Source organism: Vreelandella arcis, assembly GCF_900103865.1.
In the GTDB taxonomy this organism is placed as follows: Bacteria; Pseudomonadota; Gammaproteobacteria; order Pseudomonadales; family Halomonadaceae; genus Vreelandella; species Vreelandella arcis.
The window spans coordinates 345,559-403,229 of the sequence record NZ_FNII01000002.1; the positions used below are offsets into that span (position 1 = coordinate 345,559).

The 57,671-nt window shown below is 52.7% G+C and carries 52 protein-coding genes (2 of these 52 only partly in view); 12 read left to right on the forward strand and 40 right to left on the reverse strand.

Annotated features, from left to right (window positions below; translation table 11 throughout):
* The 4 genes in view from BLR97_RS03555 to BLR97_RS03570 are tightly spaced (at most 20 nt apart) and all read left to right on the forward strand, a layout consistent with a single transcriptional unit that may run on beyond the window.
* Nucleotides 1-223 carry the 3' end of an extracellular solute-binding protein gene (locus tag BLR97_RS03555; protein WP_089702548.1) on the forward strand. The gene continues 1,700 nt to the left of window position 1, outside the view, so the window shows 223 of its 1,923 coding nt (coding positions 1,701-1,923); the start codon falls outside the window, past its left edge; the stop codon is at nt 221-223.
* Between the two features lie 20 nt (nt 224-243).
* Complete coding sequence (locus tag BLR97_RS03560) at nt 244-1,317, forward strand: microcin C ABC transporter permease YejB (RefSeq protein ID WP_089702550.1); 1,074 nt, start codon at nt 244-246, stop codon at nt 1,315-1,317.
* Between the two features lie 2 nt (nt 1,318-1,319).
* Entirely contained in the window at nt 1,320-2,393 is a 1,074-nt protein-coding gene (locus BLR97_RS03565; protein ID WP_089702552.1) for an ABC transporter permease, read from the forward strand.
* On the forward strand, nt 2,386-3,978 hold the full coding sequence (locus BLR97_RS03570) for an ABC transporter ATP-binding protein (RefSeq protein WP_089702554.1): 1,593 nt from the start codon (nt 2,386-2,388) through the stop codon (nt 3,976-3,978). Before BLR97_RS03565 ends, BLR97_RS03570 begins: the two co-directional genes overlap by 8 nt.
* A 133-nt stretch (nt 3,979-4,111) precedes the next feature.
* Here BLR97_RS03570 and BLR97_RS03575 read toward each other — a convergent pair whose 3' ends face one another.
* Nucleotides 4,112-4,816 (reverse strand): pseudouridine synthase, encoded by a 705-nt coding sequence (locus BLR97_RS03575; protein WP_089702556.1) that lies wholly within the window; start codon nt 4,814-4,816, stop codon nt 4,112-4,114.
* The gene (locus tag BLR97_RS03580) at nt 4,816-5,631 is read right to left on the reverse strand and encodes an amidohydrolase (protein ID WP_089702557.1); all 816 of its coding nucleotides are present in this window, start codon (nt 5,629-5,631) and stop codon (nt 4,816-4,818) included. Before BLR97_RS03580 ends, BLR97_RS03575 begins: the two co-directional genes overlap by 1 nt.
* 73 nt (nt 5,632-5,704) lie before the next feature.
* Here BLR97_RS03580 and rarD point away from each other — a divergent pair, with 73 nt between their 5' ends.
* Complete coding sequence (gene rarD, locus BLR97_RS03585) at nt 5,705-6,613, forward strand: EamA family transporter RarD (RefSeq protein ID WP_089702560.1); 909 nt, start codon at nt 5,705-5,707, stop codon at nt 6,611-6,613.
* Here rarD and BLR97_RS03590 read toward each other — a convergent pair.
* Entirely contained in the window at nt 6,584-8,233 is a 1,650-nt protein-coding gene (locus BLR97_RS03590) for a methyl-accepting chemotaxis protein (RefSeq protein ID WP_089702562.1), read from the reverse strand. The genes rarD and BLR97_RS03590 overlap by 30 nt on opposite strands.
* A gap of 243 nt (nt 8,234-8,476) precedes the next feature.
* Here BLR97_RS03590 and BLR97_RS03595 point away from each other — a divergent pair, with 243 nt between their 5' ends.
* The gene (locus BLR97_RS03595; RefSeq protein ID WP_089702564.1) at nt 8,477-10,180 is read left to right on the forward strand and encodes a SulP family inorganic anion transporter; all 1,704 of its coding nucleotides are present in this window, start codon (nt 8,477-8,479) and stop codon (nt 10,178-10,180) included.
* Nucleotides 10,181-10,196: 16 nt separating this feature from the next.
* On the opposite strand, the gene BLR97_RS03600 is transcribed toward BLR97_RS03595, so the two are convergent.
* The 10 genes from BLR97_RS03600 to BLR97_RS03645 form a co-directional block, all read right to left on the reverse strand.
* Nucleotides 10,197-12,029, reverse strand: coding sequence for a protein kinase domain-containing protein (locus tag BLR97_RS03600; RefSeq protein ID WP_089702566.1), 1,833 nt, complete (start codon nt 12,027-12,029; stop codon nt 10,197-10,199).
* A 12-nt stretch (nt 12,030-12,041) separates the two neighbouring features.
* Nucleotides 12,042-13,322, reverse strand: a complete 1,281-nt coding sequence (locus BLR97_RS03605; RefSeq protein WP_089702568.1) for a 2-oxo acid dehydrogenase subunit E2 — start codon at nt 13,320-13,322, stop codon at nt 12,042-12,044.
* A 38-nt stretch (nt 13,323-13,360) separates the two neighbouring features.
* The gene (locus BLR97_RS03610; protein ID WP_089702570.1) at nt 13,361-14,338 is read right to left on the reverse strand and encodes an alpha-ketoacid dehydrogenase subunit beta; all 978 of its coding nucleotides are present in this window, start codon (nt 14,336-14,338) and stop codon (nt 13,361-13,363) included.
* 1 nt (nt 14,339) lies between these two features.
* Complete coding sequence (locus BLR97_RS03615; RefSeq protein ID WP_089702572.1) at nt 14,340-15,542, reverse strand: thiamine pyrophosphate-dependent dehydrogenase E1 component subunit alpha; 1,203 nt, start codon at nt 15,540-15,542, stop codon at nt 14,340-14,342.
* Nucleotides 15,543-15,676: 134 nt separating this feature from the next.
* The gene (locus BLR97_RS03620) at nt 15,677-16,453 is read right to left on the reverse strand and encodes an ABC transporter permease (protein ID WP_280140172.1); all 777 of its coding nucleotides are present in this window, start codon (nt 16,451-16,453) and stop codon (nt 15,677-15,679) included.
* On the reverse strand, nt 16,443-17,408 hold the full coding sequence (locus BLR97_RS03625) for an ABC transporter ATP-binding protein (protein ID WP_089702576.1): 966 nt from the start codon (nt 17,406-17,408) through the stop codon (nt 16,443-16,445). Before BLR97_RS03625 ends, BLR97_RS03620 begins: the two co-directional genes overlap by 11 nt.
* Nucleotides 17,405-18,625, reverse strand: a complete 1,221-nt coding sequence (locus BLR97_RS03630; protein WP_089702578.1) for an ABC transporter permease — start codon at nt 18,623-18,625, stop codon at nt 17,405-17,407. The genes BLR97_RS03625 and BLR97_RS03630 overlap by 4 nt, the downstream gene beginning before the upstream one ends.
* Nucleotides 18,626-18,627: 2 nt before the next feature.
* Nucleotides 18,628-19,539 carry a glycine betaine ABC transporter substrate-binding protein OsmF gene (osmF, locus tag BLR97_RS03635; protein ID WP_089702581.1) on the reverse strand — a complete coding sequence of 304 codons (912 nt, stop codon included), beginning with the start codon at nt 19,537-19,539 and terminating at the stop codon, nt 18,628-18,630.
* An 88-nt stretch (nt 19,540-19,627) separates the two neighbouring features.
* Nucleotides 19,628-21,034 (reverse strand): cysteine--tRNA ligase, encoded by a 1,407-nt coding sequence (gene cysS, locus BLR97_RS03640; protein ID WP_089702583.1) that lies wholly within the window; start codon nt 21,032-21,034, stop codon nt 19,628-19,630.
* 11 nt (nt 21,035-21,045) lie between these two features.
* Entirely contained in the window at nt 21,046-22,725 is a 1,680-nt protein-coding gene (locus BLR97_RS03645) for a glutamine--tRNA ligase/YqeY domain fusion protein (protein ID WP_089702585.1), read from the reverse strand.
* A gap of 156 nt (nt 22,726-22,881) precedes the next feature.
* On the opposite strand from BLR97_RS03645, the gene BLR97_RS03650 reads away from it, so the two are divergent.
* Both BLR97_RS03650 and BLR97_RS03655 read left to right on the forward strand, forming a co-directional pair.
* Complete coding sequence (locus BLR97_RS03650; RefSeq protein WP_089702587.1) at nt 22,882-23,382, forward strand: peptidylprolyl isomerase; 501 nt, start codon at nt 22,882-22,884, stop codon at nt 23,380-23,382.
* Nucleotides 23,383-23,396: 14 nt separating this feature from the next.
* The gene (locus tag BLR97_RS03655; protein ID WP_089702589.1) at nt 23,397-24,164 is read left to right on the forward strand and encodes a UDP-2,3-diacylglucosamine diphosphatase; all 768 of its coding nucleotides are present in this window, start codon (nt 23,397-23,399) and stop codon (nt 24,162-24,164) included.
* Nucleotides 24,165-24,277: 113 nt separating this feature from the next.
* Here the strand turns inward: BLR97_RS03655 and BLR97_RS03660 are convergent, their stop codons facing one another.
* The 20 genes from BLR97_RS03660 to BLR97_RS03755 all read right to left on the reverse strand — a co-directional run bounded on the left by BLR97_RS03660 (nt 24,278) and on the right by BLR97_RS03755 (nt 45,377).
* Nucleotides 24,278-26,098, reverse strand: coding sequence for a SurA N-terminal domain-containing protein (locus BLR97_RS03660; RefSeq protein WP_089702590.1), 1,821 nt, complete (start codon nt 26,096-26,098; stop codon nt 24,278-24,280).
* A gap of 111 nt (nt 26,099-26,209) precedes the next feature.
* A complete protein-coding gene (gene hupB / locus BLR97_RS03665; protein ID WP_027335814.1) occupies nt 26,210-26,482 on the reverse strand; it encodes a nucleoid-associated protein HU-beta in 273 nt (90 codons plus the stop codon).
* A gap of 190 nt (nt 26,483-26,672) precedes the next feature.
* On the reverse strand, nt 26,673-29,084 hold the full coding sequence (gene lon, locus BLR97_RS03670; protein ID WP_089702592.1) for an endopeptidase La: 2,412 nt from the start codon (nt 29,082-29,084) through the stop codon (nt 26,673-26,675).
* Nucleotides 29,085-29,260: 176 nt separating this feature from the next.
* Nucleotides 29,261-30,541, reverse strand: a complete 1,281-nt coding sequence (clpX, locus tag BLR97_RS03675) for an ATP-dependent Clp protease ATP-binding subunit ClpX (protein WP_089702594.1) — start codon at nt 30,539-30,541, stop codon at nt 29,261-29,263.
* Nucleotides 30,542-30,615: 74 nt separating this feature from the next.
* Entirely contained in the window at nt 30,616-31,233 is a 618-nt protein-coding gene (gene clpP, locus BLR97_RS03680; protein ID WP_089702596.1) for an ATP-dependent Clp endopeptidase proteolytic subunit ClpP, read from the reverse strand.
* Nucleotides 31,234-31,298: 65 nt separating this feature from the next.
* The gene (tig, locus tag BLR97_RS03685; protein WP_089702599.1) at nt 31,299-32,651 is read right to left on the reverse strand and encodes a trigger factor; all 1,353 of its coding nucleotides are present in this window, start codon (nt 32,649-32,651) and stop codon (nt 31,299-31,301) included.
* Nucleotides 32,652-32,836: 185 nt separating this feature from the next.
* Nucleotides 32,837-33,226, reverse strand: coding sequence for a hypothetical protein (locus tag BLR97_RS03690; RefSeq protein ID WP_089702600.1), 390 nt, complete (start codon nt 33,224-33,226; stop codon nt 32,837-32,839).
* Nucleotides 33,226-33,693 (reverse strand): flavodoxin, encoded by a 468-nt coding sequence (locus BLR97_RS03695; RefSeq protein WP_089702602.1) that lies wholly within the window; start codon nt 33,691-33,693, stop codon nt 33,226-33,228. The genes BLR97_RS03690 and BLR97_RS03695 overlap by 1 nt, the downstream gene beginning before the upstream one ends.
* 213 nt (nt 33,694-33,906) lie before the next feature.
* Nucleotides 33,907-34,209 carry an integration host factor subunit alpha gene (locus tag BLR97_RS03700; RefSeq protein WP_089702604.1) on the reverse strand — a complete coding sequence of 101 codons (303 nt, stop codon included), beginning with the start codon at nt 34,207-34,209 and terminating at the stop codon, nt 33,907-33,909.
* A gap of 59 nt (nt 34,210-34,268) precedes the next feature.
* A complete protein-coding gene (gene pheT, locus BLR97_RS03705; RefSeq protein ID WP_089702606.1) occupies nt 34,269-36,650 on the reverse strand; it encodes a phenylalanine--tRNA ligase subunit beta in 2,382 nt (793 codons plus the stop codon).
* A gap of 26 nt (nt 36,651-36,676) precedes the next feature.
* Nucleotides 36,677-37,696, reverse strand: coding sequence for a phenylalanine--tRNA ligase subunit alpha (gene pheS / locus BLR97_RS03710; protein ID WP_089702608.1), 1,020 nt, complete (start codon nt 37,694-37,696; stop codon nt 36,677-36,679).
* 163 nt (nt 37,697-37,859) lie between these two features.
* The gene (gene rplT, locus BLR97_RS03715) at nt 37,860-38,213 is read right to left on the reverse strand and encodes a 50S ribosomal protein L20 (protein ID WP_009097607.1); all 354 of its coding nucleotides are present in this window, start codon (nt 38,211-38,213) and stop codon (nt 37,860-37,862) included.
* A 58-nt stretch (nt 38,214-38,271) separates the two neighbouring features.
* A complete protein-coding gene (gene rpmI / locus BLR97_RS03720) occupies nt 38,272-38,466 on the reverse strand; it encodes a 50S ribosomal protein L35 (RefSeq protein WP_009724291.1) in 195 nt (64 codons plus the stop codon).
* 80 nt (nt 38,467-38,546) lie between these two features.
* Nucleotides 38,547-39,038 carry a translation initiation factor IF-3 gene (gene infC / locus BLR97_RS03725; RefSeq protein ID WP_139172891.1) on the reverse strand — a complete coding sequence of 164 codons (492 nt, stop codon included), beginning with the start codon at nt 39,036-39,038 and terminating at the stop codon, nt 38,547-38,549.
* Between the two features lie 59 nt (nt 39,039-39,097).
* Complete coding sequence (thrS, locus tag BLR97_RS03730) at nt 39,098-41,020, reverse strand: threonine--tRNA ligase (protein WP_089702612.1); 1,923 nt, start codon at nt 41,018-41,020, stop codon at nt 39,098-39,100.
* A 206-nt stretch (nt 41,021-41,226) separates the two neighbouring features.
* Nucleotides 41,227-42,102, reverse strand: coding sequence for an OmpA family protein (locus BLR97_RS03735; RefSeq protein WP_089702614.1), 876 nt, complete (start codon nt 42,100-42,102; stop codon nt 41,227-41,229).
* 288 nt (nt 42,103-42,390) lie between these two features.
* Entirely contained in the window at nt 42,391-42,858 is a 468-nt protein-coding gene (locus tag BLR97_RS03740) for a DUF2489 domain-containing protein (RefSeq protein ID WP_089702616.1), read from the reverse strand.
* Between the two features lie 151 nt (nt 42,859-43,009).
* Nucleotides 43,010-44,122: a COX15/CtaA family protein gene (locus BLR97_RS03745; protein ID WP_089702618.1), complete on the reverse strand. Its 1,113-nt coding sequence runs from the start codon at nt 44,120-44,122 to the stop codon at nt 43,010-43,012.
* 36 nt (nt 44,123-44,158) lie between these two features.
* The gene (locus tag BLR97_RS03750) at nt 44,159-44,671 is read right to left on the reverse strand and encodes a hypothetical protein (RefSeq protein WP_089702620.1); all 513 of its coding nucleotides are present in this window, start codon (nt 44,669-44,671) and stop codon (nt 44,159-44,161) included.
* Nucleotides 44,661-45,377, reverse strand: a complete 717-nt coding sequence (locus BLR97_RS03755; RefSeq protein ID WP_089702622.1) for an SURF1 family protein — start codon at nt 45,375-45,377, stop codon at nt 44,661-44,663. Before BLR97_RS03755 ends, BLR97_RS03750 begins: the two co-directional genes overlap by 11 nt.
* Here BLR97_RS03755 and BLR97_RS03760 point away from each other — a divergent pair.
* Entirely contained in the window at nt 45,376-45,567 is a 192-nt protein-coding gene (locus BLR97_RS03760) for a DUF2909 family protein (protein ID WP_089702624.1), read from the forward strand. The two genes, BLR97_RS03755 and BLR97_RS03760, sit on opposite strands and share 2 nt — an antisense overlap.
* Nucleotides 45,568-45,571: 4 nt before the next feature.
* Here the strand turns inward: BLR97_RS03760 and BLR97_RS03765 are convergent, their stop codons facing one another.
* The 5 genes from BLR97_RS03765 to BLR97_RS03785 form a co-directional block, all read right to left on the reverse strand.
* Nucleotides 45,572-46,432, reverse strand: a complete 861-nt coding sequence (locus tag BLR97_RS03765; RefSeq protein WP_089702627.1) for a cytochrome c oxidase subunit 3 — start codon at nt 46,430-46,432, stop codon at nt 45,572-45,574.
* Nucleotide 46,433: 1 nt separating this feature from the next.
* Nucleotides 46,434-47,018 (reverse strand): cytochrome c oxidase assembly protein, encoded by a 585-nt coding sequence (locus tag BLR97_RS03770; protein ID WP_089702628.1) that lies wholly within the window; start codon nt 47,016-47,018, stop codon nt 46,434-46,436.
* Between the two features lie 41 nt (nt 47,019-47,059).
* Entirely contained in the window at nt 47,060-48,694 is a 1,635-nt protein-coding gene (gene ctaD / locus BLR97_RS03775) for a cytochrome c oxidase subunit I (protein WP_089702629.1), read from the reverse strand.
* A gap of 45 nt (nt 48,695-48,739) precedes the next feature.
* Nucleotides 48,740-49,855, reverse strand: coding sequence for a cytochrome c oxidase subunit II (gene coxB, locus BLR97_RS03780; protein WP_089702631.1), 1,116 nt, complete (start codon nt 49,853-49,855; stop codon nt 48,740-48,742).
* A 151-nt stretch (nt 49,856-50,006) separates the two neighbouring features.
* Nucleotides 50,007-50,180: a DUF2970 domain-containing protein gene (locus BLR97_RS03785; protein WP_089702633.1), complete on the reverse strand. Its 174-nt coding sequence runs from the start codon at nt 50,178-50,180 to the stop codon at nt 50,007-50,009.
* 217 nt (nt 50,181-50,397) lie between these two features.
* Between BLR97_RS03785 and BLR97_RS19535 the strand changes: the two genes are divergently transcribed.
* Nucleotides 50,398-50,604 carry a hypothetical protein gene (locus BLR97_RS19535; RefSeq protein WP_139172893.1) on the forward strand — a complete coding sequence of 69 codons (207 nt, stop codon included), beginning with the start codon at nt 50,398-50,400 and terminating at the stop codon, nt 50,602-50,604.
* Nucleotides 50,605-50,659: 55 nt separating this feature from the next.
* Here the strand turns inward: BLR97_RS19535 and hrpB are convergent, their stop codons facing one another.
* Together hrpB and BLR97_RS03795 are read right to left on the reverse strand one after the other, a co-directional pair.
* On the reverse strand, nt 50,660-53,101 hold the full coding sequence (hrpB, locus tag BLR97_RS03790; protein ID WP_089702635.1) for an ATP-dependent helicase HrpB: 2,442 nt from the start codon (nt 53,099-53,101) through the stop codon (nt 50,660-50,662).
* Between the two features lie 6 nt (nt 53,102-53,107).
* A complete protein-coding gene (locus tag BLR97_RS03795) occupies nt 53,108-53,767 on the reverse strand; it encodes a TetR family transcriptional regulator C-terminal domain-containing protein (protein ID WP_089702637.1) in 660 nt (219 codons plus the stop codon).
* Between the two features lie 200 nt (nt 53,768-53,967).
* Between BLR97_RS03795 and xdhA the strand changes: the two genes are divergently transcribed.
* Together xdhA and xdhB are read left to right on the forward strand one after the other, a co-directional pair.
* Nucleotides 53,968-55,425: a xanthine dehydrogenase small subunit gene (xdhA, locus tag BLR97_RS03800; RefSeq protein ID WP_089702639.1), complete on the forward strand. Its 1,458-nt coding sequence runs from the start codon at nt 53,968-53,970 to the stop codon at nt 55,423-55,425.
* On the forward strand, nt 55,409-57,671 hold the 5' portion of the coding sequence (gene xdhB, locus BLR97_RS03805; RefSeq protein WP_089702640.1) for a xanthine dehydrogenase molybdopterin binding subunit. Its footprint extends 161 nt past the window's final position; 2,263 of the gene's 2,424 nt are visible here — the first part of the coding sequence; it begins with the start codon at nt 55,409-55,411; its stop codon lies beyond the right edge, outside the window. The genes xdhA and xdhB overlap by 17 nt, the downstream gene beginning before the upstream one ends.

Sequence of the window (57,671 nt, forward strand, 5' to 3'; positions counted from 1 at the left end):
CGCCGATGACCGGGATGAACTCAATACCATCACGCAAGCACTGGATCGTGTATTGCGCTGGGGCTTTTACGTTATCCCCCACTATCATTCAGGTGAGACGCGGATCGCTATTTGGGATAAATTTGGTTACCCCGAGCCCTTCCCTAAATATGCCATGGATTTAGATGCCTGGTGGGTAGACCCTGAACGTGAAGCTGCTTTACAGCGCCGATTACGTCGCTGAACCGGTGTAAGGAGAGCTCTGTGGCGCGTTATACCCTACGTCGACTTTTGCTGATGATTCCTACCTTGGTGGGCATCATGCTACTTAATTTCATTATCGTTCAGGCGGCTCCCGGCGGGCCGATTGATCAAATGCTGGCTCGCTTTGAAGGCGCTGACGCGATGGCCAGCACCCGATTGGATATGGGCGGGGCCGATGTTCAGGTCAACGACGAATCACGCGGTGCCAGAGGGATAGATCCACGCTTCATTGAGCAGCTAGAACAACAGTTTGGCTTTGATAAGCCTGCCCATGAGCGCTTCATCGGCATGATGGCGGATTACCTTACTTTCGATTTTGGCACCAGCTTTTTTCGTGACCGACCCGTTACCGAATTAATGATAGAGCGACTACCGGTATCTATTTCGTTGGGCCTTTGGACCACGCTGCTGGTTTATATTATTTCTATCCCGCTGGGCATACGCAAAGCGCTACGACACGGCTCTCGATTTGATGTCTGGACATCGGGATTGGTGGTCGTTGGCTACGCCATTCCTGGGTTTTTGTTTGCCATCCTGCTAATTGTCTTATTTGCCGGGGGAACATACTGGGACTTATTCCCTTTACGTGGCTTAACCTCACCTGATTTCGACCAGCTGTCGACCTGGGGAAAAATTAAAGACTATTTCTGGCATATCACCCTGCCCGTGCTTGCCGCGGCGATTGGAAGTTTTGCGACCCTCACCATGCTGACCAAAAACAGCTTTTTGGATGAAATCCATAAACAGTATGTGCTGACAGCCCGCGCTAAAGGCGCTAATGAGCAGCGTATCCTTTACGGTCATGTGTTTCGCAATGCCATGCTGATCATTATTGCCGGCCTACCTGCCGCATTGATCGGTATCTTCTTTACCGGCTCACTGCTGATTGAAGTGATCTTTTCTCTCGATGGCCTCGGGTTGCTCGGCTTCGAAGCGGTCATGCAGCGCGACTACCCGGTTATTTTTGGCACCCTGTATCTCTACACGGTGATTGGGCTGCTGCTAAAACTGGTGTCTGACTTGACCTATGTGTGGGTCGATCCACGCATCGACTTTGCCACACGGGAGTCGTGATCATGACCACTCTTTCGTCTCGATTTTCACCCATTACCCGTCGTCGCTTTGCGGCATTCAAGTCGAATCGCCGTGCTTGGGTGTCACTCTGGGTATTTGGTGTCGTGTTTTTGTTGAGCCTGTTTGCCGAGCTTATCGCCAATGACAAGCCCATCATCATGCAGTATGACGGCCAGTGGTATGTGCCACTACTGGTCGACTATCCTGAAACGGAATTTGACGGCTTTTTGCCCACGCGTACCGACTACCTCGACCCCTTTGTCCAACAACAAATCGAAGAAAACGGCTGGGCGTTATGGCCACTGATTCCGTTTTCTTACCAAACGCTGGACATGCAAATGAAACGCCCTTCCCCGGCTCCACCGGATGGTCGCCATTGGCTGGGTACCGACGATCAAGGGCGTGATGTGCTCGCCCGGGTGATTTATGGCTTTCGCTTGTCGGTTGCCTTCGCCTTGGTACTAACGGCGGGCTCGCTCGTAATGGGGGTATTCGTAGGTGGCGTACAAGGCTATTTTGGCGGCAAGGTTGACCTCGTTGGCCAGCGTATCACCGAAATTTGGTCTGGGCTCCCCGTGCTGTTTTTACTGATTATTTTGGCCAGTTTTGTTCAACCCGGCTTTTGGTGGCTACTGGGGATAATGCTGCTGTTTTCATGGCTTGGCTTAGTGGACATCGTACGTGCCGAGTTTTTGAGAGCACGTAATCTTGAGTATGTTCGCGCCGCCAAGGCCATGGGATTACCGTCACGACTCATTATGTGGCGACACGTACTGCCCAACGCCATGGTCGCCACTTTAACCTTTATCCCCTTTTTGTTTACCGGGGCGATTGGCACGTTAACCGCGCTGGACTTTCTCGGCTTTGGTTTGCCACCGGGGGCGCCTTCTCTGGGCGAGCTGGCGGCGCAGGGTAAAAATAACCTGCATGCTCCTTGGCTGGGCATTACCGCCTTCATGACCCTGGCCACTATGCTTTCGCTGCTGGTATTTATTGGCGAAGGCTTGCGTGATGCCTTTGACCCGCGCCATGTTCAGCAACGCCCTTCTCCCGCTAAGGAACCCCGTCATGCCTGAACCGCTACTTCGCGTCGACAACCTAAGCGTCGCCTTTGACGGTAACCCGGTGGTGGAGTCGCTTTCTCTAGAGCTCCACGCGGGTGAAACGTTGGCGATCGTGGGCGAGTCGGGGTCGGGTAAATCGGTATCCGCCCTGGGATTGGTGAACCTATTACCCGCCAACGCTCAGGTAAGCGGCGAGCGACGACTGAATGGCACCTTACTTAGCTCATTGAGTAAGGCCGAGTGGAATGGCGTACGCGGCAATACCGTGGGAGTAGTCTTTCAGGAGCCCATGACGTCGCTCAATCCTCTGCATCGGATTGGTAAGCAAATTGGCGAATCCCTACGCTTACATCAAGGGCTGCGAGGCAAAGAGGCGCGTGCGCGAGCCAAAGCGTTACTCGAACAAGTTAAACTGCCGCGATCGGATGAATTGCTAGACGCATGGCCTCATCAACTGTCAGGCGGGCAGCGTCAACGGGTGATGATTGCCATGGCTATTGCCAACAACCCGTCGTTATTAATTGCCGATGAGCCCACCACAGCGCTTGATGTCACCGTCCAGCAGGACATTTTGTCATTGCTGAAAGAGCTGCGTGACCAGCACGGCATGGGCTTATTGCTGATTAGCCACGACCTTAATCTAGTCCGCCGCCATGCGGATCGTGTCTGTGTCATGTACCAGGGGCAAATTCAGGAAACCGGGCCGGTCGAGCAGGTATTTAGGCAGCCACAAAGCGGCTATACCCAAAGTCTTCTGGCCGCCGAGCCTGAAGGAAGACCCGCAACGGTTACTGCCAAATCCCCTTTGCTAACCGTGCAACAGCTCCGCGTGAGCTTTAAGCGTCCCAAGCCTGGCTTATTCAAGCGCCAGCCGCCTGCTTTTGAAGCGGTGAAAGCCACTGACCTAACGATTGCTCCCGGCGAAACACTCGGCATTGTGGGCGAATCGGGCTCGGGCAAAACCACCCTAGCCTCGGCTATCATGCGTCTGGTAACCAGCCAAGGCGATATCACTCTTGGCGAGGCTCATTTGAGCAAACTGAGCGGTGACGATTTACGCCGTCAACGCCACCGGCTGCAGATGGTGTTCCAGGATCCTTACGGAGCATTATCGCCGCGCATGCCGGTGTTCGATATCGTCAGTGAAGGATTGCGCTTCCACTATCCTCGCTTGTCTGATACCGAAATTACCCAACGCGTACATCAAACCTTAAATGAAGTCGACTTACCTGAAAGTTGCGCGGCACGTTACCCGCATGAGTTCTCTGGCGGCCAGCGCCAGCGGATCGCTGTTGCGCGGGCAATTATTTTAGAGCCGGAGCTTCTGGTATTAGATGAGCCAACGTCGGCGCTGGATCGCACTGTTCAAAAACAGCTGGTCACTTTATTAAGAGAACTTCAGGCGCGTCGGCAGCTAAGCTATCTATTTATTAGCCATGACTTAGCCGTTGTGCGCGCGATGGCCCATCGTATTATGGTGCTTAAAGACGGCGACGTGGTTGAGCAAGGCGCTTGTCTAGACGTGCTCGCCTCTCCCCAACACCCTTACACAAAAGCGCTTATAACCGCTGCTGATTTATCAGAGCTTCCGCGCTAGACGATTGTAAACGTGTAAATTTGAGAGTTAGCTAAAATTTAAGAAAGCATACAAGATAACGGTATAAAGTTTTAGCGGTGTGGAAAGCCCTAACCCACATAGTTTTGGCTAGGGTCTTCCCTCACAAATCAGGTTAGAAACTGGCGATCTCTTCTGGCGTCAATTCTCGCCATTCGCCGGGGGCCAGCTCATCCGTCAGCACAACGTCACCGATGGAACGTCGATGTAGCGCATTAACGTGATTGCCTAAGGCGACAAACATGCGTTTCACTTGGTGATAACGGCCCTCGGTGATGGTGAGCTCTGCTTGCTTGGGCGACAAAAACCGTAACGTCGCCGGCTGTGTCGGCGTTTCTTCGCCGTCTAACATGATGCCATCAGCTACCTGTTGAATAGCTAATTCGGCGGCCTCTTCGTCCATCGGTTCGTCTAACTCAGCGATATACACTTTGGCACAGCGGTGGCGCGGCGAGGTCACCCGGTGGGACCACTGGCCATCGTCGGTAAGCAGCAACAGACCGGTGGTATCCACATCCAAACGGCCGACGGGCTGTAGCCGCTCTGCTTTAGGCAAGTCTATCAAATCGATCACCCGAGGATAGAGCCCTCGCCTGGCGGTACACTCTACGTCAGCAGGCTTATGCAGCATGATGTAACGAAGCCCCACCAGCGCCAGCCGTGCGCCGTTGAAGACAACCACATCGCTGTCCGTATCGATGTGAGTCGCTGCCTGCTTGATCGGCTCGTCGTTCAACGTGACCTCGCCGTTTTTGAGCGCTCGCTTGGCCAAGCTGCGCGTTAACGAGGTCGTTTCACTTAAAAAGCGATCAAGACGCATTATTGGCCGACTCCTGGCAGTAGCGAAAAGCGATCGGCATCTTGCCAGGCTGGAAATTTCTCTCGGAAAGCATCTAAATCCGTTTTATTGAGGCATCCCGTTTCTATAAACGGCGTATGCGCAGAATGATCGATAAGTGGCTCGCCTTTAAAATCAACGAGCATGGAGTCGCCACTGTAGGCCAGCCCTTTGGCATCTTCGCCAACGCGATTAACGCCAATCACGTAAGTTAGGTTTTCGATAGCACGGGCTTGCAGCAGCGTACGCCAAGGTTGACGACGAGGCGCGGGCCAGTTGGCCACACACAGCAACGCATCATACTCGAAATGCTCGCCCTGTGCTGCCTGCTGCCGTAGCCAAACAGGAAATCTTAGGTCGTAACAGACGCTTAGCAGTATTTTAAAGCCGTTTAACTCGACAATTTCACGACGCTCGCCCATATCATAGCGTTCGTGCTCACCGGCCATACGAAACAGATGACGCTTATCGTAATAGGTTAGATCCCCTTGGGGAGTTGCCCAGATTAATCGGTTATAAAACTCGCCGTTTTGCTGGATAGCCACGCTGCCGGTTATCACGCAATCTCGCGAACGCGCCTGATCCAGTAGCCATGCGACGCTAGGGCTGTCTTCCATGGGTTGCGCCATTTCGCGGGAGTTCATCGTAAAGCCAGTCGCAAACATCTCGGGGAGCACAATTAAATCGGTATCTCGGCTATCTAACTCGCCGAGCAATTGCTCAAGATGGGTATGGTTAGCTTGTGGGTTTTCCCAGCGCAAATCACATTGCACCAAGCTAGTTCTCAGTTGACTCATGGATTTAGCTCCTTTACGCCGCTCACGTTGTCGCGATTATGTTAGATTAGCCTTTTAAAATAATGAGGCTGCTATGCTTCCCACTTCACCACGCGATCCAGAAGCAGTCAAAGGCGTCACCTTTGGCTTAACGGCCTATAGCATGTGGGGATGCTTCCCACTTTTTTTTGCGCTATTTGATGGCGTGCCTGCCATTGAGGTGCTGACTCACCGCATTTTGTGGTCGTGCTTGTTTCTGGTAGGGCTTATCAGCCTTTTACGACGCTGGCCACCCGTCGTCGCTGCCCTAATGGAACCCAAGCGACTTGGCCGCGTGCTTGCCTGCGCCCTGTTGATTGCGTTCAATTGGGGAATTTATATCTATTCGGTGGAAACGCAGCAGGTACTACAGGCCAGTTTAGGCTATTTTTTAACCCCGCTGGTGAATGTCGCGCTGGGCATGCTGGTACTGCGTGAAGTAATGGCACGACTGCAGTTGGTTGCCTTGGGGTTGGCTAGCCTCGCGATCGCCATCCAATTTTTCATGCTGGGTGAGTTACCGTGGATCAGTCTACTGCTGGCATTAAGTTTTGGTAGCTATGGCTTGTTTCGTAAACAAGTGCCGCTTGATGGCCTCTCGGGGCTTTTTGTTGAAACGCTGTTGCTATTCCCCATTGCACTGATCGCGCTAGCCGGCTTTAGTTGGCTGGGGACATCGCACTTTTTAAGCGGAACCGAGACCACGGCGCTATTGATCGCCAGTGGTGTTATTACCGCCCTGCCTCTAATGGCCTTTGCTGGCGCGGCGCGGCGCTTACGTCTCGCGACACTGGGATTTCTCATGTACATCAATCCCAGCATTCAGTTTTTAATCGCCCTGACCATTTTCGGCGAACCGCTAAGCCCCATCCAGCTGGTGACGTTTATTATGATCTGGACAGGGCTGGCGCTTTACTCTTGGTCAGCTTGGCAATCACGCCCTCGCCAATTGCCGGCTGAGTAACGCGGGCGCATCGTCATGATTATCCAGCGGCTGAGGAGCGGTTTCACGCTCAGGCTGATAGCCGATACGAAAGCCACCCCAGTGTCGGCCATTGATGTAAATTGGTACCGACAAATCGTGCATGATCTCGCCGGTATCGCGCTTATAAGTTTGCAACAACAGGGGCTTTTCGTGAGCGCCGCAACGTCGGCCGGTGGGATCGTCGAAGATACGCTTGCTGCGACAAAATTTTAAATCGTGATCGTAGTCGCCGGTGGGTGGGCGGCTGACGGCCTGATTATGGGTCGGCACATATCCTTTGCGATCACAGGTTATCGCATAGCTGAGATCAAGCTTGGTAAGCAGCGGCTCTTGGACATCAGGCAGATGTTTATCGGTAAAGGAATCAAAGGAAGTGCGATAAAGCGGTGGCTGCGTATCAGGAATCTGTTGATAGTCCGGCTGGAACAGCGCCGCTTCACTTAATTCGCCGCGTTTCAGGGCGCTTTCAAACAGCTTGCCTAGCCGGTCGGCGGTTTTCCGCGCCGCATGGAAAACCTGCTGATGACGGCCGTTCAGCCGTTGTTGCGCCAGCTCGCCATCGACACCTTCAGCGGCTTCCATCAAAGCGCGTGCCTGGTTGGCAAGGTCGTGCATATTGCGATTGCCTTCGTCGACATCGATTTCTAACTGATGCAAGGTATCCGCAACGGTCTGGCTGTGTTCGCGCGTATTATCAATGGCTTGTGCAACACTACTGATTTCACTTTGCACCTGGTCAAATTCCTGGGTAATGGAACCTAAGCTGGTGCCAACATGCTGCATGTCCGTTGATCGATGGCTAATCCGACTCATCAAGCTGCCCATCGATGAGACGACATTTTGCCCACTTTGGTGCATGTCCTTTACGAGTTCATCGACACTTTGAGTGGCCGTGGAGGTTTTATGAGCTAGGTTGCGCACTTCGCCCGCCACAACAGCAAATCCTCGACCGTGCTCACCTGCCCGCGCCGCTTCAATGGAGGCATTAAGCGACAGCAAATGCGTTTGTTCGGCTATGTCTTCAATCATCGACGTAACACTGCGCACGCGCTCAATTTTATCGTTGAGCGAGGTCAGCATCTCCAGTGCATGCTGGGATTGCTCGGACACATCGCTCATTTCATTGATGATATCGGTCAGGGCTTCTTGATTATGATGACTGGCTTCGCGTGCGCTTTCGGCCGACGCCGCTACCTGCGATGCACTTGCACTGACCTGCATAATGGCCGTGTTGATCGCCCCCATGCTGGCCGACGACTCCCGAGCCATTTTCTCTTGCTTACTCAGGCGCTGGTCCATCAAATCGGCATAATGCGACACCTCAGCCGAGGCGATCGCTGTGCTGCTGGCCCGCCTCATGAGGCGAAACGCCATCGCTCGAAGCGAGGCGTAATCTGCGGTTAAGCGATTTCGATTATGCGTTGCTTCCAGCTGCTGTTGATCAGCTTGGTAAAGACCCCACCATGCGACCAATACACTTAGCGCACCGGCTAACGCTGCCACCCCAACCGCAATATATCCCCCTAAAGCACCATAAGGCACCAGCCACCCCGCAAGTGCCAATAGCACTATCGGAACCACCCATCGAATGACACGCATATTAAGTACTCTTGTTATTGACGTGAAAAAGAGGCTCAAGCCGAAGATTACATTTTTGGTCAAGCTTACCTACTAAATTAGATTAAAGAAGTAACACTTTGGGGGAAGAGAGCGAGCAGATGAAATTAAGCAAAGGTGCCGTAATTTAGCTTATAACGCGTTAATATATGGTTCTATGATTGCGTTAGGCTATGAATTAGCTTATCGACTAGATGATTTGACGGCGAATCGCCCTTGGAGCTCATGCTAAAGCGCTACTTGCCAATCTTGTCCTGGCTACCTTACTACCATAAACGGTTACTCGGGGCTGACTTGCTCGCAGGCCTGATTGTCTCCGTCATGGTCATCCCCCAATCGCTTGCTTATGCGCTCCTTGCCGGGCTGCCTGCTGTGGTGGGTTTATACGCCAGTATTTTGCCGCAGTTGGTGTACACCCTCTTTGGTACCAGCCGAACGCTAGCCGTTGGGCCAGTCGCCATTATTGCGCTAATGACCGGGGCAGCCCTTTCATCTGTGGCCACACCGGGCACGGAGGCTTATCTACAGGCTGCGTTAGTATTGTCGTTCCTCTCCGGCGTATTGCTAGTGGCCATGGGGCTGCTGAAGATGGGCTTTTTCAGCAATTTTTTAAGCCACCCGGTGATTTCAGGCTTTTTGACCGCCTCGGGCATTTTAATTGCCATCAGCCAGCTTGGCAGCCTACTAGGCATTGAAAGCAGTGGATTTACACTGATTGAGCGCTTGATGACGCTTACACCCAATCTCACCACTATTAATCTATTCACGTGTGTATTGGGCATCAGCACGCTACTGTTTTTAGTCTGGCTACGTCGCTATGGGAAAGCGACGCTTCAAAGGCTGGGTCTGCCCAATAGCCTAGCCGACTTGGTCGCCAAGGCAGGGCCTGTTATCGCGGTTGTCGCCACCACCCTGGCAACCTGGTATTGGGGACTCGCGAGCCGAGGCGTCAACGTCGTGGGCGACGTGCCTGCCGGCCTCCCCGCCTTTAGCCTACCTTGGGCCGACACGTCATTGTGGCGAGCACTGTTTATTCCCGCCTTGTTAATAAGCCTGGTCGGCTTTGTTGAGTCTGTTTCCATGGGCCAAATGTTAGCCGCTAAGCGGCGCCAGCGTATTTCACCCAATCAGGAATTAATTGGCCTCGGTGCGACCAACCTAGCCGCTGCTATTACCAACGGCATGCCGGTCACCGGTGGGCTTTCACGTACCGTGATTAATTACGATGCGGGAGCTCAAACACCTGCCGCCGGTGCCTTTGCGGCGCTCGGCATAGCGCTCGTCACGATGTTTTTCACCGGCTGGCTGTATTACTTACCTATCGCCACCCTGGCGGCTACCATTACCGTATCGATTTTGACGTTGGTGGATATTCCCATGCTGCGCCAGACATGGCGTTATTCGCGCAGCGATTTCTCGGCCATGGCGGTGACCATCATCCTCACGCTCGTCGAAGGTATTGAGGCGGGCATATTAGGCGGCGTTACCCTCTCGATTGCGCTTTACCTATACCGCACCAGCCGCCCGCACAGCGCGCTGGTCGGACGTGTTCCAGGCAGCGAACACTTTCGTAATGTTACCCGACACGATGTCGAAACCGTCAGCCGCGTGGCACTACTGCGGATTGATGAAAGTCTATATTTCGCCAATGCACGCTATCTGGAAGATACGCTGTATAACTTGGTGGCCAGCCGTCCCGAACTTGAGCACGTCGTCCTCATCTGCTCTGCTGTGAACCTCATCGACGCATCGGCACTGGAAAGCCTCGACGCCATCAACGCCCGCTTAAAAGACTCAAACGTGAAACTGCATCTTGCCGAGGTGAAAGGCCCTGTAATGGATCAGCTAAAGCGAAGTGACTTTCTCGATGCCCTTACGGGTCGTGTGTTTCTCAGCACTTATGCCGCATGGCGGGAATTTTCCTCGTAATGCGCACGAACTCTCATCATACTTCGCTTTTTTTTGCATACTCCCGCGGGTCACGGGGGTAGTAGCGCTCCGGCTGTTTTTCCAGGTGGGGGAAGTAGCGAGTGTCTTTATAAGGCATTTTCATAAATCCTGAGACGCCCAGCCCTTCAATTTGGCTGACTGAGGCCAACATCCGAGCTAGCAACGAGCGAAATTCATTTTCTCTCGAGGGATCGAGCAGACGGTAGTAACTATGTATTTTGAGGTGTTTGGGCAGCGCCTCGAAAATAATCATGCCGGTATGATGAATATCGTTAAGGCGCTGTAAAATCTGCATAATGGCGTCCGGCAGTACCAATAGCTCTTCTGGGTCAGGGCCATCCTCAAAATAACTGTGCTGGCGAGTTCTGTCTTCTAGCTCAGGTACTGCACTCATCTCATAGCTGATCGCCATATCAGGCTCGATAAAAAAAGATGCCTCTGCAGAAGCGCGCTCGAGGTGAAGCGTTTGGCGGGCATTAAACAGGCAACTTTTAAAAACCCCTTGGCGATGGATCGCCCGGGCCAAGTGCACCATGTTATTAACCGCTTCGATAAAGGCGGGCTTTAGGTCTGGGTCGTGCAGGTTTAACGATGAGTCGATATACACCCCCTCCCGCTCCCAACGTACCGCCAACCCGCCTACGACGGGGTATTTACCCAAACGGCTTACCGAGGCGAGAAACGCTTTTTCGGTCTCGCCCATGCCCTGCATAAACTGCTTGTAATAGCGGTCCAGTTGCACATCGTTTACGTCATTCAGCGTCTCTGGGGCGTTGGTTTCGCGCAGAAAGGCTTTGCGCGAGCTATACACCACCGTATCAATTTCCTGAAGCGCCGGCCGTGCCCATACTGGTACCAGCGGCGTTTGGCGCGTGCCTGGCAGGTCAATCATCACTACCTTGGCCATGCGAGGCATCGCCTGCACAAAGTAATCGCCTGCTTTGCGGCGCATATGGGGATCAGGGTCGAGCATGCCATCAAGCGTGCGGGCAAACTCCATCGGTAACCCTAGCGAGCAGGCAGGAATCGCACGATGGCCAAAGCGGCAAGATTGGGCCGATGCCAGTGCATAAAGCGTCCCCGCCGCCCCCTGCTCGTCAAAGCGCGGCGATGACAGCGCCCCGTTCAACTGCTCCTCCCCAATGAAGTACACGTCACCCAGGCGTGCATTCGTTTGTTGCAGATTGTCCGACATTAGCTCCATAACGTTGGCGCCAACAAATTGCAGTTGCGCATCCAACTGAGCAAACACCGATGAACCCCAATCGATCAGCGCAATTGATTCGTGCTCGGGGTCGAAGACCAAATTAGATGGTTTGATATCGCCATGTACCACGGGCCGAGCTTGAGGGCCGGATTCGCGGCGAAGCGCGGCGAGAATATCGGCCAGTTGGGCCGCAATGCGCACGATCAAACGGGGCGACAGACGCCCCTCTTTGAGCGATACCTGCTCTAAATTCCAACCGGGCGCACGCTCCATCACCAAAATCGATTGGCCTCGCAAGCGCTGGTAGGTCACAAGCTTGGGGATACGCGGGTGCGATACCTGATCCAGCATGAATGCCTCTTCTTCCAGGCGTTCTTGAAGATGAACAGGCAGAGTAATGCGAGAGAATTTAAATACGTAATCTTGGTACGCGGTGCTGCCCGCAAAAACAAAGCCGTAGGCCCCTTTGCCAATTAACTCGATGCCCTGATAACCCAACTGGGCTAGCTGTGCCTGGCACAGCGCCACCCAGTCTTTGAGTTTTCGGGCATCGTGATGGCTTAGCAAATATACCGACTGCTCTTCGGGTATATAGAACTGCTGAAGCGGTGCCTGGGACATAAGTCGCCTACGTTAGCCTAGGTGAAGCAGCATGGTCTCCGGGGCTTCGAGGAAGCCTTTCCAGGCATTACAGAAACGCGCAATAGTGCCGCCATCAATAAACCGGTGATCCCCCGCCCAAGTAATCGTCATGATCGCCCGACGCTGGACGGCCCCCTGTTCATCAAAGCGGGGCAGCCACTGGGTTTTACCGATCGCCACAATGGCGGCTTCCGGCGCGTTAATGATGGGCGCTGCGTATGTGCCGCCGAGTGCCCCAATATTGGAAATGCTAATGGTACCGCCCTTCAGGTCGGCCTGATCAACCCGTCCATCTCGCGCCGAGGTGGTTAGCCGGCCGACTTCCCGGGCAATTTCCAGCAAGGTTAGCCGATCAACGTTTTTAACATTGGGTACCATCAGTCCCGCTTTGCTATCGACCGCCATACCAATATTGCACTGGGGGTAGTAGTGCAGCTCATTCCCCGCCGCATTTAACTGGGCATTAACGATAGGTTCTTCTGCGACAGCTAACGCCATGGCTTTCATAAAAAACGGCATTAGCGTTAGGCGCTCGCCTTGAGCATCGGCTAACGGCTTCAAGCGTTCTCGCAGTGCCAACAAGGCGGTTACATCAATCTCTTCACCATAATGAAAATGTGGAATGGTGCTGGCGGACTCCACCATGCGCTTGGCCATGACCGCTCGCATACCACGAAGAGGCTCAACCTTGGGCGCTTCAGAGGACACTTGAACCATCGACGCATCAGACTGCGGGGGCGATGCAGACGGTTGCTCAAGGTAAGCGAGGACATCTTCCTTCAAGACACGGCCATCTTTGCCACTACCCGGTATATGACTAAGCGTTAGCTGATTCTCTCGGACTAACCGCCTAACAGCCGGGCTGGCAGGGACTCTTTTATGGGCAAGTTCATGGTCAGAACCAGCATCGGTTTGATCATCGACAGGCGCCGCAGCCGTTACTTGAGACTCTACTGCGGTTTGGTCGGCTGCTGGTGATGGCGTTGCTTGCGGCGCACTCTCAGTGTCGTTCTGGTCGCTTGCGGGCTTAGATTCACCTTCGGCTTGGTAGGCATAGAGCGGCGCGTGAACTTTGGCAATTTGCCCCTGGTCGACATACAGTTTGGTGACCACTCCCGCTTCCGTCGCGGTGATTTCTACCAGCGCCTTATCGGTCATGACCTCGACGATGGGCTGGTCTTCTTCAATTCGATCGCCTTCAGCAACGCGCCATTCGACGACTTCGCACTCGACAATGCCTTCGCCGATATCCGGCAGCATAAAATCGCTCATTGTTGTTCTCCCCATGCGTACTTAGGCATTAATAGCCACTAAAAGTTGACGCTTTCGCGAATCGCTTCAAAAATTTTCAGATGATCGGGTAGATATTCTTTTTCCAGCACCAGCGGGAAAGGCGTATCCAGCCCGGTCACCCGTGCAATGGGCGATTCCAGATAGAGAAAACAACGCTCCTGAATCGTCGCGGCGATTTCGCCGGCAAAGCCGCCGGTCAGCGGCGCTTCATGACTTACCACTAAGCGTCCTGTTTTAAGCACCGATTCAGCCACCGTGTCGGCATCCCAGGGCAGCAGCGAACGCAGGTCAATCACCTCGCAGTTAATGCCTTGTTCTTCCGCCAACTCAACCGCTTTGCCAATCACTTCCATCTGCGCGCCCCAGCCCACTAGCGTAACGTCTGTGCCTTCTTTGGTGATTTCGGCTTCACCAATGGGTAGCTGATAATCCTCTTCAGGCACATCGCCAACGGCGGCACGGTAAAGCCGTTTAGGCTCCAAAAACAGCACTGGGTCGGGGTCGCGAATGGCGGCCAGCAATAGTCCTTTGGCTTGATAAGGGTTGCGCGGCACGACCACCTTTAAGCCAGGGGTATGGGTGAAGTACGCCTCAGGCGATTGCGAGTGATAAAGACCACCGGCGATACCACCGCCGTATGGCGTGCGAATGGTTAACCCACCGACATTAAACAGATCGCCTGAGCGGTAGCGGAACTTGGCGGTTTCGTTAACGATTTGATCAAACGCAGGAAAAATATAATCGGCAAACTGAATTTCAGCGACCGGTACCGAACCCTGAGCGGCCAAGCCATTGGCAAAGCCAATAATCCCTTGCTCAACGAGCGGGGTATTGAAACAGCGGGCTTTGCCATATTTTTCTTGTAAGTGGCTGGTGGCGCGAAAAACACCGCCAAAAATACCCACGTCCTCCCCAAAGCAGATGACTTTTTCGTCTTCTGCCATGGCGATATCCAGGGCGTTATTTATTGCCTGAAGCATATTCATTGTGGGCATTTTACGCTTCCCCCTGGGTGTCAGTGTCTGTGCGAACGTCTAAATCCAGTGACTGAGCACCACGCGGGTAGGCATCAGGATAGCGGCGTATATGCCGCTTAAGCTGGTCAAATTGACGCTGCAACGCGGGGGTGACATCGGCATAGACATCACTAATCAGCGAGTCCAGAGGGGGCGGCGAGCGCTTTTCAGCTCGCTTCATGGTACCCAGCACCTCACGGCGCAGTGTTTCTTGCTCGCGAGTTTCTTCTTCCTCACTCCACCAGCCTTTGGCCAATAGCCATTTTTGCATACGCAATAGTGGATCTTTAATTCGCCAGGCTTCTTCTTCGTCTTTGGAACGATAGCCCGAGGGGTCATCGGAGGAAGAATGCGCCGCGAGACGGTAGGTCATGGCCTCAATCAATACCGGTTGATTGCGTTCAACGGCTATCTCGCGGGCTTGGCGTGTCGCTTCATAGACCGCCAACACGTCGTTACCATCCACACGAATCACGTGCATGCGATAACCAAATGCCCGCGGTGCAATACCGTCCGCCGCGAATTGTTCCACAGCGGGTGTCGAAATCGCATAGCCATTGTTACGGCAGAAAAAAATTACCGGGACGTGATGCACTGAGGCCATGTTAAGCGCTGCGTGAAAATCGCCTTCTGACGCCGCACCTTCACCAAAGAACGTCAAGGTGCAGTGGCCTTTACCGGCCATTTTTTGGCCGTAGGCATATCCGGTTGCTTGAGGAATTTGAGTAGCCAGTGGCGACGAAATGGTCATGTAGTGGAGCTTACGCGACCCATAATGAATCGGCATTTGGCGGCCTTTGCCGTAATCCAGTTCGTTGCCAAACAGCTGATTCATAAATTCGTCGATTGAAAAGCCGCGATACATCAAAGCGCCCTGCTCGCGGTACTGGGCCATGATCATATCGGCATCGTCGAGCGCGGCAGTGGCGCCCACGACGGCGGCCTCCTCTCCCGTGCATTGCATGTAGAAACTAAGTCGCCCCTGACGCTGGGCGGCCAACATGCGCTCATCAAGAATGCGTGTCGCCAGCATCGCGTGATAAATACGCCGCGCACGGGCTTGTTCTAGAGGGGGTGTATCCGCCCCGCTGTAAAGCTCGCCATCGGGGCTTAACACGCTGAAGGTCGGGATCGAGAACTCATCGCCTGTCAGGAAAGCAGGCTGGTGTGCATACTGTGTCATCATTATTGTCCTTGTCGTACCCCTTTTGAGGGCAGTGTTGTCGGTGATGACCTTTTATGCCAGTGGATTTATCTGCCATCGGTCAACGCAACACCTGCGACAATAACGCAGCGAGGACACATTAGGGATTCGACTTAAGCTGTAGAGAGGCGCGAACGTAACAGTTCTTGTAGTCGCTCGAACAGACTATCGACAGTCAGTGCCAACAGCGCAATCGTCAACGCCCCCTGAACGATATACGCCATATTGCCATTCACAATTCCGGCAATGATGGGATCTCCCAAATTGCGCGCACCGACCGTGGCCCCGATCGCAGCCGTTGAAATATTGATCGTGATGGAGGTTCGAACCCCCGCCAATATCACGGGAGCCGCTAGCGGTAACTCTACCTGGCGAAGGACTTGCCATGGCGTCATGCCCATGGCAATGGCGGAGCTTTTTACTTCCTTATCAACCTCCTGCAGCCCGCCTAGGGTGTTGCGCACGATCGGTAAGGTTCCATAAAGCACCAGCGCCACGATAATAGGCAGCGTACCGAAACCTAACGCGGGCACGGCTAGCGCTAATACGGCTACCGGTGGAAATGTCTGGCCAAGCGATGCCACTTGCGCGACTAAGGGTAAGAAGTCGCGCCCTCGCTCGCGCGTCACCGCAATGGCTGCCAACATCCCACCCACGATGGTAATCAATGCGGCAACGCTTACGACAAGGAGGTGGTGCCCTAATAGCGAAGCGAGACTCGCCCGGTGGTAAACCACTTCCTTGGCGTCTGGCTCCAGCATTCGCAGCACCCCCTCTGCATAGGGGAACCCCCATATGCAGGCCACCAATAGCAAACACCATAGAGCGGGCCATACGGCGGCAGGAACGTTAGGCGAAGAAAGCGAAAAACTTGAAACCCTATGACTCACGCACTTTTCCTTGTTCGGGTTGCGCTTCTTTGACTATTTTACGCAGCGTCAACTCGCCCACGGGCACATCGTGTTGATCCACAACAGTGAGACGGTCGGTATGATCGCGCAGCATCATCGAAAGCCCCTGTAGAAGGGAGAACGCTGCGGGAATTCGCGATTGGGCGGGTAATGTAGGCCCCATGGGCGACATGTGATCTTTAACCCGGGTGAGTGCTGCCTGCTTCAACCCACGTTCGAGTCCACCCAACAACGATTCGACAAACGGATCATTAGGATGCTGGAGCAGCGAAAGCGGTGTACCTTGCTGAACGATATAGCCATCGCGCATCACAACTAAGTGATCCGCCAGCCGTAGCGCCTCGTCCATATCGTGGGTGACAAACACCACCGTTTTATGCATCTGTGATTGCAGTCTGGCAAGCTCGTCCTGCAGCTTCTCTCGAGTGATTGGATCGAGTGCGCCAAACGGCTCATCCATCAGTAAAATATCAGGATCGGCGGCCAGCGCCCTGGCCACCCCCACTCGTTGCGCCTGCCCGCCAGAAAGTTGGTGGGGGTATTTATGGGCAAACTCGCCAACCGGCAAGCCCAAAAGGCTCATTAACTCTTCTACTTTTGCCTGAACATCAGCCGAAGACCATTTAAGCAAGCGCGGCACCAGGCCGATATTGCGCGCCACTGTCCAGTGCGGAAACAGCCCGGTATGTTGAATCACATAACCAATACGCCGACGCAACTTTACCGGGTCATAAGCGGCAACCGGATGACCATCTAATATAATCTCGCCGTCGCTGTGCTCAATAAGCCGATTAATCATGCGTAACGTGGTCGATTTACCGCAGCCGGAAGTACCTACCAGCGCGCAAAACTTTCCTTTTTCAATGTGCAGTGAAATATCATCCACCGCCGCAACGTCGCCAAAGCGCTTGGAAACGTGGGAGAGCTCGATCATTCAATTTCTCCAGGCCGTGCGGTGTCACTGCGGGGACGAAGGACGTCTGCCAATGCCCCCAACCCGGCATCTGCCATAAGCGCCAGCATCAGAATCGGCAACGCGCCCAGCAGCACCATATCCATGGCCGCTTGACCCAAGCCTTGAAAGATAAAAGACCCTAAGCCACCCGCACCGATCAACGCAGCGACGGCGGTTAAACCAATCGCCTGAACGGTGGTAATCCTGACACCCTCAAGCAATACCGGTAAGGCCAACGGCAAGCGTACTTGCCAGAAACGTTGGCTATTGCGCATCCCCATACCGCGAGCGGCCTCTAAGGTATCGGGACTCACTTGCTCAAGGGCGATGTAGGTATTGCGCACCATTGGCAACAAGCTGTAAGCCACTAAGGCGATTAACGCCGGAGCCCAGCCAATGCCGCTAACCCCCAGCTGTGACAGCAGTGGCCACTGAGCAGCAAGCCAAGCTAGCGGCCCAAGCATCAACCCGAACAGCGCAATGCTGGGGATCGTTTGTAAAAAATTCAGGATGGCAAAAGCTGATTTTTGGAGTTTACTATAGCGTCGCATCAGCAAAGTGAGCGACAGCCCGAGCCCAATACTGATCGCAACGGATACAACCACGAGGGTGATATGCTCGCGTAGTGCGCGCCAAAACTGAGCGTCCCGGGCGCGAAATTCTTGTCCTAGCGCTAACGCCTCAAGCCCCAACGTGGCACACAACGACCACACCAGCCCCACCGCCAGCACCAGCAAGATCGTCCAGCGGCGAAGCAGCACTAAACGCAAACGCAGTTCTACCCAACACAGCAGTAAAAACGACAACAGGCACCAATAAGCCATCCCCATATTGAGGCGTGCTCCTGGGGTATCGCCACTTATTAGTCGGTTACTCGCCACCATCAAGCCAAACGGCATTAACAGCAACAATAACAAAACACCTACCAGCGCAACCTGGTAGCCATGGCGGCTAGGCTGGAGGGCTAATGCCACCAGAGTAACAATAACACTGGTGACCAGCAGGGCACCTAACCACCCGACCGCGTCGATGAGACCAGCACCCTCACCGCTCACGATACGATTGGGTGCGACGCTGACCACATCAAATAGCCAAATAGCCGCCAACATGGCGCACGCCAGGAAGATCAAAACGCTATTTGGCTGCCACTGACGCCAAGACACCTGCGGTCTTGGCAATGCCTCCAACAACGACATTATCAGTCGTCCAAGCTATCGAGGTAGTCGCCAGCGACTTGATCCGGTGACATGCCATTGACAGCCACGTCAGCGTTGAGCTTTTGAAGCGTTTCAAGGTCTAGCGTGCTGAATACCCCCTCGAGCAACGGATCAATCGCCGGATAGGTTGCCAGAACACTTTCGCGCACGACGGGAGCAGGTTGATAAACAGGCTGAACCCCCCTTGAGTCTTCAAGCACCACAAGACCCAGTGCGTTTAGTCCCCCATCGGTTCCATAGGTCATCGCGGCGTTGACGCCACTGGTTTGCTCCGCAGCGGCGCGCATGGTGGCCGCCGTGTTACCCCCTGAAAGCACCAACAGCTGATCATTGCTCAGCTCAAAGCCATAGGCCTGCTGAAAAGCGGGCAACGCCTGCTGAGATTCAACAAACTCAGCACTTGCTGCAAACTTAAACTCTCCGCCCTCCTCAAGGTAAGTGGCCAAATCGTCGAGCGTTTTAAGATCATGCGCTTCAGCCACATCGCGACGCACGCTCATGGCCCAGGTATTATTAGCGCTGGCTGGCGTTAACCACACCAGACCTTCCTGCGCATCGCGCTCGCGAACGGTTTCATAGGCTTTATCAGCATTATTCCATACGTCGCTGTCGGCCATATCAAAGAAAAAAGCACCGTTACCCGTATACTCGGGATAAAGATCAATTTCGCCTGCTTGCAAAGCGCTACGCACAACACTGCTTCCCCCCAGCTGCAAACGGTCTTCAGTGGGGATGCCGTTGCGTTCCAGCGTTTGTATGATCAACTCTCCGAGCACCGATCCTTCTGTGTCGATTTTTGACGAGACGACGACCGGGTCATCGGCATGCACTGCTGACAGCGGCAAGAGCGTCATACAACCGATAGCGACCATTGATTTTGAGGCAAAGCGCATTGTAATCATCCTTTTAAAATAGACTCTTTAAGAGTATATGCCCGTCGTGCGTTGAATTCCGATTCCTACCCAGTAATCACCGCCATCTCTAATGGGAAGACTCGACCACCCAGGTGGTGCCTTCACGGGAATCTTTAAGGACAATCCCAAGATCCGCCAATTCGTCGCGAATGGCATCGGCTTGGGCAAAATCTTTATTGGCTTTGGCTGCCTGACGCTGGGCAATTTTAGCCTCGATGACCGACTCACTGAGTGCCAGGTGTTGATGCTGCGAGCCTTTCAAGAACGTATCAGGCGCTTGCTGTAGAAGCCCTAGCACGCCTGCTAACCGCTTCAGCTCAGCGGCCAACCGCTGTGCTTTGTCGGGCGTTTCGGGCTTGGCGCGGTTCACATCACGGGCTAAGTCAAATAGCACCGCCAAGGCTTCCGGCGTATTGAAGTCATCATCCATGGAGGCCGTAAATCGCTCACGATAGCGATTGATATCCTCGGCATCGCCCGCGCTAACGGCGCTCACATCTATACCGTCTAACGCCGTATAAAACCGCGTTAATGACTTTCTGGCCTCAACAAGTGAATCCAGCGAGTAGTTAATTGCGCTGCGATAGTGACTGGCGACCAATAAATAACGCACCACTTCCGGGTCATGCTCTGCCAGCACTTCCCGAATAGTGAAGAAGTTACCCAGGGATTTCGACATCTTTTCCTGATCAACCCGCACAGCGCCCGCATGCATCCATGTGTTTACATAGGGCTTACCGGTAGCCGCTTCGGATTGCGCGATCTCGTTTTCATGGTGGGGAAATGTCAGATCAGGTCCGCCCCCATGAATATCAAAGGTATCCCCCAGGCAGCAGGTCGACATGGCCGAGCATTCAATATGCCAGCCAGGGCGGCCATTTCCCCAAGGCGAAGGCCAGTGAGCTTCGCCGGGCTTGGCTGCTTTCCACAATACGAAATCAAGGGGGTCTTCTTTATGTGCATCCACCTCGACACGAGCACCGGAACGCATGTCATCCAACTGTCGGTTATTTAGCTTACCGTAGTCGGCAAATTGGCGAACACGGTAATACACATCGCCATTATCCGCTGGATAGGCAAAGCCTTTTTCTACCAGCGTCTCAATCATGGTGATGATATCGCCAACGTGCCCCGTTGCCCGGGGCTCATGGTTGGGCGGCAGCACATTGAGACGCGCTTCGTCCTCATGCATCGCCGCAATCATGCGCTCAGTGAGCGCCGTGATGCTCTCGTCGTTTTCGTCGGCACGCTTGAGGATCTTGTCATCGATATCGGTGATATTGCGCACGTAATTGACATCGTAGCCACGTTCGCGCAAATAACGGGTAATGACATCAAACGCCACCATGACGCGGGCGTGGCCAAGGTGGCAATAGTCATACACCGTCATGCCGCAGACATACATGCTGACCTTGCCCGCCACCAGCGGGGTGAAAGGTTCTTTGCGACGTGTCAGCGTATTATAGATTTGCATATGCCGATTCCTTAACCTTTCTGCTTGATTTTCGCCCAGCTATCTTTGAGCCCCACGGTGCGGTTGAACACCAGATGATCCGGCGTGGAAACGTGACGATCCGCACAGAAATAGCCCACCCGCTCGAACTGGTAGCGCGCTTCAGGGCCCGCGTCCGCCAGGCTGGGTTCGCCGATTGCCTGGCAAACGGTCAGTGACTCGGGGTTCAAATGGTCAAGGAAGTCGACGTCCTTATCGCGATCCGGCTGTTCGACCATGAACAGGTTGTCGTACAGCCGCACTTCCAGCGGAATACCGTGGTCGACGCTTACCCAGTGAATAACACCCTTCACTTTGCGACCTTCCGGGTTTTTGCCCAAAGTGTCAAAATCGACTGAACAGTGCAGCTCCGTCACCTCTCCTGCGGCATTTTTAATCACCTCATCGCAACGGATGACGTAGCTATTACGCAGGCGGACTTCTTTACCCGGAGCCAAGCGGAAGAATTTTTTGGGTGCATCTTCCATGAAGTCATCTTGGTCGATGTAAATCTCGCGGGTTAAAGGCACTTTACGCGCAGGCATATCGTCACGCGCGGGATGCCCTAGCACGTCATACTCTTCCTCGTGGCCTTCGGGTACGTTGGTTAAGACGACTTTGAGCGGCTTTAAAACACACATGGCCCGCTGCGCATTATCTTCAAGATCCGAACGAATAGCGTGGGTCAACATGGCAATGTCGACCAGGCCACCGTCGGCGCGGGTAACACCGATCATGTCGCAGAACTTGCGAATGGATGCCGGCGTGTAACCGCGGCGACGCATGCCCGAGATGGTCGGCATGCGCGGGTCATCCCAGCCATCGACGATCTGCTCGTCGACTAACATTTTAAGCTTGCGCTTAGACGTCAGTGTGTAGTTCAGGTTTAACCTGGCAAACTCGATCTGGCGTGGTTTGGCAGGCACCGGCAAATTATTCAAAAACCACTCGTATAACGGCCGGTGATCTTCGAACTCTAAGGTGCATATAGAGTGGGTCACGCCTTCAATGGCGTCGGACTGACCATGAGTAAAATCGTAGGACGGATAAATTTTCCACTTATCGCCGGTTTGGTGATGGCTGGCATGGCGGATTCGATACAGGATTGGGTCGCGCAGATTGATATTGGGCGATGCCATATCGATTTTAGCGCGCAGCACCTTTTCACTTTCGCCAAATTCACCCTGACGCATGCGCTCGAGAAGATCCAGGTTTTCTTCAGCGCTACGCTCACGGTAGGGGCTTGGTTGCCCCGGCTCGGTTAACGTACCGCGATATTCACGAATCTGGTCGGGTGTCAGGTCATCCACATAGGCTTTACCCTCGCGGATTAGATGCTGTGCCCACGCATACAACTGGTCGAAATAGTCAGACGCGAAACGCACCTGGCCGGCCCATTCAAATCCCAGCCAATTAACGTCTTCTTTGATAGCATCAATGTAGGCTTGCTCTTCTTTGGTGGGGTTGGTGTCGTCGAAGCGCAAGTGACACTCACCACCCATCTGCTCCGCCAACCCAAAATTCAGACAGATCGACTTCGCATGGCCAATATGCAAGAAACCATTGGGTTCTGGGGGGAAGCGCGTCACGATTTTTGTGACCTGGCCGCCCTCAATTTCGTCGAGTACTTGGTTGCGAATGAAGTTCGGCGCTGGGGTGGTCTCGTTGGTCATGGTGGTGTTGATAACCTCATGGTGGATGGTGTGCTTGGCGTCGTCTGCCTTACGCTAACGGTATAGCGCTTCGCGGTGCCACGCAAAACCGTTATTATAACGTGACGCCGATGCACAGCGCCAAGGCGAACGCCTTTATTGAACAGGAATTTATCTATGATCGTATTACAGACGAACCACGGAGACATCACGATTGCGCTTAATCATGAAAAAGCGCCCGTCACCGCCGCTAACTTCGAGCAATACGTTCGTGATGGCTTTTACGACGGCACCCTCTTCCATCGCGTCATTGACGGTTTCATGGTTCAGGGTGGCGGGTTTGATCAAGATTTCAATCAAAAGCCTACGCGTGATCCAATCGAAAACGAAGCGGATAACGGCTTAAAAAATACCAAAGGCACCCTGGCAATGGCACGCACCCAGGATCCGCACTCGGCCACTGCTCAGTTTTTTATTAATGTGGGTGATAATAGCTTTCTAGACCACAGTGGTAAAAACCTACAGGGCTGGGGCTATGCGGTTTTTGCTGAAGTCGTCGAGGGCATGGACGTGGTCAATGCCATTCGAGGTGTCAGCACCACGCGCCGTGGCATGCATGCCGATGTGCCCGCAGAGGATGTGATTATCGAGCGCGCTTACATTAAGGAAGCAGAATAGTCCCTAGGAGCCCTATGCGTACTCTGCTGGTAGCTGATATGCACCTGAGTAGCGATACCCCTGAGATTAATCAGGGGTTTTATCGTTACCTAGAACAAACTGCTAAAGGGGCTGATGCCCTGTATATTTTAGGCGACCTGTTTGACGCCTGGATAGGCGATGACCTACTCGATACCCCCCATCCCTTAGCCAGCGTCGCCCAGGAAGTCATCGAGCGATTACATAAGCTTAGTAGCGATGGAACCACTGTTTATTTTATTCACGGCAACCGTGACTTTTTAATAGGTCAGCGTTTCATCGCCGCATGCCAGGCAACACTGTTGTCGGATACCGAAGAAGTCGAGCTCCAGGGGCTTCCTGCGGTGATTCTTCATGGCGATAGTTTGTGCACCCATGATGAAGCTTACATGGCTTTCCGCCAACAATCCCGTGATCATCAATGGCAGGCTCAAATACTTGCGATGCCGCTTGAGCAGCGGTTGGAGTTGGCCAAAAGCCTGCGTATGCAGTCTGGCGATGCCAATGCCAAAAAAGCGGAGGCCATTATGGATGTGACCCACGAAGAAGTCGTCGCCTTAATGGAGAACTGCGGCGTCGCCACCATGATTCATGGGCATACCCATCGACCCAAGGTGCACGACTTAACCGTGGAAGATGTTCCCGCTAAGCGTTTTGTACTGGGCGACTGGGATGAACAACACGGTTGGGACATTGTGATAGAAAAAACCGACCGCGCACCACGATTACGCCAGTTCCCACTGAGCAGCCCACCGTCAGCATAGCCTTTAAGTGGCTTACTTCATCAAAGCCACCCACCGCCATGCGTCAATCACTGTACAAACAAAAAAAGCCGATCAATGTGATCGGCTTTTTTACATGGCGGCAAACCTAGCGGTTAACGCTCAATTTCCGCATCGCTGCGTAGATCATCGATAAGCCCCTGGATGATCGACTGCGCGCGTAATTGCTCCGCCATTCGAGCAACAAAACTTTCGCGCTCTTCATCGGGATCGCCTTTAGTCACCTCGTCCAACGCGAGTAGGGCAACGCCACTGGGCATCGGCGCTGTGCGGTAGGTGCTTTCGCCCTCTTCAGGGGATGGCATCTTAAAGGCAGCCTGAACAATCAATTGCGAAGCAGTCACAGTGTCTTGGCGCCGAACATTATTCGCTTCCAGCCACTCACCGTCGATTGATTCACCGGCTTCCAGCTTAGCCATCATATCTTCAGCCTGCTGTTGTAAGCGCTCTTGCTGCTGCTGGGCACGCACCGCCGAGGCGACCTCATCCCGAACCTCATCTAAGGGTAGCTGGGCTTGCTCACGGTGCTCTGCAACGCGAACCACCAACCGACGATCTTCGTCGAGCTCGATCACTTCACTGTTATAGCCTTCCTCAAGCACATCATCGCTAAAGGCCTGCTCCATGACACCTGGTTCAAACAAGACACTATCGCCTTCATCGCCTCGGGCCAGCCAGTCACTTTCTTGAAGCGATAGTGATAGATCGTCAGCCACACTTTTTAAATCATCGGCGGCAAAGCTCTCATCGATCAGTTGTTGAACCTTTTCGTTGAACTCGTCACTCACTTCATCCATCGCCACGGCTTCACGAAGAGCGTCGCGTTGCTCATCAAACGCGGGGCGGTCAATATCGGTGACTTTAATGATGTGCAAGGCGTTATCCATCTCCACCGCAGAGGAGGTTTCGCCTTCATCGAGCGAGAAAGCGGCTTCGTCAAAGGCCTCACCAAAGAAGCCACGACTGATCATGCCTAGATCACCACCGTCTTCCGCGCTGGCGGTATCGTCCGAGTAGCGTACCGCCGTATCAGCAAAGGATTCGCCATCTTCCAATGCTTGCAGAGCCTCTTGTGCTTGCTGCTGGGCTTCTTCACGGCTACGTTCATCACCGAACGTAATCATGATATGGGCAACACTGCGATCGGCGTTCTGGTTTCGCTCGCGCCACGCCTGACGAAGCGTTTCTTCGTCTACTTCAATACCGCTGGCCATTTCGCGACGATCAATTAATACGTACTCAAGGCGCACTTGCTCGGGCCGCTTAAAACGCTCGGCATTTTCTTGGTAATAGGTTTCAAGCGCGTCTTCGCTAATCTCAACCTCGCCTTCAAGATCATCGGCATCTAATATCAGGTAACGAAAACTACGCTGCTGGCGCTGCAGTTCCGCTAGGCGCTGGCGTTCACTATCCAGCGTGAAATCGCTGAACATGAGGCCCTGCTGCAGTTGTTGTCGCTTAACGTCCACTGCCAGCTCTTCACGAAATGAAAGCGGCGTATAGCCGGCACTGGATAAACGGTTACGGAAAATGTCCGATGAAAACTGTCCGTCCTCGTTTTGAAATTCAGGAATGCCAAGAATCAGTTGATCAACTTGGTCTTCCGATACGTAAAAACCACCCTCTTCGGCGTATTGCGTAAGCAGCTTTTGGGTCACTAGCTCATTTAAGACGTCGCTGCGCAATTGGCGCTCTTGCTCGGGAGGCACTTGCCCTGAACGCATCGCGCGTTGAACTTCCATTTCAACTTGTTGGCGCATGATGGGCTCGCCATTCACGCTGACTTCTTGATTAGGATCGTCGCCAAACAGGCCGAACAAAGATTCCACTCCAAAGAGCGCCATGGCTGCCACCATGACCCCAATAATAATCTTGGCTCCCCAGCTTCTGGATCCATCTCGAATACTTTGCAGCATGTTTGCCTCAGATATACTCAGCTAAACGGGTCGCCCTAACGTGTGGGCTAGAAAATAACATGGGCGCATCGCGGTTGCGATGCGCCCATAGATTATACAAACGCGGACAAATTAGTTAACGGCGTCTTTCAAGGCTTTACCGGCTTTGAAGCTAGGCACTTTTGCCGCACTGATCTGAATTGGCTGACCTGTCTGCGGGTTACGGCCAGTGCGCGCAGCACGTTCTTTAATCGCGAAGGTTCCAAAGCCCACCAGTGAAACGCTATCGCCTTTTTTAAGGCTATCGGTGACAGACTCCACCATGGCATCCAATGCGCGGGTTGCCGCTGCTTTTGGTATATCGGCAGACGCGGCAATGGCTTCAATCAGCTCAGACTTATTCACACTTCACCCCTTGACTGTTTCAAAAAAAATGGCTCTAACGGCATGGTCACCGATGTAATCGACGATCAAAGCATAGCAGCGTTTTATAGCAATGCCTCGAAACGACTGTCAAGCGACCCTGCCCGAATGTGCCCGCCATAACGGCATTGGGCAATGATACAAACAAAATATCGGCGGTTATTCAGCGCTGCTAATGTGTATTGGCAACGGCAGTACTACCGAAAGCTTTATCCGTTTTAGGTAGCGGCGCACCTTCTAAAGGCTCGTCGGCTAACGCCACGGCAAGCACATCGTCAATCCAACGTACCGGGCGAATATCCAATGCTTCCTTGATATTGTCCGGTACCTCTTTGAGATCACGACGATTTTCTTCCGGAATCAAGACTATCTTTATACCACCACGGCGGGCTGCCAGCAATTTCTCCTTTAACCCACCTATCGGCATAACCTCTCCACGCAGGTTCACTTCACCCGTCATCGCCACCTGACACTTTACGGGACGCTGGGTATAGGCCGAGACAATGGCCGTCACCATCGCAACCCCGGCACTGGGCCCATCTTTAGGGGTAGCACCTTCAGGGACGTGAATATGCAGGTCTTCTTTCTCGAAACGCTCGGCATCGATACCGTAGGCCTCTGCCCGAGCACGCACCACGGTTTGCGCGGCACTGACGGACTCTTTCATGACATCGCCCAGCGAACCAGTCTTGTTGATACGTCCTTTGCCAGGCGTTACCACCGACTCGATATTAAGCAACTCGCCACCGACCGATGTCCATGCCAGCCCAGTGACACGGCCAACTTGATCATCTTCCTCGGCAAGCCCGTAACTATAACGCCGCACGCCTGCGTAATGCTCAATATGCTTGGCCGCCAGCAGATTCGGTGGCTGTTCGTCTTCGTTTACCGCAGAAGGCTCTATACGCTCGCGTAACACTTTACGACACACCTTCGCAATTTGGCGCTCCAACTCACGCACGCCTGCTTCACGAGTGTAGTAACGAATAAGCTCCAACAGCGCCTCGTCTTCAAGCGCCAACTCATCATCTTTCAACCCATTGGCTTTCAACTGCTTAGGCAACAGGTACCGTTTAGCAATCGCCAACTTTTCATCTTCGGTGTAGCCAGGCAGTCGGATAATTTCCATGCGATCCAACAAAGGACCCGGAATGTTCATCGAGTTCGCCGTACAGATAAATAGCGTCTCGGACAGGTCATAATCTAGCTCTAAGTAGTGGTCGCTAAAGCTATTGTTCTGCTCAGGATCCAGTACTTCTAAGAGCGCCGAGGCGGGGTCGCCACGATGATCCATGCCTAATTTATCGACTTCATCGAGCAGGAAAAGCGGGTTTTTAACTCCCGCACGGCTCATACGCTGCATCAACTTACCTGGCAATGAGCCAATGTAAGTACGACGGTGCCCGCGTATTTCTGACTCATCGCGCACGCCGCCAAGAGCGAGACGCACGTATTTACGATTGGTCGCTCGCGCAATCGACTGACCTAGCGACGTTTTACCTACCCCAGGCGGTCCGACTAAACACAGCACGGGCCCCTTCATCTTCTTTACGCGCTTTTGTACCGCCAAGTATTCCAAGATGCGCGCTTTTACTTCCTCAAGACCATAGTGGTCTTCATCAAGCACCTGCTGGGCTTTCTGTAAATCGTGCTTAACGCGCGTGCGTTTTTTCCAGGGCACCGCCACCAGCCAGTCCAAGTAGGAACGAACCACGCTTGCTTCAGCTGAATTCGCCGCCATCATTTTGAGCTTATTCAGCTCTTGTGTGGCTTTCTCAGCGGCCTCTTTTGGCATTCCCGACGACTCAATCGCCTGCTCATATTTTTCAGCTTCATTGGGTACATTGTCGAGCTCGCCCATCTCTTTTTGGATGGCTTTCATTTGCTCGTTCAGATAGTACTCACGCTGTGTCTTTTCCATCTGCTCTTTGACACGCGAGCGAATCCGCTTTTCAACCTGCAAAAGGTCAATTTCGGATTCGATCAACGCCATCAAGTGCTCAATGCGATCGCGAACACGATCCATCTCTAGGAGCTCTTGTTTATCGCCAATTTTTAGCGACAAATGGGCGCAGATGGTATCGACCAAACGACTCGGATCCTCAATGCCCGATAACGAGTTAAGGACTTCGTTGGGTACCTTCTTCGACAATTTAACGTATTGCTCAAACTGATTAAGCAATACCCGAACCAATGCCTCTTGTTCACGGGACGTCAGTGGTTGACTTTCGCGGGGGGTGAGATGCGCCTGAGTGTAACCGTCGGCGTGTTCGTCAATACGACTGACATCCGCACGATAATTGCCTTCAATCAGCACTTTCACCGTTCCATCGGGCAGCTTCAACAGCTGCATGATGTCGGCTACTGTCCCAATAGCATAAAGATCGGCGTTGTCGGGCTCGTCTTGAGATGCCTCACGTTGAGCCACTAGCAATACACGTTTATCAGCCTCCATCGCCGCTTCAAGGGCTTGGATAGACTTTTCACGGCCCACAAATAAGGGGATCACCATTTGCGGATAAACCACGACATCGCGCAATGGCAAAAGGGGTAGACACTGTGTCTGTTCGTCGCTCTGCTGCATCGCAGACGTTCCTCGATAAATCAGATAAGTTCTGGGAAGAGAACTGACTACGTTAAAAGTGCGGCTAAGGCAGCGAGTAACGCAGCGCTAAGAATGACAAGGGGCCGCCTAGGCGACCCCTTGACTGGCGCTAACCGCGAAAGCGATAGAAAGCTATGCAATCTTCGGTGATGGGCTTAACCATCAGTACCGTCGACGCGTGCCTCTTCTTGCTGGGAGTAAATCAACAGCGGCTCACTTTCACCGGCAATTACCGAGGCTTCGATCACCACTTTGCTGACACCTTCCAAAGAAGGAATTTCGTACATGGTATCAAGCAATACGGATTCAAGGATCGACCTTAAGCCACGAGCACCGGTTTTACGCTCCATTGCTTTTTCAGCAACAGCGCGAAGCGCATCATCACGGAACTCAAGCGTCACGTTCTCCATTTCAAACAGCTTGGAGTACTGCTTGATCAACGAGTTCTTGGGCTCGGTCAGTATTTCTATCAACGCTTCTTCAGTGAGCTCGGTGAGCGTGGCGATAACCGGTAGACGACCGACGAACTCTGGAATAAGACCAAACTTGACCAGGTCATCTGGTTCGACATCGGCCAGCAACTCACCGACTCCGCGTGAAGATTCCTTGCTCTTCACAGTCGCATTGAAACCGATACCACCCTTTTCAACACGGTCGCGGATAACTTTATCCAGCCCGGCAAATGCCCCGCCGACAATAAACAGCATGTTGGCGGTATTCACCTGCACGAACTCTTGCTGGGGGTGTTTACGACCGCCCTGCGGTGGCACAGACGCTGTCGTGCCCTCGATCAGCTTGAGCAGCGCCTGCTGCACGCCTTCGCCGGATACGTCACGTGTGATGGACGGATTATCGGACTTGCGTGAAATCTTGTCGATTTCGTCGATATAGACAATGCCGCGCTCCGCCTTCTCGACGTCGTAGTCGCACTTCTGCAGTAGCTTTTGGATGATGTTTTCAACATCTTCACCCACGTAGCCTGCTTCCGTCAGGGTAGTCGCGTCAGCAATAGTAAACGGCACGTTCAACAAGCGAGCCATGGTTTCAGCCAGCAGCGTTTTACCACTACCGGTCGGACCAATGAGCAGAATGTTGGATTTACCTAATTCAACGTCACTCTCGCGAACTTCAGATTTCAGTCGCTTGTAATGATTATACACAGCGACAGACAGCACCATTTTGGCGCGGTCTTGCCCGATGACGTAGTCGTCAAGCGTGTAGCGTATTTCGCGAGGCGTAGGTAAACGCTCCTCGTCGCTCTCGGCATCGGCTTCGAGAACTTCCTCGCGAATGATGTCGTTACACAAGTCGACACACTCATCGCAGATATAGACGGACGGGCCAGCAATCAGCTTTCTGACTTCGTTTTGGTTCTTGCCGCAAAACGAGCAGTAAAGCAGTTTGCCGCCTTCGTCTTTGCCTTTGCCGTCGGCCATTCGCGTACCTCTTTCACTGCGGCGGTTAACACCGCCATATAAGCTCGTTGGTAAAGCAGTATCCTGTCACGCTATCAGGATGTAGGCCGCTTATCCAGCACTGCATCAATCAAGCCGTACTCTTGAGCTTTGCTAGAGCTCATAAAGTTGTCGCGATCGGTATCGCGCGCAACGTCTTCGATGTCCTGACCAGTGTGGTGCGCCAAAATCTGATTTAGCTTTTCACGGATACCCAATATCTCTCGGGTATGAATTTCAATATCCGACGCTTGCCCTTGATAGCCACCCAATGGCTGGTGAATCATCAACCGAGAATTGGGCAGACAATAACGCTTGCCAGCAGCACCGGCGGTCAACAGTAGCGCACCCATACTGGCCGCCTGGCCGATGCACACCGTCGAAACATCCGGCTTAACAAACTGCATGGTATCGTAAATCGACATGCCCGCCGTCACTGACCCGCCGGGCGAGTTAATGTAGAGATGGATGTCTTTGTCGGGATTTTCTGACTCAAGAAACAGCAGCTGAGCCACCACCAAGTTGGCGGTATAATCCTCGACCGGACCCACCAAAAAGATGACGCGCTCTTTAAGTAGCCGCGAGTAAATATCGTAGGATCTTTCCCCTTTGGCGCTTTGCTCCACCACCATGGGCACTAAACCGCCGGCGTTTTGAATATCAAACTCACTCATTTAGGTGATTCCTTGCGTCCGATAAGGGAATGGCGCACCCAGCAGGTGCGCCAGCGTCAGGGAGGTTATGCGCTAGTTGCTTCGTCTTCCTCAGCGCCCTCGCCTGCCTCAGCTTGTTGCTGAGCCGCTGCCAGCACTTGCTGGTAGGACATATCAACGTCTTTAACGGTTGCCTGCTCAAGCAATTTATCAACCGCTTTTTCTTCGAGAACGGCAGATTTAACTTGGGTTTTCATCTGCTCGTTGCCCATATAATAGTCAACGACCTCAGAAGGATCCTGATACTGTTCGGCCAGCTCTTCTACCTTTGCCTTGATCTCGTCGTCCGAAGCATCAAGCTCATTCGCTTTGATCACTTCAGCTAACAGCAGACCCACCTGCACACGCCCTTTGGCCTGCTCTTCGAAAAGTTCATTGGGTAGCTGGCTAACGTCGAAATCTTCACCCAGGCCGAACTGTTGCGCGGCCTGACGTTTCATGCCGTCGGTTTCCTGTTGAACCAGCGCGGTCGGCACAGGGATATCGTTGGCTTTTTTCAGCGCATCCATTATTTGCTGCTTAACGCGGTTATCGACTGCTTGGGCAGCTTCACGCGTCATGTTCTTTTTGATTTCAGCGCGGAATTTGGTTTCATCACCGCCTTCAACACCGAATCGTTCAATGAACTCGGCGTCGACTTCGGGTAGCGACTGACGGCTCACTTTGTGAACCTTCACCTGGAAGGAGGCTTCTTTACCCGCCAAATGCTCAGCTTGGTAATCGTCGGGGAAGGTCACCTTGATGGTTTTATCGTCCCCTGCCTTTGCGCCGATCAGTTGCTCTTCAAAACCAGGGATAAAGCTGTTCGAGCCGATCACCAGTTCGTGACCTTCCGCGCTGCCGCCTTCAAACGGCTCATCGCCTATATAGCCTTGGAAATCGATGGTCACTTGGTCGCCGTCTTCAGCGGCCGCATCAACTTCTTCCCACGCGGCATTCTGTTTACGTAGCGTCGCGATCATTTCGTCAACGTCTGCGTCGGTCACCTCAACCACCGGGCGCTCGACTTCGGTACCTTCGATCGAGGCAAGCTCGACCTCCGGATAAACCTCCATCGTCGCGACGAACTCAAAGTCTTTGCCAGCTTCGTTGACGGTTGGCTCAATTTGCGGATAGCCCGCCGGGTTAAAGCCTTCATCAGTGATCGCACGCACGTAGCGTTCACGCATCACTTCGCCAACTACTTCGTTACGTACACTTTCACCGTAACGTTGACGAACCACGGCCATCGGCACTCGCCCTTGGCGAAAACCATTCAAGCGAACGTTCTTCGCCGTTTCTTTTAAGCGAGTATTGACAGCCTCATCGATTTCGCCGGCAGGCACTTGAATCGTGATGCGGCGCTCAATCTGGGAGGTCGTCTCGACGGAAACTTGCATGAATTGTCCTCTAACGGCTGGGCGTTGTGTTGATTGCTGTAAATAAGTCCAAGGGTTAATTTTAAGAACCCTGGCGCACGGTGGCAAGCGCCATGCTCGCAAGATGGGGGCTGAAACGTGAAATACAAGGGAAAAGGGCTGCTTAAAGGGCCGAATCGACATCGACTGAGTGTAAAATAGCGAATTTATGAAGTTTTAGGCTTATCGCTATTGGTCATCCACCACAAACTGATGACATGGGCGATAAGACCAAAGGTGCTGGCATGGGAAATAAATACCTGCCAGCTTATCCAATCGGTGAATAGCGCATGCCAAGCCCCCATCACCAATAGCCCCAACCCCATCATCAGCAGTAGGCGCTTTAACATGCCTGGAAGACAACGACGTCCAGCATCGGATAACAGTCGCCACTGCATAACAGTGGCCACTAGTACGACCACAAACGCCACAAGAATCAACGACAAACGAGTCTCGTTTCCGCCTGCAAGATAACGGGGCAAAGCGGTGAGCATAACCACACACAGGCCCAGAGCACTACTCACCCGTTGAGCCGACGCTGGGTTACCTGGTTGCATTAGCTCCCCACCGCTAACTGTTCGGATTCAAGCCATGACTCGACCCACGGTATGGCAGCATCGTCGGCCATGAACGTCTCCATTGCGTCGACCTCTAAACGCTCCCCCAGGCGTACTGCGCCGAGATCCGCTAGCAGCTCGTCCAACTGACGGCCTGCGCCGCAAAATGTTTCACCGTAGGAGCTGTCACCCAGCGCTATCAACCCATAGGTTAGTGTTGAAAGCGACGGACTCTGCGCCTGCAGATCGCGAACGAAGGGCACAAAGTTACCTGGAAAGTCACCGCTACCCGTTGTGGATACACAAAACAGCACGAGATCAGGCGACGAATCTGTGATGTCGGCGAGCGCTGGCTGTTCTAACACGTCGACATCATAGCCTGCCTGCTCAAACAGAGGTTTGACTTGCTCCGCAACATCCAACGCACCGCCATACATCGTTCCTACTAAAATACTCAGCCGAGGCATTGTGGCTCCCAAAACAAAATCGTGTATCGCCGACAATGTGCCGACCAATACCTGATGAATTTACTCAGATATTAACATGTCCCAGTGAAATGACGCACGCCTGGGATTTTCAACCATCCGATAAACGCTAAAAGCCCCCGCTGACCAACGCCTCATGTCAACGGGGGCTGTTTGAGGCATGTAGCTTGGCTAAACCCTCAGTACGCTTGCTTCTTAAGACGACGAACCTTGATAGTGCTCTACTTGCTGCTTGAGCTTTTGGCCAGGACGAAACGTCACAACACGGCGCGCTGAAATCGGAATTTCCTCACCGGTTTTAGGGTTCCGACCAGGGCGTTCGCGTTTATCGCGCAAATCAAAGTTGCCAAACCCTGACAATTTTACCTGCTCATTCTCCCGCAGGCAGGCACGAATTTCTTCGAAAAAAGCTTCGACCATGGCCTTGGCTTCTCGCTTAGAAAACGACAGCTCGGTGTGTAAGTGCTCCGCTAGCTCTGCTTTGGTCAACGCACCCATAGGACTCCCTCCATGTAGCTCAACCCTTCCAAGACGAGACTGCTCGCGACTTGGTACTGTTAGCCGCGTAGCTCGGCACCTAACTCGACTTGCACCTGTGCCACTATCGACTCAACCAACTCATTGATTTCTTCGTCATTCAGCGTGCGTGAAGGGTGCTGCCAGGTCAACCCCAAGGCAACACTCTTATATCCTTCGGCCACACCTTTACCAGCATAGACATCAAATAGCGTTATGTCTTTTAGGTATTCACCCGCAGCGCCACGCGCAGCGTCCAACAATGCCTGGACAGGGCGGTCGTCAGCCAGCGTAAAGGCAAGATCGCGACGCACTTCAGGAAACCGTGATAGAGGCTCGAAGGCAGGCACCTGACCTTGGCTTAGGCGGTCTAAGCGCACCTCGAACACTACCGCATCCACCTTAAGCCCAAGCGTCGCCCGCACCTGAGGATGCAAGGTGCCAATCCAACCCGCCGGTTTGCCTTCAAACAGCACCTGGGCACTCTGACCGGGGTGCAGGGCAGGATGCTCACCAGGCTCGAAGCGCCACGCCTCGCGATTACCGCCTAGCGCCAGCAAGCTCTCCAGATCCCCCTTTAGATCGTAAAAATCAACGCGCGCCTTGGCACCACTCCACCCTTCTGACTCACGGGAGCCGCACACCAACGCACCCATCATGGGTACTTGGGACAAGCTATCTAACTCACCGTTAAAGACCAGGCCCGTTTCAAAGAGACGAACCCGGGTTTGTTGGCGATTAAGATTATGCTCCATGGCGCGAACCAAGCCGGGCAGCAAGCTAGCGCGCATCACCGACATATCCGCTGAAATGGGGTTAGCAAGTACCGGTGATACGGCATCGGGCAACATGGCCGACTGTAACTCTGGGGCGATAAAGCTATAGGTAATCGCCTCCTGGAACCCACGCGCGACCATCTGGCGGCGCAGCAGCTTCAGCGGAAGCACGGCTTCATCCTCAGCACGCAGCGACAGACGCGCGGCCGGGCGCCGCACCGGCAGATTGTTGTAGCCGTGGATGCGCGCGATTTCTTCAATGAGGTCTTCCTCGATGGCGACATCAAACCGCCAGCTGGGCACGTCCACCTGCCAGTCGCCGTCACCTACCGCCACATCAAAGCCCAGACGCTTGAGGATATCGGCGACATCGTCCTTGTCCAGGCGTTTTGATAGTGCTTTTTCAAGCCGCGCTTCACGCAGGACGACGCGGCGCGGTGCGGGCATTGTCGCGTCACAGCTTGCCTCTACAACGGGACCTGCCTGGCCACCGCAAATATCCAGCAGCAACCGGGTGGCGCGCTCAACCGCCTGCGGCGTCAGTAACGGGTCAACGCCGCGCTCGAAGCGGTGTGACGCATCGGTATGCAAGCCATACGACCGGGCTTGACCGGCAATCGCCAGCGGGCTGAAGAAAGCTGACTCGAGAAAGATCGTCCGGGTGATTTCGCTCACCCCGGATAGCTCCCCCCCCATGATGCCGGCCATGGCAAGCGGGCCGGCCTGATCGGCAATCACCAGCGTTTCAGGACGCAGCGCTACCTGCTGACCATCAAGCAGCGTCAACGACTCTCCCGGACGCGCCATGCGAATCACCATGCTGCCCGTCAGGTTATCCCGGTCAAAGGCGTGCATCGGCTGGCCAAGCTCCAACATCACGTAGTTGGTAATATCAACGACCGGATCAATCGAGCGCACGCCGCTGCGTCGCAAACGTTCCACCATCCAGAGCGGCGTCTCAGCAGTGACGTCAACGTTGCTGATCACACGGCCCAGATAGCGGGGGCATTGATCCGTCGCTTCGATGTCGACGGCAAACGTCTCGTCAATCGTGGCGGGCACCGGCGTTATATCCGGTTCTGTCACCGTCATGCGATTGAGGACTCCCACCTCGCGTGCCATCCCCTTGATGCTGAGACAATCGCCACGGTTAGGAGTGAGGTCGACCTCAATGGTCATATCGTTGAGATTCATGAAGTCGCGAACGTCGAGGCCGACGCGCGCCTCATCCGGCAATTCAAGGATACCGGCTGACGTTTCTTCCTCGAGCCCCAGCTCGGAGGCGGAGCAAATCATGCCCTGAGACTCAACGCCACGCAGCTTGGCTTTCTTGATCTTGAAATCGCCGGGCAAAACACCGCCTACCCGGGCGAAAGGTACCTTCTGGCCAACGGCCACATTGGGTGCACCACACACCACCTGAACCGGTGCGCCACTGCCGTCATCCACCGTGCACACATTGAGCTTATCAGCGTCAGGATGCTGGCCCTTGGTCAGCACCTCGGCCACGACCACAGCGCTAAACGACGCCGCCACTGGTTCGACTGCGTCGACTTCCAGGCCCGCCATGGTGACTTGATCGGCTACCGCTTGGGTATCAAGCTGCGGTGAAATCCATTCACGCAGCCACTGTTCTGAAAATTTCATGCTCGTTCCTGTGTTTGGCAGTGGTCTTAAGCAAACTGGCGCAAGAAGCGCAGATCGTTCTCAAAGAACAGACGCAGATCGTTAACGCCGTACCGGAGCATGGCCAGGCGCTCAGCGCCCATGCCGAACGCAAAGCCCGTAAAGCGTTCGGCATCGATACCCGAGTGCCGAAAGACTTCAGGGTGCACCATGCCGCACCCCATGATTTCTATCCAGCCGCTATGGGAACAGACGCGACAACCAGTGCCACCACACATCACGCACTGAATATCGACTTCGGCAGACGGCTCAGTGAATGGAAAATAAGAAGGACGAAAACGCACCGACAGGTCATCGCGCTCAAAAAAGGCCTGCAGGAAATCTTCTATGGTTCCTTTTAGATCCGCAAAACTGATGTCCTCATCAACCAGCAACCCCTCGACCTGATGAAACATGGGCGTATGGGTCAAATCCGAGTCGCTACGATAGACGCGCCCCGGGCACACAATGCGGATGGGGGGCTCCGTCGTTTTCATGGTACGTACTTGCACAGGCGAGGTGTGCGTGCGCAGCAGACGCGTGGCATCAAAGTAAAACGTATCGGCCATCCCCCGGGCGGGATGGTGCGCAGGAATATTAAGCGCTTCAAAATTATGATAATCGTCTTCTATTTCAGGCCCCACGGCGACATCGAAGCCAATCCGCGTAAACAGCCCTTCAATCCGCTCTAATGTGCGAGTCACCGGATGCAGACCGCCATCAGACTGCGTACGCCCTGGCAAAGTGACATCAATTCGCTCCGCTGCCAGTCGCACATTAAGCGCATCACTCTCGAGCTGCTGACGCTTCGCGTCAATCTCTGCGGCCAGCGTCTGCTTGGCACGATTAATACGCTCACCTGCGGCGGGACGCTCTTCAGCGGACAGCTTGCCCAAGCCCTTAAGCAAAGCAGTCATTTCCCCCTTTTTACCCAAGTAGCGTACGCGCACTTCATCTAACGCAGCGACGTTATGCGCAGCCTGAATGGCGTCGCGAGCTTCAGATACCAGCGCTGGAAGGTGGTCCATCCTGTTTACTCCGAATTAAGCAGTTTCCATCTCAATGATGGCGGGTCACATTATGATTGAAGACCGTGACATAAAAACAGGGGAAGAGCGGCTGCTCTTCCCCTGTATGGGTCACACTAAAATGACCGTGGCATCCACTGGCGCGACTAGCGCCTGATAGAGCTTATTGGGCAGCCTTCGCTTTTTCCACAATCGCAGCAAATGCCGCTTTTTCGTGAACTGCTAAGTCAGCCAATACTTTACGGTCAATTTCAATACCAGCCTTCTTCAGGCCACCAACAAAGCGGCTGTAAGACATGCCGTTAATGCGCGCGCCCGCATTAATACGCTGAATCCACAACGCACGAAACTGGCGCTTGCGGTTGCGGCGGTCACGATAGGCATACTGACCTGCTTTGATGACAGCCTGCTTGGCTACACGAAATACACGCGAACGTGCACCGTAATAACCTTTGGCCTGCTTCAATACTTTTTTATGGCGACGACGGGCAACTACGCCACGCTTAACACGAGTCATAACACACTCCTGACTTTACGACTGAGGCAAAAAGCACTCAGAATAAGAAATTTCGACCTTACAGATTCGGCAGCATGCGCTGGATGAGCGCTTTATCAGACGCGTGGATCTGCTTCATACCACGCAACTGACGCTTACGCTTGGTCGACTTCTTGGTCAAGATGTGGCTACGGAAAGACTGCTTGTGCTTGAAGCCATTCGCTGTCTTTTTGAAGCGCTTTGCAGCACCACTGTTGCTTTTGATTTTCGGCATGAGGATAACTCCGCTCGATGTTTTTTAGAAAATCCAGGGCCTACTACCCCTTGAGGTAGTCCGTTAACTTCGCCGTTGGATCACTTCTTTTTCGGGGCAAGGATCATGATCATTTGGCGGCCTTCCATTTTTGGAAATGACTCCACCGCACCGATCTCTTCCAGGTCTGCCGCGATCCTTTCCATCAGCTTACGGCCGATATCTTGGTGCGCCATTTCACGACCACGGAAGCGCAATGTGACCTTACCCTTGTCACCACCTTCTAAAAAGCGCGTCAGGTTTTTAAGCTTGACCTGATAATCGCCCTCGTCGGTGCCAGGCCGGAATTTAACTTCCTTGACCTGAATTTGCTTCTGCTTTTTCTTTTGAGCCGCTTTTTGCTTTTTCTGCTCAAAAACGAATTTGCCGTAATCCATAATCTTACAGACAATGGGATCGGCATTCGAAATTTGCACGAGATCCAAACCGGCCGATTGAGCACGCTCTAATGCTTCGGTGGTGGGCACAACACCCAACTGCTCACCGTCGCTATCAATAAGACGCACTTCTTCTTCGGTAATTCGCTCGTTCATTGGTGGGCGTTTGTCTGCTGGACGCCCGCGCTGGTTGCTTCTCTTGATCGCTCGTCTCCTTAGGCAATTGACGATGTCGCCAGGGCTGCTCGCTCTGCACTAAAACGTTCGATGAATTCATCGACCGTCATAATGCCGAGATCTTCGCCGCTGCGAGTTCGCACGGCCACTGAGTCAGCGTCTACTTCTTTATCTCCTACCACCAGAAGATAAGGAACTTTCTGTAACGTATGCTCACGGATTTTAAAGCCGATTTTCTCGTTCCTCAAGTCCGCTTTAGCCCGCATCGCATTTTTTTGCAAACGTTGCTCTAAAGCAAGGGCATAATCACGCTGCGAATCGGTAATCGTCATGATAACAACTTGCTGCGGTGCTAACCACAACGGCATGGCACCTGCATAATGCTCAATCAAAATTCCTAAAAAGCGCTCAAAGGAACCTAAAATCGCACGATGCAGCATTACCGGGGTTTTACGAGCCCCGTCTTCAGCTACGTATTGTGCCCCGAGCCGACCTGGCAAATTAAAATCGAGCTGTAGCGTACCACATTGCCACACGCGATTCAGGCAATCACGCAGCGCGAACTCAATTTTCGGGCCATAAAACGCCCCTTCACCTGGCTGCAAGTCCCACTCAAGCCCCGTGGCATTTAGCGCAGCTTCTAAGCCTTGCTCGGCCTGATCCCAAACATCGGCCTCGCCTAGAAAGTCGTCGGGCCGCGTGGATAGCTTAAGTTCCACATCCTCAAAGCCAAGTGTTTTATACACTTGAAGTGTTAGCGCAATGAACGCTTCCGCTTCAGCCTGGATCTGGCTTTCAGTACAGAAAATATGTGCATCGTCTTGGGTAAAGCCACGAACTCGCATGAGACCGTGCAACGAACCAGAGGGCTCATTACGGTGGCAGCTACCGAATTCCGCCAAACGTAGCGGTAAATCACGATAACTTTTGAGACCTTGATTAAACACCTGTACGTGGCACGGGCAGTTCATCGGTTTAACGGCGTACTCACGTTTTTCCGATTCTGTCGTAAACATCAGTTCGTTATAGTGGCCCCAGTGGCCTGATTTTTTCCAAAGGGATAGGTCTACTACCTGGGGCGTTTTAATTTCTTGATAACCATGTTCACGCTGAATCCGGCGCATGTAGTCTTCCAGCGCCTGATACATAGTCCAGCCGTTTGGATGCCAAAACACCATACCCGGTGCTTCTTCTTGCAGATGGAACAGATCCATCTTGCGGGCTAATTTACGGTGATCGCGTTTTTCCGCTTCTTCAAGGCGCTTAAGATAGGCTTTAAGCTGTTTTTTGTCTGCCCAGGCCGTTCCATAAATTCGTGTCAGCATAGGATTTGCTGCATCACCACGCCAATAGGCACCGGCCAACTTGGTCAGCTTAAATGCTTTAAGGTGACGGGTATTGGGCACGTGAGGGCCGCGACACATATCCGTGTATTCTTCATGATGGTACAACCGGATGGAGGCACCCTCAGGAATATCTCGTACAATTTCTTGCTTGTAGGGCTCTTCACGATGCAGGAACGTCAGCATCGCTTGATCGCGGTCGACGTACTCGCGAACAACGTCATACTCGTGATCAATGAGTGCTTTCATACGGGCTTCAATCGCGTCCAGATCGTCAGACGACACTGAGCCGCCAAATTCGATATCGTAATAAAAGCCGTCTTCGATTACCGGGCCGATGGCCATCTTGGCATCTGGATATAGCTGTTTTACCGCGTGACCAATCAAATGGGCACAGGAATGCCGAATGATCTCAAGGCCTTCAGCATCACGGGCGGTGATGATCGCCACTTGAGCATCTTTTTCGATAAGATCCGCCGCATCAACCAAGACATTATCAATTTTCCCGGCAACGCAGGCCTTGGCCAAACCAGGGCCAATGGACTCTGCCAATTGCATTATGGAAAGCGGCGCATCAAACGTTTTTTGGCTGCCGTCAGGCAGTGTCACAATTGGCATGCAAAATTTCCTTGAGCGCAGTGGTGATCCATACCAAGGATCACATTTCGCTATCAATGGTGTAGAGGTTAATTGATCACTAATAAGCGGGTAAGGCTAACAGATGTCAGCCACCGCATAAATAAAAAAACGGAGGGCATAAGCCCCCCGTTTGATTTATTAAACGTACTTTAAGTCATTCAGAAAAAGACGTTTAACGATCTTTCTTAGTTCCACTCATCCAGCTCTACACGACGGTTTTCTGCGCGACCTGCTTCAGTATCGTTGGTGGCAATTGGCTGCTCTTCACCAAAGCCTTCAGCCATCATGCGGTTAGCATCAACGCCACGTGAGGCGAGGTAGCTGGTCACAGATTCAGCACGAGCTTGTGAAAGATCCATGTTGTACTGGTTAGAACCGACCGAATCAGTATGACCCTCAATGCGAACACGAACGCCGGGGTTGTTAACCAGACGTTCAGCCACACCATTCAGTACGTTGCGCGCTTCAGAGGTCAACTGAGCAGAATCGAACTCAAAGTTCACTTCCTGCAGTACGACGCTGTCAGGGCAACCTAATGAGTTAACTTCTACACCGGCCGGTGTGTTGGGACACTGATCACGGTAGTCCGGCACGCCGTCATTGTCTGAATCTAACGGGCAACCGTCCGCATTTACCTCAACACCAGCAGGCGTACCTGGGCACTGGTCGCGGAAATCGGGCACACCGTCGTTATCAGAATCTAACGGACAACCTTCAGCATCGACAGCCGCACCGGCTGGGATTTCGCCAGCATAACCAGGACACTGCGGCGTCTCAGGCGCGGGCGTGCTATCGGCGCAAAGCATGCTACCGATGGTTGCCCCCGCTGTTGCACCAATAGCTGCACCAGTATCTTCATCAGAGCTGCTGCTGCTCGCATAACCGATGCTGCCGCCAATGACACTGCCAGCCAGGCCGCAAACAAAAGGATGCTGGTACCAGCTGCGATCTCCACTGCTCATCTGGCTTTGACCAGAAGACTGAGAGGCAGAGCTGGCACAGCCAGAAAGGCCCACTACCAGAGCGGAACCGATTAGCAAACCAGTCGTTGATTTATTCATACAAGACTCCTTCTTGATCCATTGCTGACATGGCCATTAGTGACCACGTCTATCTAATGCTTCTTTTAAGCGAGAGCATCCATTTTTCGCCTGCTAAACATCGTCCAAGTTGGCCATTTTCGATGTTGAGCTGCCGCCCACAGTACCAAAACGGTGTTTGAAGGCAACTAGCCGATATATCAACTTGTTGCTGACACCGACTCCCCTCAGCATAGCAAAATTAGTGCAGAGAGCACTAAATACCAACGGCTACACTGACAAAACATGATTCGTCAATCTACTGACAGCTTAATGGAGGCCCTTTCCGCCTTGTTTACGCCACGTAATAACGGCCTGTGCAGCCGCTAGCACATCACTGCGCATTTGGTCTTCTGCCTCAAGCCGCTCACGATCTTCTTGCATACGTTCCCGTGGGGTTAATTGCTGCCTGGCTGAATGAGTTTTAAGATGTTTCGTGCGCTGGTAATGCTCAGTAAATGCTTGAAATTCGGGCTTTTCAGGCAAGCTGGGGTCAATAATTTCCAGCAGTACCTTGCAACGCCACGCCCCCTCAGTCACATCCACTTGTTCTTGCACCAAGGCCGCCGTCACCCAATCAAGATTTTCTAAACTATTTAATTGCGCGCGTTGATCTTCTTCAACGCGAAAGGCATCACGTCGCTTTACTTCTTGACGAAGACGATAGGCGTATCCGGCTAAGCCGACAATGACGATGATCGCAACGAATAAAAGTATCAACGCGGCAGTGGAACTCATGATGCTCCTTACTCAGACATGTAAATTTTTCTACCAGAATTGTACACGACATACGACTGAGACCCTACAACATCCATGCCGCCCAGGCTATTCATTCTTCAGACATTTCATGTATAGCTCAGTCACACCCGTAAAAATAGCATACCCCCTCCTAATCGCATCGCGTAGAGCGCTCGGTTTCGAGGTTGTTTGATCGAACAGGCGTATTTCGTGACAACGTCAAAAGTGGCCAATAGGACACTAACGAAGGAGAATAAATAGGGGTAGCTCTGCTTTCTAAAGGGCCATGGCGCCACCGCCACCAAGCAAGCAAGTAGCTCACGACAAGCGCCATTGCTCCCGCAGTGTGCAGTAGCGCCAACCATAGCGGTAGCCATAACAGGACGCTGGCGATGCCTAGCATTACCTGTAAACAGTAAATTTTTACCACACCGACCAGCCCCAAAGCCGCTTTATGATGACGGTGCCGCCACCACAAAATTACCAGTGCAATACCCAATAAGCCGCCCCAAAGGCGATGCACAAAGTGAATTGCGGTTCGCGCGTCAGCGTGTAATTGACCATGTAAATAATTAGGCCCAACTGTTTGGGTTAAGTGAAACCCTTCGCTCAGGTCTATCTCTGGCCACCATTGTGCATTACATGACGGAAAGCCATAGCAGGCCGTGCCTGCGTAATTGCTAGATACCCAGCCACCCAGCGCTAACTGGCCAAACAGCAATACAGCTACCAGCCACCAAAACGCAGATGCCCGACGTGGCGGCTTGCTTGGTCTAAATTCCACTAACCTCATACGGCAATACAGCCAAACAAATAGACAAAGTACACTCATGCCGCCCAGCAAATGCAAAGTAACGACCTGGGGCCATAATTTAAGCGTTACCGTCAATGCTCCAAATAGCCCTTGGGCGACCACCACAAATAATAACAAGACGCTAATGCCCCACGGATAGCGGTTTATGTTTCTTAATGGCCAGCCAAGCCAGACCAAGAGTACGGCAGTTGCCCCTAGCAGCGTGGCAATATAACGATGAAGCATTTCTAGCCATGCTTTTGAAGCCTCAAGCGGAAAACTGGGGTGGCTGACAGCCGCATCGTTAACCGTAGGTACAACCCACTGACCATAGCACCCCGGCCAATCGGGGCAGCCTAAGCCTGCGTCGGCTAAACGTGTCCAAGCGCCGAATAGCATTACGAAGGCGGTCAAGAGGATGCCTATACAAGAGAGACCCTTTATGACGGTAATACGCTGATGATTAACCATTTACCCTCTCCCCCCACAGCAAACATAGGCCCTGAATTACTTAGCGTTTACCTTAAATAGATGCTGTATGTCGTCGAGCATCTTTTCCGCTGAAACAGATGAAGAGAACGACAAGGCCGGCCGCCCTTGAGGATCAATAAGCCAGGCACCATTTGTCTGCCGCCAACTAGGCGATTCATGCCAACGCGTCAATTGCTCGCCAGGTAGCGTTTTGCCTTCCCCACCGATACGCAGTCGAATTAAGCGAATGGCATCACGCCCCAAAGCCCGGTGCATTCGCCACAGCACATCTTGCCGTTCAATACACTCCACCGAACAATCGAACACTAACGTCCAACGCGCATCGGTGGCCTCGGCTTCTGGCACCTCAGCGATTGGCCAGTGTTCTAATCGTGGAAGTTGTTGAGCGGGCGAGCCATTGGCAGTGCTTTGCTGAGGAACGCCTACACGCCACTCAACCATTCCCCACGCCGTGAGAATCGGAGCAGCGAAAATGATAAATAACAGCATTAATTTAAAGCGCTGGCGATTCACTGAATTAAGAACCATTATTCATCCCCTTATTGTTATGTGTACGACCTTGATACAGATAACGCCCGCCAAGCCACATTGTAATCAGCGCCGCGAGGGATAGGCCCCACCATTGAAACGCGTAGCCAAGGTGCCTACTTGCGGGCATCACATTCGCCTCCCACCAGGGCAAGAAGACACCATCACCGGTGTCGGCATGTACCCATCCTTGATAACGAAAGGCCGGTATCACCCCCTGCCAGGGAGCTAAGCTCATTCGCTGTAACCTTACGCCTTCTAGATTAGGACCAAACAGCAGCCCATCGTCGTTGGCCTCCTGCCATTCGCCCGTTAATGAAACCGGATGCGTTGGGGTGCTAACTTCTGGTGGTTCGCGACTTGTACCTGTTTCCACAAAACCTCGCTGAATCAACCACAAGTGGCCAAATTGGTCTTTTAACGGGGTTAAAACAGCAACCCCTAAACGCCCCTCGACAATACGGTTATCTAAAAAAAAAGTGCTTTCGGCGATATACTCACCATTGAGTGTCAATTCTGCACCTTGTGCAGGAAGCGTTTTAGGGTTAACCAACGCAGGCGCATTAGCACGTGCCATCGCAGCTGCTTGTTTGCTATCGGCTCGATCCCACTGCCATGCTCCTAAAAAACTGCCCAGCAAAATCACTCCAAGCCAAAAAACATACCAGCTGCAAAGACGCCAGCGACCTGAGGAGAACTTTTTCATGCTACTTAAGCTACTCATTATCATTATATTTATTGCCATGTTAGTCAGTTTATTGGCAGGCGCCGGTTACCTATTACGCGACGGTGCATCGTCCAAAAGACTACTCATATCGTTAAAATTTCGTATTGGCTTCGCCTGTTTGCTTTTAGTACTCATTACCTATGGCTTTTGGAGTGGCCAATTTACCTGATAGATCAAACAACATAGACAAAGATAAACAATCCTAACCAAACAACGTCGACAAAATGCCAATACCAGCAAGAGGCTTCAAAAGCAAAATGCTGCGAGTCTTCGAAATGACCACGCATAACACGTGCCAGCATGACGATAAGAATCAAAGTGCCGATAATGACGTGCACACCATGAAAACCTGTCAATATAAAAAATGTTGAGCCAAAGATGCCTGCTTCCAAGGTAATGCCATAGTGCTGATAAGCTTCATAGTATTCGACGCCTTGGATGAATATAAAGCAACAACCAAGTAAGACAGTTCCAGCCAACCAATTCCTGCACAATGAGCGATTGCCTGTTTTAAGTGCCTCATGCGAAATCGTCAACGTTATACTTGATGTCACTAATAACAATGTATTCACTAAGGGGAGTTGCCAGGGGCTGAAAACCTGTTCTGGGCTAGGCACTGAAGTGTCAGGGGGATTAAGTAACGGCCATTCCGCAATAAAATTTGGCCATAAAAGAGCAGAGACTCCCTTTGCCCCTTCTCCACCCAACCACGGTATGGCAAACATTCTGACGTAAAACAAAGCGCCAAAAAAAGCAGCAAAAAACATCACTTCCGAAAAAATGAACCACCCCATTCCCCAGCGGAAAGAACGATCCATTTGACTGTCATAAAGCCCTAGATGTGACTCACTTATCACATCACGAAACCAAAATGTCATCACCGCTATAATAGATAAAGCACCAATTACGATCAGCAACGTCGCGCTGCCATAAACCAGCTGCGCGCCCAACCCAGCCATCATCAAACCGATTGCCAAAGACCCCAAGATTGGCCAACGGCTTGTTGGAGGTACATAATAACCAGTGCTACTCATATCAAATCTCCTGGTTTTTGTTATTCATATTTTTAGCCACCGATGGCTTTTCATCGCTTTCTTTCAGCGGGTAGAGCGTATAGACCAAGGTGACCGTCGATATATCGTCAGGCAGAGTATTATCCAGTTGAAAAACAAGTGGAATAGTAAGTCTTTCGTTTGCCTGCAATTGCTGCTCTTGAAAACAAAAACAACTTACCTTTCGCAGGTGGGTTGTTGCTGCAGAGGGGCTAACGCTAGGAACTGCTCGGCCCCCACTAACAGACTGACTGCGGTTGGTAAATAAAAAATCAATTTCGGTCATTTGGCCAGGATGTACTTTTACTTGATGGCTCTCGACACTTAACTGCCAAGGGAGCCCGGCACTGGTACGTGTAATAAATTGAACGGTCACAAAGCGATCAGTGTTAACGTCTTCACCTATAGCACGTTTCGCGGTGGTCGCTACTTTTCCATTAATACCAGTGATATCACAAAAAACGTCATATAAAGGCACAAGCGCAAAAGCAAAGGCAAACATCCCCACTAAAGCGAAAACAGTCTTAGTAACCGTTTTCTTAACGCCATCAGCTTGGTCTGCATGCATATTCGCCTCCATTGCTTTCACTTAGCGCTCTGCCTATTTAACTATTTATCAGTGGACTGGAACACTGGCGGCGTCTCGAAGGTGTGCAAAGGAGCCGGACTGGGAACTGTCCACTCCAAATCGACTGCGCCCTCCCATGCTTTAGCCGGTGCTTTTTTCCCTCCTCTAACACACAAAACAATAACTAATACGAATAACAGTTGTGAGGCGCCAAAAAAGAAGGCTCCGATACTTGATACAAAATTAAAGTCTGCAAACTGAAGCGCATAGTCCGGTATTCGCCTAGGCATACCGGCCAATCCAGCAAAATGCATAGGGAAGAATGTCAAATTAACGCCAATCACCGAAAACCAAAAATGCCACTTCGCAAGTGTTTCATTAGGATAGTGCCCTGTCCACTTAGGCAACCAATAATAAACACCCGCCATGATAGCGAAGATGGCGCCAGGCACTAAGACATAATGAAAATGGGCCACAACAAAATACGTATCGTGATATTGGAAATCAGCAGGTGAAATTGCCAACATCAAACCTGAAAAACCACCAATCGTAAACAACACTACAAAAGCAAGTGCAAACAACATAGGGGACTCAAAACTAATTGAACCCCGAAAAAGAGTCGTCACCCAATTAAATATTTTAACCCCGGTAGGAACCGCGATCAGCATCGTTGAATACATAAAGAATAACTCAGCAACTAGCGGTAGTCCCACGACAAACATGTGGTGAGCCCATACCAAAAAAGACAGCAACGCAATGGCAGCAGTGGCATACACCATTGAGGCATAACCGAAGAGCGGTTTCCTTGCAAAGGTTGGAATAATTGCCGAAACAATACCAAAGGCAGGTAGAATCATTATATAAACTTCAGGGTGGCCGAAAAACCAAAAAAGATGTTGGAAAAGTACAGGGTCGCCACCGCCCCCGGCATCAAAAAAGCTAGTGCCAAAGTTAATATCCATCAGCATCATCGTAATCACACCCGCCAGAACAGGCATAACAGCGATGAGCAAGAAAGCGGTTATTAGCCATGTCCACACAAATAACGGCATATCCATTAAACGCATACCGGGTGCACGCATGTTAAGAATAGTCGCAATAATATTGATTGCCCCGAGAATGGAGCTAATGCCCGCAATATGCAGCGCTAAAATGAAGAAGGTCGTGGAGGATGGCGCATACGTCGTCGAAAGTGGCGCGTAAAACGTCCAACCGAAGTTAGGGCCACCACCCGGCATTAATAGTGTCGACAGTAACAATGTAAATGAAACAGGCAGCAACCAAAAACTGAAATTGTTCAAGCGGGGCAACGCCATATCCGGCGCACCAATCTGCAACGGTATCATCCAGTTGGCAAGGCCAGTGAAAGCCGGCATGACCGCGGCAAATACCATAATCAAACCGTGCATCGTGGTCATTTGATTAAAAAATTCTGGTTCGACCAACTGCAATCCAGGCTGAAACAGTTCGGCTCGAACGACCAGCGCAAAGATACCGCCAACAAAAAACATCGTTAACGAGAAGATTAAATAGAGCGTGCCAATCTCTTTATGATTGGTCGTTAAAACCCAGCGACGCCACCCAGTCGGATGCGCCGCATGCTGGGGAATGCCACCGGCAGTGGCAACCGTATCGCTGTGCTGCAAGGGCGACTGCTGAGGTATTTTGGGCGCCATATCCGTCTCCAAACTTATTATTGTCGGTCTTTACCTATACAGCTGTTAGGGTTCGACTTGATCTGCCACGCGCGCGGGCTGAACGATCTCTTCCGTCTCATTCCCCCAAGCGTTTTGTGTATAGGTAACAACCGCGGCAATTTCTACGGGATTAAGGGTATTTCGAAATGCCGGCATTGCTGCCCCAGAAACGCCATTAATCACTTTATCCAAGTGCCAGTCGAGGTCATTGATTAACTGCTGATTACCAGCAAGCGATGGAAAGGCTGGCGGAGAGCCCTGCCCTTCAGGTTGGTGGCATGAAGCGCAAATCGACTGATAGACAGATTCCCCTCTAGCCATTAATTCATCCATCTCCCACTCACGCCCGACACCTTGAGCTTCTTGTTCGGCTACTTTTTTACGTTCTGCGAGCCAATCGTCGAAAGCGTTTTCCTCCATCGCCTGAACCACCACGGGCATAAAACCGTGGTCAAGGCCACAAAGCTCGGCACACTGGCCACGGTAAATCCCCGGCTCATTTATTTTGACCCAATTTTCGTTGATAAAGCCGGGAATAGTATCTTGCTTGACGGCGAGATCCGGCACCCACCAGGAATGAATAACGTCGTCAGATGTCATTAAAAAACGAATTTTGCGGTTAATCGGCAGCACGAGCGGCTCATCCACTTCTAAGAGATAATGTTCACCTCGATCCTCCTCTCCACCGATTTGGCTACGTGGTGTGCTGAGGTTGGAGTTAAATGCCACGTTCTCTCCCAGATACTCATAACGCCAACGCCACTGCTGACCGGTTATCATTACATCCAATTCGGCGTCCGACGCGTCGTACATGTTTTTCAACGTCGCGGTGGCGGGAATCGCCATACCGACCAGAATAAGAACAGGAATCACCGTCCAGAGTATTTCGATCTTGGTGTTTTCGTGAAAGTGAGCTGCTTTTGCGCCTCGTGACTGTCGATAGCGAAAAAGCGAATAAAACATGGCCCCAAAGACCAGCACCCCAATGACGACACATATCCAAAAAATGGTCATGTGAAGGCCGTGAATCTCACGGCTCACATTGGTTACCCCAATGGGCATATTCCACGATTGGGCAAAGCAGGCGGCGCTGCTCAGCAAGCCTGCACCAAACACTAATGGTCTCTGCCATAAGCGCATTGAAGCCCCCTTTTATTTTTTGTTATGGGTTAGTGCTACACCCCTAGATAAACGTATGAATCAGAAAAATACCGATAAAACGCTATAAAATTCAGTATAGAAAATACTTGGCAATGTTCACGTGAATTGAGAAAAATAAAAACTGCCTCGTTTAGCCTGAGACGTACGAAGCGAGCCCCCAAAGCATCAGAACGAACAGTAAAGTGATGATAATAAACGTAATAATAAAAGCCGCTGGATGCTTAGAGCTGAAATCTTCACGTCGCTGACGGTCACTTTGGACCCCAACAAGCGCTGCAAGCACCGACTTAACCACCGACCACATACACACCTCCAGCACAACGCCACCATCAACGTCCCCGCCCAACTTGGTTCAGGCTTATTAACAAAAGTAGCTCACTTTGAGCATCCCACCGACCACCTCTTTCAACGCTTTGAAATCACTCGTCAGCGTAAAACCTGCATCGCAATTTACGCATTGCGCGATTGGCTTCTATAATTGACTAATACTGCTAGGTTTCAAATTTCACGGGATACTGCTAGTGAACAAACGACTGTTGAAACGATTACCTCTGACCGTTATTACCTGCCTAGGAATGCTGTTGCTTGCCGGCTGTACGACCTACACCTGGGAGGATGGCTCAAGGGAGACCGTGTTTGGCGTACCCCCTGAGGATGAAACGCTAACTGAGGAGGAACGACGCGCCCAAGGTGTCCGTTATCGGAAACCTGGCGAGATACCTGAGTAAATGAACCTAGAGGAAACCCAGGTAAATGCGCTAAGTGCTTACTGGGGCGCTTCGTCTACCTGTGACGTTTGGTTGTCGAAGTGGCAGTGGCGGAAAGAGGGTCTTCTGGCCAAGGGTGCTTCGGGTAGCGACCGCGCATTTCTTTGCGCACGTCAGCATAACCATTCAGCCAGAAACTACGCAGGTCTTGCGTAACTTGAAGTGGACGCTTAGCCGGTGAGAGAAGATGAATCATGACCGCGACGCGCTGGTCGGCAATGCGGGGAGTCTCCTGCCAACCAAATGCCTCCTGAAGCTTTAGCGCTAAAATAGGCGGCCGGCCCTCTATACACGGGAGATAATCAAGCGCTGCCTGCTTGCCGCTGGGTACCGGCAATGCGTTAGGTGTCAGGCGTTCAAACAACACCTGCTCATCCCAGCTCAAGGAGCCTAGCAAATAGGTGTGAAAAGGCATTTTTTCAAGTTGACTAAGACGTGAAATACCCACTAGGTAAGGTGCTAACCAAACCTCTAGCGTGCTCATTAGCGCAGAGTTCGACCAATCTGGCCACTGGCCTTCAAACGCATCTTCTAGCAAGGCCATTCGCCCCTGAAGCTGCTGGACTTCTGGGGTTAGAACCACTTCTGGCCGCTGCCTAAGGGCATTAAGTAACGCTTGCGTAATGGCGTCTGCGGGTAGCTCATTGAGCGGTCGTTTAGCAATCACCAACGAACCGTGACGCTGCTCTTCCTCCCCAATCAACTGGCCTTGAGCCTCTGACCAACGAACATGGGTTACCCAGTGTTGAGTATCAGGATATAGGCTTATCAGCGTCGCGAGTTCAAGGGGTTCAGCAACGTAAATAGCGGCTTCACTGGCTACACCCTCTACGTTAGCGGCGACAAGATAGGCCTCGTTTGCAAGAGGATGCGTGCGTGCTAGCGTGGCCGTCTTACCATTGGCAAGCTTAAACCGCCCGGGGCTGATCAACTGACCTACTCGATCTGGATAGGCCAACGCTAGCAACGCACCTAACGCCTCATAGCCTAGGTTGCGAGGCAGCACTGTGTTGGCAATACTCGCCAGCCGTTTAGCATCGCGATACCAATGGGGAAAATGTGCTGGCTGTCGAAGGCGCTGGATTAACGCATCGCGTAGCGAGCCGGTAATCCGATCTCGGCTCTCAAGCAAGGCGGCTAATGCGCAGGCCAGAGCCACAGCGCCCTGCTCTTCAGACCTCGCCAACATCACCGCCAGGCGTGGCTCAACAGGCCAGCGGACGCACTGGATCCCTAACGCGGTGAGCATGCCCGATGAGTCGATGATGCCAAGCTTCTGAAGCAGCGCCTGGGCACTTTGCCAGGCGCCACTTGGCGGCGGGGTCAACCAGGTTAGCGCACTAGGTGACTGCACGCCCCAAATCGCCAATTCGAGCACTAGCTTCGCCAAATCAGCCTGCTGTATTTCCGGCTCGCCATGAGCGACTAATGGCTGCTCCTGAGACCATAATCGAAAGCAATAGCCCGGGCTCTGCCGCCCTGCACGCCCGCGCCGCTGATCGGCGCTGGCCCGGTTAACCCGACGCGTGGTTAATCGGGTAAGCCCCGTACGCGGTTGAAACAACGGCACCCGCTCTAAGCCTCCATCGACCACGACATTAACGCCATCGACGGTAACGCTGGATTCCGCGATAGCCGTGGAAACAATAACGCGTTGACGCTCAGAATTTTGCTTTAGTGTGGCCTGCTGCGCCTCAATGGCCATATTGCCGTGCAACGTTCGTATATCAATACCGAGAGAACTGTTTTGCAGGGCCTGCTCCAGCCGATTGATCTCAGCCACACCGGGAAGAATAACCAGAACATCTTGAGCCTGAGGCATGCTGATGGCTTCTTGGACGGCGCGGCTGGCAGCCGTTTCCAATGTTTCTTGACCAAGTAGCGGACGATAAAAGGTGTCGACAGGAAATTGCCGACCCGTACTTTCGATAACCGGCGTGTCTTGCCCTAATACTTTTTGCAAAGCGGGTACATCAATAGTGGCGGACATGACGATCAAACGTAAATCGTCGCGGATGCTTTGCTGCACATCCAAAGCAAACGCTAGGCCAACGTCAGCTTCAATGCTTCGCTCATGAAACTCATCGAAGATAATTCCGCTGATGCCGTCTAATAACGGATCCTCTTGCAACATGCGAGTGAGTACGCCCTGGGTGACGACTTCCAGTCGCGTCTTAGCGCTTACCCGACTATCACCCCGCATTCGATATCCTACGGTTTGACCCACCGCTTCGTTCAACTGCTGAGCCATATAGCTGGCCGCTAAGCGAGCAGCCACCCGACGTGGTTCCAACAACAATAACTTTTTCCCTTGCGCCCACTGACTTGCTAAAAGCGTCAGCGGAACACGCGTGGTCTTACCGGCCCCGGGCTGAGCCACCAAAATTAAGCGGTTATGAGCGTCTAACGAGACTTGCAGAGAGGCTAAATGCTCCTCTATCGGTAGCGTTGTTGGCATACGCAATTACTTAACCGCTAAATGAGTGGCATCTGATTGCTGGACACCGCAACCCTTTAAGATAACGTGCTCCAGGAATTGAGTAATCGACTGCAGATCCGCTTCATTCAGCGCATCTCTACCGAGAATGCCAGAAACCTGGGCACTATAGTCAGTGTAATGCTGAGTAGCGGACCAAATCAGAAAAATGAGCAAGTGTGGATCAACAGCGTCCATTTTTCCCTGCTCGGCCCATTGGCGAATAATCGCCGCTCGGGAAGCGACCCAATCTCTTAGTTCCCCTGCTAAATAGTCATTAAGGAAGGGGGCGCCAGCTAAAATCTCAGCGGCAAACAGTTTTGAACCTTCTGGGTAACGCTGACCAAGCATCATTTTAGTGCGTATAAAGTCGCTGAGCACACGCCCTGGATCACTGTCGGGGGTTATATCTTCGAGCACCGCGTTCCAACGACTCATCATTCTATTAAGAAGCCGAACATAAAGCGCTTGCTTAGTGCCCATGTAATACAGAATATTCGCTTTAGGCAGCCCGGCTTGGTCGGCAATGGCCTGAAGACTGGCACCACGGTAGCCATGCTGCGAAAACACCTGTTCAGCCGCACTCAATATCGTCCGTTCAATGCGATCTCGGCTGGCATTATCCTGGATAGCTGTTTCAGCTGTCATTCGTTGGATTCCTTCAAAAGGTGCTGAATAGGACAACATCAAAGATCCTGATCATGCCGATCAAACGCCCCATAAGAGCTCATCTTTCATTTAAACGCACCATATGAGCGCAGCACGCAAAGTCTTGCAAGGCGCGTCATTTTGTCCCAAGCTCAAGCTATATTGACCGATCGGTCAAATCAATTACAACGGAGTTTGGCATGGCGACGATTGAGTTTTTGCTCAACGGCACCCCCAAGCAGTGCGACGTGTCACCCGACACCAGCATTTTAACGCTATTACGCGAGCATTTGGGGGTAACGGGAACCAAAGAAGGCTGCGCCTCTGGCGACTGTGGTGCTTGTACGGTCGCAATTAGCAACCCAAGCGATGCCCAACCGCACTTCGAGAGCGCAAATGCCTGTATTACGCCGGCGCATCAACTTCAACGTCAGCATTTGGTGACCATCGAAGGCTTGGCATCGGGCGCTCAGCTTCATCCAGCACAACAGGCGATGATTGACGCCCATGGCAGCCAGTGTGGTTTTTGCACCCCAGGCATCGTAATGTCTTTGTTTACACTACATACCGAGCAACAAAAATGCCCAACGCCACTCACCCCAGAGCGACTGGAAGCCTCTTTGGGCGGAAACCTTTGCCGATGCACTGGTTATCGCCCCATACGAGACGCGGCTTTGAACATGCTACAAACACCATGGGAATCGCCCCAGTGGCTTGATGCCGCGTTGCCAGACACTGCCTCGCCGGCAAACGCCCATGAAATTGCACCTAACGAAGCGTTTTTTGCCCAACCCACTACGCTGACTGCGTTGACCAAAGCTCGGCGATGCTATCCTAACGCCCGGCTTGTCGCGGGTGCGACAGATTTATGGCTGGAAAACACCCAGCGCTTGGCCGTACTTGATCAGCTTATCGATGTTTCCCACGTGGATGAACTGCACCACATTGAAGAAGACTCCCTTCATGGACAATCTGGCTGGTGGGTAGGTGCAGGCGTAACGTACACCCAGCTTGAGCCCCTGCTGAACTCCCATTTCCCGGCCTTCGCGCACTTACTGCATCGCTTGGGTTCCCAGCAAGTACGTAACAGAGGCACACTGGGCGGCAATATTGCCAACGCTTCTCCCATCGGCGATACCCCCCCTGTATTGTTGGCCCTTAATGCGTGGCTAGAATTGGCCAATCATGACGGCACACGCCAAGTACCATTGGACACATTCTTTACAGATTACAAACGAACCCTTCTGGCAGCAGATGAGGTCATTAGCAGAATCTTCATTCCCAAGATGGACAGTACGGCTTCGCTTCGCGTCTGGAAGCTTTCTAAGCGCCGCGAAGACGACATCTCTGCAGTATTGGGTGCCTTCTGCTACCGCCTTGAAGAAGGCGTCTTGCATGACGTGCGTATTGCGTTTGGGGGGATGGCCGCAACGCCTAAGCGCGCGTTAAAAACCGAGGCAGCGCTAGAAGGTCAACCGCTAACAAAAGCCAGCTTTCAATCTGCGCAGCAGGTACTTTCTGATGAATTTCAGCCCATGGACGATGTGCGGGGCAGCCAGCATTATCGTCATCAAGCAGCCTTAAATTTGCTTGAACGCCTCTACCTAACGCTTTCTGCGCCCAATCAGGAGGTGATGCTCCATGCGTACGCTCACTAAGCTCGATGGTGACAGCAGCCGGGCCCGGCGCGAGTTGCACGATCGTGTTGAAGGCTCAGGCCCACTGGCCCGCCACACTGTTGACAGCCAGAGCCAACGTCAAGCTGGCAGCGCTAGCTTCCATGAAAGCGCCGAAAAACACGTCACCGGCAAAGCCGCTTACGTTGATGATGTTAAAACCCCAGCAGATGCTCTTCACGTGGCGCTTGGTTTATCGCCCGTTGCCCATGGCGTTTTAACCAGCCTTGGCCTTGATGCGGTAAGGCAGGCAGCTGGCGTCATTGATGTGATTACGTTTCACGATGTACCAGGACATACCGATATAGGCCCGGTTTTTCCGGGTGACCCAATTTTTGTTGACCAGGAAATTAGTTACGCTGGCCAATGTTTGTTTGCCGTTGCTGCGACATCATTAGAAGCGGCGCGACGTGCCGTTAAGTTGGCGAATGTCGAGATTAACGAACAGCACGCTAGCCTAGATCCAGTAGCCGCCACTCAGCGCGAAGAGTTTGTTCGGCCCACACACATACAAGAACGTGGTGACTGGCAGCAAACCCTACGTCAAGCAGACAACGTATTAGAAAATGAGCTCTTTATCGGCGGGCAAGAGCACTTCTATCTTGAAGGCCAGGCATGCGTTGTATTGCCCACCGAAGACGAAGGCGTGATTGTCCATACGTCCAACCAGCACCCCAGCGAAACCCAAAAGCTCGTCGCTGAAGTATTGGGCATTCCTTTCCATGCGGTAACGGTAGAAGTACGTCGTATGGGGGGTGGGTTTGGCGGAAAAGAAACCCAAGCGTCTCCCTGGGCCTGTATTGCCGCAATTATTGCTCGTCGAACCGGCAAAGCCATTCGCTTGCGACTGCCCCGTAGCGACGATATGCGTGCCACTGGCAAACGACACCCCTTCCACAACCGCTATCAACTAGCAATCGATAGACAGGGCATCATCCAAGGCGGCGAGATCACGGTTATCGGCGACTGCGGCTACTCTCCTGACCTTTCCGATGCCATTGTCGACCGTGCCATGTTTCATGCCGATAACGCCTACTCCCTTGGTAACGCGAGGGTGACGGGGCATCGTGCCAAAACCCACACTGCCTCTAACACGGCGTTTCGCGGTTTTGGCGGCCCTCAGGGCATGATGATTATCGAAGCCGCGATGGATGACATTGCCCGTCGCGTCGGGGAAGACCCGCTCACGATACGTAAGCGAAACTTTTACCGCGAAGGGCATGACGTAACGCATTACGGCCAGCAAGTCGACCAGATAAAGCTGCTTCATACCCTGGTGGAAACACTCGAAAGCAGCAGCGAGTACTGGACCCGCCGCCGCGCTATCACGACATTCAATGAAGCAAGCCCGATTATCAAAAAAGGGCTCGCTCTAACACCGGTTAAATTCGGCATTTCGTTTACCGCTCAGCATCTGAACCAGGCCGGCGCACTGCTTCACGTGTACACCGATGGCAGCATAATGATCAATCACGGCGGCACGGAAATGGGCCAGGGGCTGCACACCAAGATCTGCCAAGTGGTCGCCCGTGAGCTAGGGCTGGACCTGGACAGCGTGCGCATCAGCGCAACGCGCACCGATAAAGTGCCCAATACGTCACCCACTGCCGCCTCAAGCGGTGCTGACCTGAACGGCATGGCGGCCCGCGATGCTGCCAGCAAACTACGCGAGCGGCTGTTCGACTTTGCCGCTGCGCATTTCGAGGACGGGCTCGACCGTGAAGGCATGCGCCTTGAAGACGGCATGCTCATCGCGGGCCGCGGTGAGAGTGAACGACGCATTCCCTGGGGAGAGCTCGTCCAGACCGCCTACCTCAACCGTATTTCACTGTCCGAAAAAGGCTTCTATGCCACACCGCTGATTTATTACAACCGTGCCAGCGGCCAGGGGCGTCCTTTCTATTACTATGCCTTTGGCGCCGCCGTTAGCGAAGTCAGCGTGGATACGCTGAGCGGTGAGTATCAGGTGGATCGCGTGGATATCCTTCATGATGTCGGGGATTCGCTCAACCCGGCCATCGACATGGGGCAAGTGGAGGGCGGCTTTATACAGGGCATGGGCTGGCTGACCAGCGAAGAGCTCAAGTGGAACGATAAAGGCATCCTGATCAGCGATGGACCGGCGACCTACAAGATCCCCACTTTCGGTGACCTCCCCCCGATTTTTAACGTCAGCCTGCTGGAAGGACATCCCAACTCCATGGCGAGCCTCTACCGCTCGAAGGCCG

Bases quoted from the DNA above. Each gene is read 5' to 3' on its own strand.
- BLR97_RS03760 (WP_089702624.1), top strand. From the start codon at position 45,376: ATGCTACTTAAGCTACTCATTATCATTATATTTATTGCCATGTTAGTC.
- BLR97_RS03655 (WP_089702589.1), top strand. From the start codon at position 23,397: ATGCGTACTCTGCTGGTAGCTGATATGCACCTGAGTAGCGATACCCCT.
- osmF (WP_089702581.1), bottom strand. From the start codon at position 19,539: ATGCGCTTTGCCTCAAAATCAATGGTCGCTATCGGTTGTATGACGCTC.
- BLR97_RS03565 (WP_089702552.1), top strand. From the start codon at position 1,320: ATGACCACTCTTTCGTCTCGATTTTCACCCATTACCCGTCGTCGCTTT.
- ctaD (WP_089702629.1), bottom strand. From the start codon at position 48,694: ATGGCGCCCAAAATACCTCAGCAGTCGCCCTTGCAGCACAGCGATACG.
- BLR97_RS03575 (WP_089702556.1), bottom strand. From the start codon at position 4,816: ATGCGTCTTGATCGCTTTTTAAGTGAAACGACCTCGTTAACGCGCAGC.
- pheS (WP_089702608.1), bottom strand. From the start codon at position 37,696: ATGGACCACCTTCCAGCGCTGGTATCTGAAGCTCGCGACGCCATTCAG.
- rpmI (WP_009724291.1), bottom strand. From the start codon at position 38,466: ATGCCGAAAATCAAAAGCAACAGTGGTGCTGCAAAGCGCTTCAAAAAG.
- tig (WP_089702599.1), bottom strand. From the start codon at position 32,651: ATGCAAGTTTCCGTCGAGACGACCTCCCAGATTGAGCGCCGCATCACG.
- BLR97_RS03740 (WP_089702616.1), bottom strand. From the start codon at position 42,858: ATGAGTTCCACTGCCGCGTTGATACTTTTATTCGTTGCGATCATCGTC.
- BLR97_RS03755 (WP_089702622.1), bottom strand. From the start codon at position 45,377: ATGAAAAAGTTCTCCTCAGGTCGCTGGCGTCTTTGCAGCTGGTATGTT.
- BLR97_RS03795 (WP_089702637.1), bottom strand. From the start codon at position 53,767: ATGACAGCTGAAACAGCTATCCAGGATAATGCCAGCCGAGATCGCATT.
- BLR97_RS03605 (WP_089702568.1), bottom strand. From the start codon at position 13,322: ATGAGCGATTTTATGCTGCCGGATATCGGCGAAGGCATTGTCGAGTGC.
- rplT (WP_009097607.1), bottom strand. From the start codon at position 38,213: ATGACTCGTGTTAAGCGTGGCGTAGTTGCCCGTCGTCGCCATAAAAAA.
- BLR97_RS03595 (WP_089702564.1), top strand. From the start codon at position 8,477: ATGCTAAAGCGCTACTTGCCAATCTTGTCCTGGCTACCTTACTACCAT.
- BLR97_RS03690 (WP_089702600.1), bottom strand. From the start codon at position 33,226: ATGCAACCAGGTAACCCAGCGTCGGCTCAACGGGTGAGTAGTGCTCTG.
- hrpB (WP_089702635.1), bottom strand. From the start codon at position 53,101: ATGCCAACAACGCTACCGATAGAGGAGCATTTAGCCTCTCTGCAAGTC.
- BLR97_RS03600 (WP_089702566.1), bottom strand. From the start codon at position 12,029: ATGTCCCAGGCACCGCTTCAGCAGTTCTATATACCCGAAGAGCAGTCG.
- xdhA (WP_089702639.1), top strand. From the start codon at position 53,968: ATGGCGACGATTGAGTTTTTGCTCAACGGCACCCCCAAGCAGTGCGAC.
- pheT (WP_089702606.1), bottom strand. From the start codon at position 36,650: ATGAAATTTTCAGAACAGTGGCTGCGTGAATGGATTTCACCGCAGCTT.
- cysS (WP_089702583.1), bottom strand. From the start codon at position 21,034: ATGCAAATCTATAATACGCTGACACGTCGCAAAGAACCTTTCACCCCG.
- BLR97_RS03610 (WP_089702570.1), bottom strand. From the start codon at position 14,338: ATGCCCACAATGAATATGCTTCAGGCAATAAATAACGCCCTGGATATC.
- BLR97_RS03765 (WP_089702627.1), bottom strand. From the start codon at position 46,432: ATGAGTAGCACTGGTTATTATGTACCTCCAACAAGCCGTTGGCCAATC.
- clpX (WP_089702594.1), bottom strand. From the start codon at position 30,541: ATGGCCGACGGCAAAGGCAAAGACGAAGGCGGCAAACTGCTTTACTGC.
- BLR97_RS03615 (WP_089702572.1), bottom strand. From the start codon at position 15,542: ATGACACAGTATGCACACCAGCCTGCTTTCCTGACAGGCGATGAGTTC.
- BLR97_RS03625 (WP_089702576.1), bottom strand. From the start codon at position 17,408: ATGATCGAGCTCTCCCACGTTTCCAAGCGCTTTGGCGACGTTGCGGCG.
- BLR97_RS03590 (WP_089702562.1), bottom strand. From the start codon at position 8,233: ATGCGTGTCATTCGATGGGTGGTTCCGATAGTGCTATTGGCACTTGCG.
- BLR97_RS03745 (WP_089702618.1), bottom strand. From the start codon at position 44,122: ATGGTTAATCATCAGCGTATTACCGTCATAAAGGGTCTCTCTTGTATA.
- BLR97_RS03735 (WP_089702614.1), bottom strand. From the start codon at position 42,102: ATGAATAAATCAACGACTGGTTTGCTAATCGGTTCCGCTCTGGTAGTG.
- coxB (WP_089702631.1), bottom strand. From the start codon at position 49,855: ATGCGCTTATGGCAGAGACCATTAGTGTTTGGTGCAGGCTTGCTGAGC.
- BLR97_RS03650 (WP_089702587.1), top strand. From the start codon at position 22,882: ATGATCGTATTACAGACGAACCACGGAGACATCACGATTGCGCTTAAT.
- BLR97_RS03750 (WP_089702620.1), bottom strand. From the start codon at position 44,671: ATGGTTCTTAATTCAGTGAATCGCCAGCGCTTTAAATTAATGCTGTTA.
- BLR97_RS03785 (WP_089702633.1), bottom strand. From the start codon at position 50,180: ATGTGGTCGGTGGTTAAGTCGGTGCTTGCAGCGCTTGTTGGGGTCCAA.
- BLR97_RS03660 (WP_089702590.1), bottom strand. From the start codon at position 26,098: ATGCTGCAAAGTATTCGAGATGGATCCAGAAGCTGGGGAGCCAAGATT.
- clpP (WP_089702596.1), bottom strand. From the start codon at position 31,233: ATGAGTGAGTTTGATATTCAAAACGCCGGCGGTTTAGTGCCCATGGTG.
- rarD (WP_089702560.1), top strand. From the start codon at position 5,705: ATGCTTCCCACTTCACCACGCGATCCAGAAGCAGTCAAAGGCGTCACC.
- BLR97_RS03645 (WP_089702585.1), bottom strand. From the start codon at position 22,725: ATGACCAACGAGACCACCCCAGCGCCGAACTTCATTCGCAACCAAGTA.
- BLR97_RS03570 (WP_089702554.1), top strand. From the start codon at position 2,386: ATGCCTGAACCGCTACTTCGCGTCGACAACCTAAGCGTCGCCTTTGAC.
- BLR97_RS03695 (WP_089702602.1), bottom strand. From the start codon at position 33,693: ATGCCTCGGCTGAGTATTTTAGTAGGAACGATGTATGGCGGTGCGTTG.
- BLR97_RS03580 (WP_089702557.1), bottom strand. From the start codon at position 5,631: ATGAGTCAACTGAGAACTAGCTTGGTGCAATGTGATTTGCGCTGGGAA.
- lon (WP_089702592.1), bottom strand. From the start codon at position 29,084: ATGCAGCAGAGCGACGAACAGACACAGTGTCTACCCCTTTTGCCATTG.
- BLR97_RS03770 (WP_089702628.1), bottom strand. From the start codon at position 47,018: ATGCATGCAGACCAAGCTGATGGCGTTAAGAAAACGGTTACTAAGACT.
- infC (WP_139172891.1), bottom strand. From the start codon at position 39,038: ATGAACGAGCGAATTACCGAAGAAGAAGTGCGTCTTATTGATAGCGAC.
- BLR97_RS03630 (WP_089702578.1), bottom strand. From the start codon at position 18,625: ATGTCGTTGTTGGAGGCATTGCCAAGACCGCAGGTGTCTTGGCGTCAG.
- thrS (WP_089702612.1), bottom strand. From the start codon at position 41,020: ATGCCAATTGTGACACTGCCTGACGGCAGCCAAAAAACGTTTGATGCG.
- BLR97_RS03700 (WP_089702604.1), bottom strand. From the start codon at position 34,209: ATGGGTGCGTTGACCAAAGCAGAGCTAGCGGAGCACTTACACACCGAG.